41 protein-coding genes, 1 other RNA gene and 5 pseudogenes (1 of these 47 running past the window's edge) are annotated in these 57,671 nt (G+C 37.9%); 26 read left to right on the top strand and 21 right to left on the bottom strand.

Going from position 1 to position 57,671, the window contains the following annotated elements; genetic code table 11:
- From EAL04_RS04565 to EAL04_RS04590, 6 genes and pseudogenes are all read right to left on the bottom strand, one after another.
- Positions 1–299 (bottom strand): annotated as a pseudogene (locus EAL04_RS04565) (siderophore-mediated iron transporter); the annotation flags it as partial.
- The gene (locus tag EAL04_RS04570) at positions 283–1,164 is read right to left on the bottom strand and encodes a hypothetical protein (protein WP_120973614.1); all 882 of its coding nucleotides are present in this window, start codon (positions 1,162–1,164) and stop codon (positions 283–285) included. The gene EAL04_RS04570 and the pseudogene EAL04_RS04565, both read right to left, overlap by 17 nt.
- Positions 1,161–1,532, bottom strand: coding sequence for a flagellar motor switch protein FliN (gene fliN, locus EAL04_RS04575; RefSeq protein ID WP_001115291.1), 372 nt, complete (start codon positions 1,530–1,532; stop codon positions 1,161–1,163). The genes EAL04_RS04570 and fliN overlap by 4 nt, the downstream gene beginning before the upstream one ends.
- 81 nt (positions 1,533–1,613) lie before the next feature.
- Complete coding sequence (gene nth, locus EAL04_RS04580) at positions 1,614–2,258, bottom strand: endonuclease III (protein ID WP_120973617.1); 645 nt, start codon at positions 2,256–2,258, stop codon at positions 1,614–1,616.
- Positions 2,255–2,491, bottom strand: coding sequence for a FeoA family protein (locus EAL04_RS04585; RefSeq protein WP_120973619.1), 237 nt, complete (start codon positions 2,489–2,491; stop codon positions 2,255–2,257). Before EAL04_RS04585 ends, nth begins: the two co-directional genes overlap by 4 nt.
- Entirely contained in the window at positions 2,488–5,427 is a 2,940-nt protein-coding gene (locus EAL04_RS04590) for a DUF3971 domain-containing protein (RefSeq protein WP_120973621.1), read from the bottom strand. Before EAL04_RS04590 ends, EAL04_RS04585 begins: the two co-directional genes overlap by 4 nt.
- Here EAL04_RS04590 and mltG point away from each other — a divergent pair.
- The 10 genes and pseudogenes from mltG (at position 5,345) to EAL04_RS04640 (ending at position 14,101) form a co-directional block, all read left to right on the top strand.
- Positions 5,345–6,334: an endolytic transglycosylase MltG gene (gene mltG, locus EAL04_RS04595; protein WP_120973624.1), complete on the top strand. Its 990-nt coding sequence runs from the start codon at positions 5,345–5,347 to the stop codon at positions 6,332–6,334. The genes EAL04_RS04590 and mltG overlap by 83 nt on opposite strands.
- Before the next feature lie 182 nt (positions 6,335–6,516).
- Positions 6,517–6,858, top strand: a complete 342-nt coding sequence (locus EAL04_RS04600) for a 4Fe-4S dicluster domain-containing protein (protein ID WP_001096895.1) — start codon at positions 6,517–6,519, stop codon at positions 6,856–6,858.
- Positions 6,858–7,985 carry a 2-oxoglutarate synthase subunit alpha gene (locus EAL04_RS04605; RefSeq protein WP_120973626.1) on the top strand — a complete coding sequence of 376 codons (1,128 nt, stop codon included), beginning with the start codon at positions 6,858–6,860 and terminating at the stop codon, positions 7,983–7,985. The genes EAL04_RS04600 and EAL04_RS04605 overlap by 1 nt, the downstream gene beginning before the upstream one ends.
- 1 nt (position 7,986) lies before the next feature.
- Positions 7,987–8,808, top strand: coding sequence for a 2-oxoglutarate ferredoxin oxidoreductase subunit beta (locus tag EAL04_RS04610; RefSeq protein WP_000885307.1), 822 nt, complete (start codon positions 7,987–7,989; stop codon positions 8,806–8,808).
- Entirely contained in the window at positions 8,808–9,362 is a 555-nt protein-coding gene (locus EAL04_RS04615; protein WP_000388018.1) for a 2-oxoglutarate:acceptor oxidoreductase subunit OorC, read from the top strand. The genes EAL04_RS04610 and EAL04_RS04615 overlap by 1 nt, the downstream gene beginning before the upstream one ends.
- A gap of 109 nt (positions 9,363–9,471) precedes the next feature.
- Positions 9,472–11,250, top strand: a pseudogene (locus EAL04_RS04620) (HAD-IA family hydrolase).
- Positions 11,251–11,402: 152 nt separating this feature from the next.
- Positions 11,403–11,567 (top strand): hypothetical protein, encoded by a 165-nt coding sequence (locus tag EAL04_RS04625; RefSeq protein ID WP_120973628.1) that lies wholly within the window; start codon positions 11,403–11,405, stop codon positions 11,565–11,567.
- Between the two features lie 9 nt (positions 11,568–11,576).
- A complete protein-coding gene (locus EAL04_RS04630; protein ID WP_120973630.1) occupies positions 11,577–13,049 on the top strand; it encodes a disulfide bond formation protein B in 1,473 nt (490 codons plus the stop codon).
- 35 nt (positions 13,050–13,084) lie between these two features.
- Positions 13,085–13,400: RNase P RNA component class A (gene rnpB / locus EAL04_RS04635), an RNA gene on the top strand.
- 182 nt (positions 13,401–13,582) lie between these two features.
- A complete protein-coding gene (locus EAL04_RS04640) occupies positions 13,583–14,101 on the top strand; it encodes a tumor necrosis factor alpha-inducing protein (protein ID WP_341352201.1) in 519 nt (172 codons plus the stop codon).
- Between the two features lie 2 nt (positions 14,102–14,103).
- Here EAL04_RS04640 and pbp1a read toward each other — a convergent pair whose 3' ends face one another.
- From pbp1a to EAL04_RS08110, 7 genes and pseudogenes are all read right to left on the bottom strand, one after another.
- Positions 14,104–16,086 (bottom strand): penicillin-binding protein 1A, encoded by a 1,983-nt coding sequence (pbp1a, locus tag EAL04_RS04645; protein WP_120973634.1) that lies wholly within the window; start codon positions 16,084–16,086, stop codon positions 14,104–14,106.
- Positions 16,086–17,207, bottom strand: a complete 1,122-nt coding sequence (locus EAL04_RS04650) for an aminotransferase class I/II-fold pyridoxal phosphate-dependent enzyme (RefSeq protein WP_120973636.1) — start codon at positions 17,205–17,207, stop codon at positions 16,086–16,088. Before EAL04_RS04650 ends, pbp1a begins: the two co-directional genes overlap by 1 nt.
- A 22-nt stretch (positions 17,208–17,229) precedes the next feature.
- Entirely contained in the window at positions 17,230–18,531 is a 1,302-nt protein-coding gene (gene tlpD, locus EAL04_RS04655) for a chemotaxis chemoreceptor TlpD (RefSeq protein ID WP_120973638.1), read from the bottom strand.
- 71 nt (positions 18,532–18,602) lie between these two features.
- A complete protein-coding gene (locus EAL04_RS04660; RefSeq protein ID WP_120973640.1) occupies positions 18,603–20,372 on the bottom strand; it encodes an ATP-binding cassette domain-containing protein in 1,770 nt (589 codons plus the stop codon).
- 350 nt (positions 20,373–20,722) lie between these two features.
- Positions 20,723–21,916 carry a DUF4135 domain-containing protein gene (locus EAL04_RS04665; protein WP_240454703.1) on the bottom strand — a complete coding sequence of 398 codons (1,194 nt, stop codon included), beginning with the start codon at positions 21,914–21,916 and terminating at the stop codon, positions 20,723–20,725.
- 323 nt (positions 21,917–22,239) lie between these two features.
- Positions 22,240–22,603: pseudogene (locus tag EAL04_RS07905) on the bottom strand (hypothetical protein).
- Positions 22,575–22,649 (bottom strand): annotated as a pseudogene (locus EAL04_RS08110) (ABC transporter ATP-binding protein); the annotation flags it as partial. The pseudogenes EAL04_RS08110 and EAL04_RS07905, both read right to left, overlap by 29 nt.
- 152 nt (positions 22,650–22,801) lie before the next feature.
- Here EAL04_RS08110 and EAL04_RS04680 point away from each other — a divergent pair.
- The 9 genes from EAL04_RS04680 to EAL04_RS04720 all read left to right on the top strand — a co-directional run bounded on the left by EAL04_RS04680 (position 22,802) and on the right by EAL04_RS04720 (position 42,349).
- Positions 22,802–24,334, top strand: a complete 1,533-nt coding sequence (locus tag EAL04_RS04680; protein WP_000885496.1) for a flagellin A — start codon at positions 22,802–22,804, stop codon at positions 24,332–24,334.
- Positions 24,335–24,451: 117 nt separating this feature from the next.
- Positions 24,452–25,108, top strand: a complete 657-nt coding sequence (locus EAL04_RS04685) for a 3-methyladenine DNA glycosylase (protein WP_120973642.1) — start codon at positions 24,452–24,454, stop codon at positions 25,106–25,108.
- Positions 25,105–25,722, top strand: coding sequence for a hypothetical protein (locus EAL04_RS04690; RefSeq protein WP_162982488.1), 618 nt, complete (start codon positions 25,105–25,107; stop codon positions 25,720–25,722). The genes EAL04_RS04685 and EAL04_RS04690 overlap by 4 nt, the downstream gene beginning before the upstream one ends.
- A gap of 68 nt (positions 25,723–25,790) precedes the next feature.
- Positions 25,791–26,810, top strand: a complete 1,020-nt coding sequence (hemE, locus tag EAL04_RS04695) for a uroporphyrinogen decarboxylase (protein ID WP_162982489.1) — start codon at positions 25,791–25,793, stop codon at positions 26,808–26,810.
- 9 nt (positions 26,811–26,819) lie between these two features.
- Positions 26,820–28,253: an efflux RND transporter outer membrane subunit HefA gene (hefA, locus tag EAL04_RS04700; protein ID WP_120973646.1), complete on the top strand. Its 1,434-nt coding sequence runs from the start codon at positions 26,820–26,822 to the stop codon at positions 28,251–28,253.
- Positions 28,254–28,263: 10 nt separating this feature from the next.
- Entirely contained in the window at positions 28,264–28,968 is a 705-nt protein-coding gene (gene hefB / locus EAL04_RS04705) for an efflux RND transporter periplasmic adaptor subunit HefB (protein ID WP_000615048.1), read from the top strand.
- 12 nt (positions 28,969–28,980) lie between these two features.
- Positions 28,981–32,067 (top strand): efflux RND transporter permease subunit HefC, encoded by a 3,087-nt coding sequence (gene hefC, locus EAL04_RS04710; RefSeq protein ID WP_120973648.1) that lies wholly within the window; start codon positions 28,981–28,983, stop codon positions 32,065–32,067.
- Positions 32,064–32,633 carry an outer membrane beta-barrel protein gene (locus tag EAL04_RS04715; RefSeq protein WP_120973651.1) on the top strand — a complete coding sequence of 190 codons (570 nt, stop codon included), beginning with the start codon at positions 32,064–32,066 and terminating at the stop codon, positions 32,631–32,633. The genes hefC and EAL04_RS04715 overlap by 4 nt, the downstream gene beginning before the upstream one ends.
- Positions 32,634–32,782: 149 nt before the next feature.
- Positions 32,783–42,349 carry a vacuolating cytotoxin domain-containing protein gene (locus EAL04_RS04720; RefSeq protein ID WP_120973653.1) on the top strand — a complete coding sequence of 3,189 codons (9,567 nt, stop codon included), beginning with the start codon at positions 32,783–32,785 and terminating at the stop codon, positions 42,347–42,349.
- Between the two features lie 62 nt (positions 42,350–42,411).
- Here EAL04_RS04720 and EAL04_RS04725 read toward each other — a convergent pair whose 3' ends face one another.
- The 4 genes and pseudogenes from EAL04_RS04725 to ligA form a co-directional block, all read right to left on the bottom strand.
- Positions 42,412–43,167: an ABC transporter permease gene (locus EAL04_RS04725; RefSeq protein WP_120973655.1), complete on the bottom strand. Its 756-nt coding sequence runs from the start codon at positions 43,165–43,167 to the stop codon at positions 42,412–42,414.
- A pseudogene (locus EAL04_RS04730) lies at positions 43,167–43,863 on the bottom strand (ATP-binding cassette domain-containing protein). The gene EAL04_RS04725 and the pseudogene EAL04_RS04730 overlap by 1 nt, the downstream one beginning before the upstream one ends.
- A gap of 304 nt (positions 43,864–44,167) precedes the next feature.
- Positions 44,168–44,500, bottom strand: coding sequence for a hypothetical protein (locus tag EAL04_RS04740; protein WP_015644290.1), 333 nt, complete (start codon positions 44,498–44,500; stop codon positions 44,168–44,170).
- 124 nt (positions 44,501–44,624) lie between these two features.
- The gene (ligA, locus tag EAL04_RS04745) at positions 44,625–46,595 is read right to left on the bottom strand and encodes an NAD-dependent DNA ligase LigA (RefSeq protein ID WP_120973660.1); all 1,971 of its coding nucleotides are present in this window, start codon (positions 46,593–46,595) and stop codon (positions 44,625–44,627) included.
- 77 nt (positions 46,596–46,672) lie between these two features.
- Here ligA and EAL04_RS04750 point away from each other — a divergent pair, with 77 nt between their 5' ends.
- Genes EAL04_RS04750 through ppa form a run of 7 tightly spaced genes read left to right on the top strand, consistent with a single transcriptional unit; the run spans position 46,673 to position 52,902 of the window.
- Complete coding sequence (locus EAL04_RS04750; RefSeq protein ID WP_120973662.1) at positions 46,673–47,614, top strand: chemotaxis protein; 942 nt, start codon at positions 46,673–46,675, stop codon at positions 47,612–47,614.
- A 34-nt stretch (positions 47,615–47,648) separates the two neighbouring features.
- Positions 47,649–49,382: an aspartate--tRNA ligase gene (aspS, locus tag EAL04_RS04755; RefSeq protein ID WP_120973664.1), complete on the top strand. Its 1,734-nt coding sequence runs from the start codon at positions 47,649–47,651 to the stop codon at positions 49,380–49,382.
- Between the two features lie 16 nt (positions 49,383–49,398).
- Positions 49,399–49,974, top strand: coding sequence for an adenylate kinase (locus tag EAL04_RS04760; RefSeq protein WP_120973666.1), 576 nt, complete (start codon positions 49,399–49,401; stop codon positions 49,972–49,974).
- A 24-nt stretch (positions 49,975–49,998) separates the two neighbouring features.
- Positions 49,999–50,997, top strand: coding sequence for a glycosyltransferase family 25 protein (locus tag EAL04_RS04765; protein ID WP_120973668.1), 999 nt, complete (start codon positions 49,999–50,001; stop codon positions 50,995–50,997).
- Between the two features lie 57 nt (positions 50,998–51,054).
- Complete coding sequence (locus EAL04_RS07985) at positions 51,055–51,645, top strand: glycosyltransferase family 25 protein (protein ID WP_205585787.1); 591 nt, start codon at positions 51,055–51,057, stop codon at positions 51,643–51,645.
- Entirely contained in the window at positions 51,588–52,328 is a 741-nt protein-coding gene (locus EAL04_RS07990) for a glycosyltransferase family 25 protein (RefSeq protein WP_205585789.1), read from the top strand. Before EAL04_RS07985 ends, EAL04_RS07990 begins: the two co-directional genes overlap by 58 nt.
- A gap of 52 nt (positions 52,329–52,380) precedes the next feature.
- Positions 52,381–52,902 (top strand): inorganic diphosphatase, encoded by a 522-nt coding sequence (gene ppa / locus EAL04_RS04775; RefSeq protein ID WP_001047002.1) that lies wholly within the window; start codon positions 52,381–52,383, stop codon positions 52,900–52,902.
- Between the two features lie 145 nt (positions 52,903–53,047).
- Here the strand turns inward: ppa and EAL04_RS04780 are convergent, their stop codons facing one another.
- The 4 genes in view from EAL04_RS04780 to EAL04_RS04795 are tightly spaced (at most 14 nt apart) and all read right to left on the bottom strand, a layout consistent with a single transcriptional unit that may run on beyond the window.
- Positions 53,048–55,294: an endonuclease MutS2 gene (locus EAL04_RS04780; protein WP_120973670.1), complete on the bottom strand. Its 2,247-nt coding sequence runs from the start codon at positions 55,292–55,294 to the stop codon at positions 53,048–53,050.
- Positions 55,295–55,308: 14 nt separating this feature from the next.
- Entirely contained in the window at positions 55,309–55,674 is a 366-nt protein-coding gene (locus EAL04_RS04785) for a hypothetical protein (protein WP_000500499.1), read from the bottom strand.
- Entirely contained in the window at positions 55,674–57,023 is a 1,350-nt protein-coding gene (murC, locus tag EAL04_RS04790) for a UDP-N-acetylmuramate--L-alanine ligase (RefSeq protein ID WP_120973673.1), read from the bottom strand. The genes EAL04_RS04785 and murC overlap by 1 nt, the downstream gene beginning before the upstream one ends.
- Positions 57,016–57,671, bottom strand: the 3' portion of a protein-coding gene (locus EAL04_RS04795) for a succinyldiaminopimelate transaminase (protein WP_120973675.1). The gene runs 472 nt beyond the window's last position; the window shows 656 of its 1,128 coding nt (coding positions 473–1,128); its start codon lies beyond the right edge, outside the window; its stop codon occupies positions 57,016–57,018. Before EAL04_RS04795 ends, murC begins: the two co-directional genes overlap by 8 nt.

The raw sequence follows: 57,671 nt of genomic DNA on the forward strand, positions 1-57,671 counted from the left end.
GGGGTGGGGGGTGTTGGGGGTTTTTGAGGGCCAGCTAGCGTGGGTTTAGGAGCGCCTGGGTTGTTTTTACTGGGATCTTGCGAATGGCCTCTTTTTAAAACCAATAAATTTTCAGGATTTAATTTAACGAGTTTGGGTTTTGAAGGAAAAAAATCTTCTCTGTGTTCAAATAAAAAATAAATCAACCAGTGTAACAATACAGACAGAATGAGAGAAAAGAAAAAATTCCTGTTAGAATGATCCACAGGGTCAAAATTTTTCCCTAACTTAGCAGGTTGTAGTTTAGAATTTTCCGGCATATAAATTTCCTAATTTTGAATTCTTTATCTTATTTTCAGCTTCTTTAATCAGTTCTTCTTTAGATGTTTTTGGGCTTATTTTGTCTAAAAGCAGGCCGTATTTTTCGCTTATTAAGACCAAGTAACGCTCCTTATTGGTTTCTATTGAGATGATTTTATGGTTCGCATCAACACGACCCAAAACACTAACTTCTAACTTAAAATCTTTTGTAGAAAAAGATCTTTGTGTGGGAACAATTTTTTTTTTGATTACATACAATATTAAGAGTAAGACAGCAATAACCGCTAACCCCTTGTAAGCATGGCTTAAATCCAGTGGGGGTTTTAACTCTAGGGTGTTTGAGAGGCTTTGGGGTTGCTCTTTCTCATCTTGGCTTGCGAGATTGGCATGCTGAGATTTTTCTTTCAGGCTAGGCGGTGGGGCTAAATGAAAACCTTTAGGCAAAAAAAGAAAGCGGAGTTGCTTTTTATCCTTGCTGTTTGAAGCTTGGATTTCTAATCCCGCTTTAGCTTTTTTAGACAAGAGGTAGATGTCATTTTGGTAGGAAAACATTTCTAAGGCATTCAAAGAGGCTTCTTTAAAATCCATCGTTTTTTTAGAATCCAATTGAGCGTTTTTTAACACGATGACTTTTTGGCCTTCAACCTCCATGATTTTAGGCGTTTTATTAAAAGGCGTTTCAAAAGTGAGCGTGGTTTGCACAGCTTTTATGGGTGGTGTTGCCGGAGCGTTTGAATCGGGTTGGACTTCTTTTAAAATATTTTGCCAATGAACCAATTTAATGGGGGCATCATCGCTTAAAGGTATTTTTTCTTCAGCCAGTAACATCAAAGCAGCGCTCAGTAACAAGAATAACAATCTCATGAATTTTTAGCGAGATAATACACAATGGCGTTAGAATCAAGGATTTCATTCAAACGAATGGCTAAATTCCTTTCAAAAACCATCACCTCACCCTTACCAATAACCCGCCCGTTCACAAAAGTATCCACGCTCTCTCCGGCGGGTTTTTGCAAATCAATCACAGAGCCTTTTTCAAAACGCAAGATTTGCAATAAAGGGATTTGCGTAGAGCCAAGTTCCGCGCTAAAAACAATCTCCATGTCCAAAAGGTTTTTATAATCGCAGATGAGTTCTTCTAAATAAGTGGAAAGCTCTAGTTCTCTTTCTTTATTCGCTTTCTCTTTTTCTTTTTCGGCTATTTTTAACTTATTAGATTCTGTTTCTGGCATAAAACTCTACTCTTTCAAGAATGATTTGACTTTGATTATAAAATCTTAATTCTACTATAAATTTTATAACAAATAAAGCCACTACGCCTTAAAGCGAGCTTTAGAAACGCAAAATTCTTTTAAAAAACACGCATCGCATAACGGATTTTTAGCCTTGCAGGTGTAGCGGCCAAACAAGATTAAGGCATGGTGGAGTTTGGATAGGTTGTCTTTAAAAAGTTCGCTCAATTCCTTTTCGGTTTTAATAGGCGTGTTAGCGTTGCTTAAGCCTAAGCGGTGCGTTGCACGGAACACATGGGTATCTACGGCGAGATAATTTGCATCAAAGCACACTGAAAGCACCACATTAGCGGTTTTTTGCCCCACGCCATCCAGGCTCATCAATTCTTTTTGCGTAGAGGGGATAACGCCCTTAAAATCCCTAACCACTTTTTGCGCCATACTGATTAAATGCTTGCTTTTATTGTTGGAATACGAAACGGATTGGATGATCTCTTTAACTTCTTCTAAAGAAGCGAGCGCTAAATCACTCACGCTCGGGTATTTTTCAAATAGCTTGGGCGTTATTTGATTCACTCTAGCGTCCGTGCATTGAGCGCTTAAAATGGTAGCCACCAATAATTCATAGGGGTTTTTATGGTGCAATTCAGTGGTTTGGTTGGGGTAATGTTTTAAGAGCAGCTCTTTGATTTGTTGGGCTTTCGTTTTAGCGCGTTTCAAGCTCATTCTTGCGCGCTTTCTTTGATGATAAGGTATCGCGCTTCATGGGATCTTAAAGCCACTTGAATGCGGTTGATTTTAATTGAAAGCGTGGCCTTTTTCATGGAAGAATGCAAAAGGGTGCATTGAACCCCTTCATGAATACCAAAAGAGAGAAAGCGTTTTTTAAGGGCTTCATCGCAGTTAGCGATTTCTACAATTTCATAAGTTTTGTCTTTAATGGCTTCATTGAGCGTCATTTTAATTTCCTTTTTGAATCAATGTTTTTTTTGACTTCATCCACAATAATATCAATGGGCGTGAAAATACGGCGCAAGATCTTAAAAGGCGCTTGGATAATATCTGACGCTAAAGTTACTTGGGTTTTAGGTTTATCCAGCGTGCCTTTGACATTCACATTAGTGGTGATTTTACCTTCTTTTCCTAAAACGAGATAGCCCACGATAGGGATTTTATTTAAAACATTACTTAAAGCCTTGATAGTGGAAACTTCTAAATTCAAATCTAATTTGTTTTTGTCTAATTCAATGATCCCATTGCCAGCAATATCAAGCGTTTTGCCGACAAGATCAATTTTTTCTAACCCTAAATATTCTTTAGTGATCCCAAAAACAACGGAGCCGGTTTTGATTTGATAGCCATTAGCCCCTAAATGAGGGTTTCTAAAGACAATGAGGGAGGGAATGGTGTTGATGAGATTGATCATGTTTTGCATGAGGGCGAAATTCTTTAAGCTTGTGTTTTGGAATTTCAATTCGCCGTTGAAAACCTGATCTTCAAGAGCCCCAATAAGCGTGAATAAGCCCCCTTCTACGAAATCTTTTTGAAGAATGGTATTGATATAATCCCCACTAAAATTATGAGCCTTAAGATACAAAGCCCCATGCACTAAATCCGCCATGATCATGGCGTTTTTATAATTGCCATCAATTTTCACCCTATCGTCTTGAGCGACAATATCAAGATTTTCTAAAGGAAAAGGCATTTTTTTATAGATTAACACGACATCTTTAGCATGGATGCGTGTAGAGATAGGGATAATTTTGTGGGCTTTTTCATAGCGTTGTTTGGCGCTAATGAAAACATCTTCATCTTGGATTTCTTTAGAGCTAGGCTTTTCTTTTCGTTCTTTGGAGAATAATCCCACAATAGCTGGCATCTTACTATCTAAAAAATCATCAATACTCAAATCAATGTTATTAAGAGTAATATCCTTTTGATCCCCCTTAACTTTTATAGATATGCTTTTGCTTGGAGTATAGACAGAAATTTCATCTTTATTAATAGAGCCAAATAAAGAGAGGGAATCAAATTGCTTGCCGTTGCTATGATAGATGGGTAAAGTGATTTTCAAATCCTTAGCAAAAAAATCAATATTAACAAAATCGCTCGTAGAAACTTCTAAAGAGCCATCTTCTAAGGCGAAATATTTCATAATAGGGGAATAGGGCTTGATTTTTTTCAAATCTTTGATCCTAAAAACATAGGCGTTATCTTTAAATTCGCCCTCTAATAAAAGTTGTGGCACGCTCCATTGCATGTGGTTGGGGTTAGAAAAATCAAAATTCAAAGAAAGGTTTTTAAGAGTGTCTCCTGTAGCGTAGAAAACATCTTTGGTGAATTTGTCTTCGCTTTGGGCTTTAATGGTGTCTATGATTTTTCTTCTAAACACCTCTGAGTTTTCACCCTCTTGAATAATAGAATGCAAGCTTTTTAAATCTAAAGAAAATTTAGTAGGTTGTGGGTTATCTTGGTCGTTATTCAAGCCATAAGAACGCATGTTGATATTATTGTTAGTGTTGAATCGTATTTTATGGACTAAAGAATCCAAAGAAAGGGTTTTTTTATTCAAATCTAAAGCGATTTTAGCGTCTAAATCCAGCATGTTTTCATAGCGGGTGTGGGTAGTTTCTATGTAGATGTATTGGTATTCTTGGGTAATATCTAGGCTTATATTAGCGTTTTGCGTATAAAGGGGGATATTATAGAGCGAGAGGGTGCCTTCTTGCAAATTAACGCTGCCTTGAACGCTAAATAAGGGGGCGGTATTTTTCAAGAATTGTAAGGTGAGTTTCAAATCCGCACTAGATGGCATGCTGATTTTATCCAAAGGTAAAACGACTTTATAAGCGCTCAATAAATCCTTAATGCTATCGCCATAATAATTAGGGGTCGTTTTTAAAAAAATCTCCAACTTGGGGGCTTCTAACAAATTGGAAAAAGTGGCGTAAGAGCCGGTCAATTCCATGGTTTCATAAGTGATTTTTTGGGGCTGTATGAGAAGCTGTTTGTTTTTGAAAACCAATTCGGTTTTATCCATTTTAATGGGCGATAAGCCATCATTAAAAACGACTGAAGGTTTAATCAAAGTGGCTTTAACTACAGAATTTTCCAAAAGCGATGGGACAAACTCGCTAGGAGTGAAATTAGCCTTGATTAAAGCGTTATCAATCTTAAAGCTGGCAAATTGGATCTTGTCAAAAATCCATGTTTTTAAATTTTTTTGCGATTGGCGTTGGAAAAGAGGCTTTAAAAACGCCAAGCTTTTCATTGGAGAAGTGTTAACTTTTAATTCTATGGTTTTCAAATCGGTTAGCCCTTGCAAATAAATTGCAGCACTGGGTTCAATTAAAGGCTTGACAATCAAATTGAACGCCATTTTCCTAGCTTTAGGTGAATAGTGGGCGTTGCCATCCACTTGGACTTTAATGTCTTTAAAGAGCAAATTGATGATTTTAAGCTTGATGTTTTTATCGTCTTCTAGGGAAAATTCCCCTTTGACTCCTGGAAATTCTAACTCGTATTTATTCCCATCAAAAAAGATATTGGCTTTATTTTTATCGTCTAAAATGATTTCTTTGACTTTAAGTTTTTCAAAATAAGACACCGCCCAAATGCCATAACGGATATTTTTAATCAAATCAGAAACTTCTAAATGCTTTTTAGTGGGTTTTTGATGGAAGAAAGAAGAGAGATCAATGCGTTCAATTTCTAAAGAAAGCTTGTTATTGAGTTTTAAGTATAATTCAGAAATGCCAAGCTTTCCAATTTTTAAATTTTGTATGTGAATGCCGTTTGAAAGGGTTTTGTGAATGACAACTAAAAGAGTGAATACTGCCACAAACAAGATAATGACATTAAATACTTTCTTGGATACATGTTTTCTTTTATTCATCAGTATTCTTTTTTATTTAAGTATACCAATTTATCCTAACAAAGTGGTGGTTGTCCCGCAAGGTTCGCTCAAAAAAGTGTTTTTTTCTTTAAAAGAGCAAGGCGTGGATATTAACGCTTTGGATTTGCTTTTTTTACGCTTAATGGGCATGCCTAAAAAAGGCTATATTGACATGGGCGATGGGGCTTTAAGGAAGGGGGATTTTTTAGTCCGTTTGATTAAAGCAAAAGCGGCGCAAAAAAGCGTTACTTTAATCCCTGGAGAAACCCGCTATTTTTTCACGCAAATTTTGAGCGAGACTTACCAATTAGGAGTTGGCGATCTCAATGAAGCTTATGAAAGCATCGCTCCACGATTGAATGGCGCTGTGATAGAAGATGGGGTGATATTACCAGACACTTATCATTTGCCTTTAGGGGAGGACGCTTTTAAAATCATGCAAACTTTGATCGGTCAATCTCTCAAAAAACACGAAGCTTTAAGCAAACAATGGCTTGGATACTACCATAAAGAAGAGTGGTTTGAAAAAATCATTCTCGCTTCCATTGTGCAAAAAGAAGCCGCTAATACTGAAGAAATGCCCTTGATTGCGAGCGTGATTTTTAACCGCTTGAAAAAAGGCATGTCTTTACAAATGGATGGGGCTTTGAATTATCAGGAATTTTCACACGCTAAAGTGACCAAAGAGCGCATTAAAACCGATAACACCCCCTACAATACCTATAAATTTAAGGGCTTGCCTAAAAATCCCGTAGGGAGCGTGAGCCTAGAAGCGATTAGAGCCGTGGTTTTCCCTAAAAAAACTAACTTTTTGTATTTTGTGAAAATGCCGGATAAAAAACATGCTTTCAGCGCGACTTATAAGGAGCATTTAAAAAACATTAATCTTTCTAATAATCATTTTTAAAATTAGGGTTAATGGGGCGTTTTTTCTTTTAAATTGGGTAAAAAGTGTTTAGTATTTTCTCATTTCAATTTTAAGTTCTTACTATTAAAGCATTTTAGATTTTGTTAAAAAAGGCTTGCTACAATTTTAGGCAAATTTTGATTGCTAGGGCTTAAAACAGCTTTTAGCACAAAGGAGAATGAATGGCTAAAATGAGCGCTCCAGATGGGGTTGCCGTTTGGGTGAATGAAGACAGGTGTAAGGGTTGTGATATTTGCGTGTCGGTATGCCCTGCTGGGGTTCTTGGCATGGGGATTGAAAAAGAAAGGGTGCTTGGAAAAGTGGCCAAAGTAGCCTACCCAGAGAGCTGTATCGGTTGCGTGCAATGCGAGTTGCACTGCCCGGATTTTGCGATTTATGTGGCTGACAGGAAGGATTTCAAATTCGCTAAAGTTTCTAAAGAAGCCCAAGAAAGAAGCGAAAAGGTTAAGGCCAATAAATACATGCTCTTAGAAGAGACTATTTTAGAAGGGAGAGGCAAATAATGCGTGAGATTATTTCTGATGGGAATGAATTAGTCGCTAAAGCGGCGATTGAAGTGGGGTGTCGGTTTTTTGGGGGCTATCCTATCACGCCAAGCTCGGATATTATGCATGCGATGAGCGTGGCTTTACCCAAATGCGGTGGCCATTTTATCCAAATGGAAGATGAAATCAGCGGGATTAGCGTGTCTTTAGGAGCGAGTATGAGCGGGACGAAGTCTATGACAGCGAGCTCTGGTCCTGGTATTTCATTGAAAGTGGAGCAAATCGGCTATTCTTTCATGGCAGAAATCCCTTTAGTGATCGCTGATGTGATGCGTTCAGGCCCATCAACCGGAATGCCCACTCGTGTGGCTCAAGGCGATGTGAATTTTTTAAGGCACCCCATACATGGGGATTTTAAAGCCGTTGCGCTCGCTCCTGCCAGTTTGGAAGAAGCTTACACCGAAACCGTTCGTGCGTTTAACCTGGCTGAAATGCTCATGACTCCTGTGTTCTTGCTCATGGATGAAACCGTGGGGCATATGTATGGCAAGGTGCAAATCCCGGATTTAGAAGAAGTGCAAAAGATGACTATTAATCGTAAGGAATTTGTGGGCGATAAAAAAGACTACAAGCCTTATGGGGTCGCGCAAGATGAGCCGGCCGTTTTGAACCCTTTCTTTAAAGGCTATCGCTACCATGTTTCAGGCTTGCACCATGGGCCTATTGGCTTTCCTACTGAAGACGCTAAAATCGGGGGGGATTTGATTGACAGATTATTCCATAAGATTGAATCCAAGCAAGACATTATCAATGAAAATGAGGAAATGGATTTAGAGAGCGCTGAGATCGTTATCATCGCTTATAGTTCGGTTTCTCTAGCGGTTAAAGAAGCCTTGAAAGATTACAATAAAGAAAGCAAGCAAAAAGTCGGCTTTTTCAGGCCTAAAACCTTATGGCCAAGCCCGGCTAAACGCTTGAAAGAAATAGGGGACAAATACGGAAAAATCCTTGTGATTGAATTGAATAAAGGGCAGTATTTAGAAGAAATTGAAAGGGCTATGCAAAGAAAAGTGCATTTCTTTGGGCAAGCCAATGGGCGCACGATTTCGCCCAAACAAATCATCGCAAAGTTGAAGGAGCTTTAAAATGGCGTTTAATTATGATGAATATTTGCGTGTGGATAAAATACCCACTTTGTGGTGCTGGGGCTGTGGCGATGGCGTGATTTTAAAATCCATTATCCGCACGATTGATGCCTTAGGTTGGAAAATGGATGATGTGTGTTTGGTGAGCGGGATTGGTTGCAGTGGGCGCATGAGTTCGTATGTGAATTGCAACACCGTTCACACCACGCATGGCAGGGCTGTAGCGTATGCGACAGGGATTAAACTAGCTAACCCTAGTAAGCATGTGATCGTGGTTTCTGGCGATGGCGATGGCTTTGCGATTGGAGGCAATCACACCATGCATGCATGCAGAAGAAACATTGATTTGAATTTTATTTTAGTGAATAATTTCATTTATGGTTTGACCAACTCCCAAACTTCGCCCACCACGCCTAATGGCATGTGGACGGTTACGGCTCAATGGGGGAATATTGACAACCAATTTGACCCATGTGCTTTAACCACCGCTGCCGGGGCGAGTTTTGTGGCCAGAGAGAGCGTTTTAGACCCTCAAAAATTAGAAAAAGTGCTTAAAGAAGGCTTCACACACAAGGGTTTTAGCTTCTTTGATGTCCATAGCAATTGCCATATCAATTTAGGGCGTAAGAATAAAATGGGCGAAGCATCTCAAATGCTAAAATGGATGGAAAGCCGATTAGTGAGCAAACGCCAATTTGAAGCCATGAGCCCTGAAGAAAGGGTGGATAAATTCCCTACGGGCGTTTTAAAGCATGACACGGACAGGAAAGAATATTGCGAAGCGTATCAAGAAATCATTGAAAAAGCACAAGGAAAACAATAATGGAAGCGCAATTACGATTTACAGGCGTTGGAGGGCAAGGCGTGCTGTTAGCGGGAGAGATTTTAGCTGAAGCGAAAATTGTGAGTGGGGGCTATGGCACTAAGACTTCCACCTACACTTCGCAAGTGCGTGGAGGGCCTACTAAGGTGGATATTTTGCTAGATAAAGATGAAATCATTTTCCCTTATGCTAAAGAGGGCGAGATTGATTTCATGCTTTCAGTCGCTCAAATCAGCTACAACCAGTTTAAAAGCGATATTAAAAAAGGCGGTATCGTTGTCATTGATCCCAATCTAGTAACCCCTACTAAAGAAGATGAGGAAAAATACCAGCTTTATAAAATCCCCATTATCAGTATCGCTAAAGATGAAGTGGGTAACATTATCACGCAATCTGTGGTGGCGCTAGCCATTACCGTGGAGCTGACTAAATGCGTAGAAGAAAATATCGTGCTAGACACTATGCTTAAAAAAGTCCCTGCAAAAGTCGCTGAAACGAACAAAAAAGCCTTTGAAATTGGCAAAAAACATGCTTTAGAAGCTTTGAAAAAATAAGGGGGTAACTCCTTATCTCATTTTTTAGTTATAGCTTTTTCCCCTTTTTTTGTATTTTTGAAAAAAAAAAAAAATGATATAATGCTCAAATTTTACAAAGGATTCTTGTATGTGCAAATTTTTGGATGGGGCAAAAAGTGAGGTTTTAAAATATGATGTGATTTCTTTTGATATTTTTGATACCCTTCTTTTAAGACCTTTCATTAAACCCACAGATTTATTTTTGTATATTGAGACTAAATACAATATTAAAGGTTTTCATCAAGCAAGGATCCTGGCAGAAATGCAATCCAGAAAATTAAGCAAAGAACAAGACATCACTCTAGATGAAATTTATCATCAAATCCCAAAAGAGTTTCATTCATATAAGGAAGTAGAAATTGCCACTGAAAAAGAAATGCTTATTCCAAACTTAGAGATGTTAGAACTCTATCGTTTCGCTAAAGAGAACAATAAGAGAGTGATTATTGTATCAGATATGTATTTACCTTTAGAAGTCCTTGAAGATATTTTAATTTCTAAGGGTTTTGATGGTTATACAAATTTCTATCTCAGTAACCATATAATGCTCACTAAACATTCAAAGGATTTGTTTAAGCATGTTTTAAAACAAGAAAATATTACTAATACGCAGATGTTACATATCGGTGATAATTCTTGGGCAGATGACGCTATGCCTAAAAGTTTAGGTATAGCAACGCTATTTAGAAAAAGCGTGTTGAAACAATTAGAAGAAGTTTTTCCTAAATACAAAACATTTAATCCAACCAGTGTTGCGCAAAGTTTTATTTTAGGATCTTTATGTATTTTTTATAAAAATTATATTCAAAAACATGAAAAATTTGATTATTGGTTTCTTTTGGGATCGATGCAAGCAGGAATTGCAGCCGTTGCTTATTGCTAGTTTATCTATAAGGAAATTCATAAAAGAAATATTGATACTTTAGTGTTTGTTGCACGAGATGGTTATTTATTGCAAAAAATTTTTAATATTTTATATCCAAATTCATATAAAACTACTTATATTTATGCTCCCAGAATTTTAAAAAAAGCGGTATTTTTAGAAGTCGTAGAGAGCGAGAGTTTGGAAATTTTGCGTATTTTAGAAGGCGAAGAAGAAGTTAAAAAGAAACAAATCACCACCAACCAACAGGCGTATGTATATCTCTATAGCAATTTTGAATATTGCCGCCATTTAGCGTTAAAATGTTTAGATAATTACAGAAAATACTTGTTTTCATCAAATTTAGAGGGAAATATCGCTATTGTAGATACGATTACTTTAGGCTATTCTTCGCAAGGGTTAATCCAAAAAGCTTTAAACAAAGAAGTTTTTGGGTGCTATGTGGATCTCCTAAGAATTTTAAATTATGATTGCGTGAGTTTCTTACCTTTTTCACACCCTAAACCCATTTATTTTCATAATTGGGATTTTATGGAGTTTTTGCTAACAAGCCCTGAATACCCTATTTTAAATGTAGAAAATGGCGTTCCAATCTATCAAAAAGACGTTTCATCTTGTGAAAAACACCGCTCTAAAGCTTATGAAAAAATAGTAGAAGGGGCTATTGGATATGCTTCATATTTTAAAGAAAGTCAAATTTCTTTAGACATTCATGATGTGATAGAATGGGTGAATTTCTTCATTGACAATCCTAGTATTCAAGATTAAGAGCAATTCAAACAAATTTATTTTCTTCCAGACGCGACGCATAAAAACGCTCTGCCCTTGTTTTGTAACGATGTTTCTTTGCTGTCTTGTATTTTAAAACCTTCACAAAGTTATGGCGTATTAAAAAGAAGTCTTAGGACAAACAAGCAAGAGAGATTGTTTAAAATATTGTCTCTAATTAAAAAAATCTATGGGAAGTTAAAAAATAAACCATAAAAATTGGCTCTGTTTCAATCAAATACGGGTAACTAGAGCCTTCTTTCTTAAGCTCCCTTAAATAACTCTCTCTCAAAAGTTATCCACTAGATTTTTTATTTGTCAAATAATCCGTTTTTGAGTATAATCCTACGAAAATTTTAAGGAACGGCATGGAGTTTTTAGGACTGATTTTAAGTCTAGCCGCTATTTTGATAGCGTTTAAAAAGCCTGAAAAAGAAAATTGGGCGTTTGGGATTTTGATTGTGGTGTGGTTGGCGGAGCTTATTATTTTTATAGCCCACAGCTCTAGCGCTTTGCCTAACATGAATCTATAAGGGGGATGCATGAATAAAGAAACCCGATTTTACAATCTTTTTTCTTTGGCGGTTTTAGGGATTTTGATCTTTCCTGTGGGTTTGGCGAATTTTTATTTTGGCTATGTTTTGAAAGATTCGCCTTGTATTTTTTGCTGGGCGCTACGCATCAACATGATTTTAATAGGGGCGGTGGCGCTTTTGGTGGTGCGTTTTGGGTTTAAGCCTAAATACATTGCTTTGCTACTACTCATGGCTAGTAGCGGGCTGTATGAGGGCTTTTATTATACGGGTAGCCATGCTTTAGAAGATGTGGGGCAGGGATTCGCGCTCGCTATTTTGGGCTTGCACACGCAGTTTTGGGCGCTTTTTGTCTTTTTTAGCGTGGTGGCGCTTTTAGCGGTTTTGCTCTTTTTTGCCCCTAATGCCCAACCTTTTAAAGATCGTTTGTTAAACGCACTCCAAAAAAGCGCTTTTTATGTTTTCTTTATGGTGGTGGGTTCTAATGCAATACAAGCGTTCATTTCTACCGGGCCTTTCCCTTACATAGGGCAAAATGATCCGGTGCGTTTTTCGTGGAATTTGAAAGAATCGGTCTGGTCTATGGAGAATTGGGATAGTTTGAAATTCCCAAGAAGCGTTTTAGGCAGGAGGGATGTGGGTGAGCCTTTGAAATTGAGCGCTTTGCCTAAAGATAATGATTATGAGCATTCGCCTCTAGAAATCGCAAAAGCGTTGAAGATTGAGAAAAAAGAAGAGCTTTTTTTAAAACTGAATGGAGCGATCACGGATTTGAGTTTCAATGAAGACAAGGCGATCCTTACTACAGAAAACCAAGGGCTTTATCTTGTAAGTAACGATTTGAAAACCATTCATAGCTACATGGTGTTGGATAGTTATTATAGCGCGACGGTGGGGTCGTTCGTGGGGGCAGATTTCAACGAAGATGAAAACATTGTGATCATGGGCAATAATAAAACGAGCGTAGAAATCACTCCTAACAAAAACGCTAACGCGCTTAAAAACTTCCCTTATTTTTTAGAGGGGGCTGACTCTTTTGATGAAGTGGAACGCAGCCGCTTAAAAACTTCTAGGGCGAAAAACTATTATGTTAGCGCTGCAAGAAGAGGGGCTAAATTCACTTATTTGATTACCGCTCCTAACAAGCGTTATAAGGATTTGATTATCGTCTCCATGCTCAATAGCGACAAACAGGTGCATGGGGAGTTTTTACTGGAATTAGGCAATGCCAAACTTAAAGAAAAAAGGAAACTGGGCGAGTTAGTCATCAGCGCGTTAGCTTTAAAGGATAATCAACTTTATGCGTTCAGTAAGGAATTTAACACGCTTTTAGTCATAGATCCTACAAAAGAAGAAATCCTTGAAGTTTATGGCTTACCTAAAGAGATTAAAAATATCAGCGCTTGTGGGTTTAGGGATAATGAGCTTGTCCTTGTGAGCTATGAGAATAATAAAAATATTCTCTACACCCTTAATTTTTAAACTCTTTTAAAGCTACTTTTTTCTAATATATTAACGCATTAGAAGATGGTCGCTATTTTAGAATAGAGGAAAGTCCGGGCTACATTAGACAAAATTCCATCTAACGGATGGCTAGCGCAAGCTAAGGGAAAGTGCCACAGAAAGCAAACCGCCTTTTTAAGGTAAGGGTGAAAGGGTGGGGTAAGAGCCCACCAGAGCTGAAGCAATTTAGCTTGTTTGGGCAAACCCAATTTGTAGCAAGAAGCGCATGGTAAGTCTAAATTGATACACGCTTCGCTTGAGGAATATTGCAAAATATTTCCCAGATAAATGGCCATCCATTGACAGAACCCGGCTTATTCTAATGCTTAACTGCGTGTTGATTTTTAAACAAAGTTTTAATCATTTTATTTTTTTTATTTTTTTACCTAATTATTGTTTAAATCTTAAAGATTTATGTTACACTCTGTAAAATCAAAATCAAAGGGGATAGCGTGTTAGAAAAATCTTTTTTAAAAAGCAAGCAATTATTTTTATGCGGGTTGGGCGTTTTGATGTTGCAAGCTTGCACTTGCCCAAACACTTCACAAAGAAATTCTTTTTTACAAGATGTGCCTTATTGGATGTTGCAAAATCGCAGCCAGTATCTCACGCAAGGGGTGGATAGCTCGCACATTGTAGATGGTAAGGCAACTGAAGAGATAGAAAAAATCGCTACCAAAAGAGCGACAATAAGAGTGGCGCAAAATATCGTGCATAAACTCAAAGAGGCTTACCTTTCCAAAACCAATCGCATCAAGCAAAAGATCACTAATGAAATGTTTATCCAAATGACACAGCCCATTTATGACAGCTTGATGAATGTGGATCGTTTAGGGATTTATATCAATCCTAACAATGAGGAAGTGTTTGCGTTAGTGCGTGCGCGTGGTTTTGATAAGGACGCTTTGAGCGAAGGGTTGCATAAAATGTCTTTAGACAATCAAGCGGTGAGTATCCTTGTTTCTAAAGTGGAAGAAATCTTTAAAGATTCTGTCAATTACGGAGACATTAAAGTCCCTATAGCCATGTAGGCTTAGAACAACAAGCGTTCCTCGCTATCGTCTGTTCTTTTGGGGGTGGGGGTGATGGAATTGGGGGTTGAGTAGTAGGGGATTTTATCCACGATTTCTTTACGCAAGCCTTTGGGGACATCAAACTTTCTTTTTAAAGAAGGTTCAATCGCTAAAATATTACGCATGAAATACGAATACACAGGTGCACTCACAACGCCTCCTGTCGCTCCTTTGCTAATGGGCGTGTTATCGTCTCTCCCAAACCAAATCACACTTTGTAGGGTGGGGGTAAAGCCAATGAACCAAGCGTCAATATTGTTGTTGGAAGTCCCGGTTTTACCGGCGACTTCTAAACCTTTAATGCGAGCCAAACTCCCTGTGCCGTTTTCTACCGCATTCATCAGCACTGAAAGGGTTAAAAAAGCCTGTTCTTTGGAGGTGATCTTTTTGGTTTCCATAGGCGTGAAAGTTTTAACTTCGTTTTGTTGGTTGGTGATGCTTTCAATGAGCATGGGTTTGAGCATGGTGCCGTAATTAGAAAATAAAGAATACTTTTCAGCCGCATCAATGGGCGAGATAGCAAAGCTCCCTAACACAATAGATAAATCTTTAGGGAGGTTTTTAAACCCCATATCGCTTAAAGATTGATAAATTTTTTCAAAGCCAAGCTGATCGCTTAAATTGATCGTGGCTAGATTTAACGAATGGCTCAAGGCTTCTTGCAAGGTTACAAGCCCTAAAAACTTGCGAGAATAATTGCTAGGGTGCCATGCATGGTTTTGTTCGCTGTTTTTACTATAATTGCCATTTTCAAAGTTTCGTGCGGTATCAGGGATTTTAGAAGTCGTGGAATAGCCATTATCAAAAGCGATTTGATACACAAAGGGCTTTATCGCGCTCCCAAACTGCCGTTTGGCTTGCGTGGCGCGATTGAAAGCGCTTTTTTTATAATCAATCCCCCCCACTAAGGCTAAAATCTTACCGGTACTCGTTTCTGTAACGATCATGCTAGCGTTTAAGTTGTCTTCATCTTCATCATTAGAGGCGTTAGTTTTTGGCTTCTCTTTAGCGATTTTTTCTAAGATTTTTTGATGCCCAAAACGCAAAGACTCTAACGCTAAGCGTTGGTAATCCAAATCTATCGTGAGTTTTATGGTATAGCCTTGAGTTTTTAGTCCGTCTAATTGATCTAGTTGCTTCAACACTTCATCCACGACATAGGGAGCGATATTTTGCGTGGAAGTTTGGTTATAAACGATTGGCACTTCATTGAGAGCGGATTTGAGCTCGTTAGAAGAAATCCAGCCTAAAGAATACAACCGCCTTAAAATATCATTAGCCCTAGAGAGTGAAAATTCTAAATTTTTGGTAGGGTCATAAAAACTTGGGGCTCTGGGTAAGGCGACTAACATGGTGATTTCTTTAAGCGTGAGTTTGTCAAGGGGTTTTTTAAAATACCCTAAGCTTGCGGTTTTCACGCCATAATACCCATGCCCAAAAAAAGTTTGGTTCAAATAACGCTCTAAAATTTCTTCTTTGCTTAAGACTTTTTCAATGCGTATGGAGATGATAGCTTCTTTGAGCTTTCTGGTTAATGTTTTTTCTCGTGTGAGCACCATGTTTTTAACGAGTTGTTGGGTTAGAGTGCTACCCCCTTCAGTGTAACGACCGCTTTTAGCGTTTTTAATCATAGCGCGCATGATAGCGTCTAAATTGATCCCCCCATGCTCAAAAAAGAGGGTGTCTTCTACCGCTAGAAGGCTTTCAATAAATCGTGGGGGGATTTCTTCAAAACGCGCATAAAAACGGAATTCCTTATCATAAATATTAGCGATCAAACGCCCTTTTCGGTCTAAAATCTGTGAAGCGACACTGGGACGATAATCTTTGATTTTAGCAATATCCTTATCCGTAGTTACCCAAACTTGAGCGACAAGAACGGCCAATAACCCTATGATAATCAAAAATAAAACGATAAAACCATAAAAAATCTTTTTTAGCATTAACCACTCTTAAAAGAAGATTGTATTTTAGAATAATCTAAAAGGGCGTTTGCAAGCTCTTTAGTGTCTTCTAAGCTGTTTTTGAGGGACAAAGAGACTCGTAAAAGGGGTTTAGAAACCGTAGGGGGTCGGATAGCTCCCACTAAAAACCCCTTTTCTTTCAAAAAATATTGGGCGTTTAAAAGGGCGGGATTGTTTTCAAACTCTAAAGTAAAAAATCCTGCGAGCGTTCTAACGCCTAAAGTTTCAAAAATAATCTGTTGGTGTTTGTGAAGCTCATTTTTTAATTCCTGTTTTTGCGCGATAAAGTATTCTAAATGGGCCAAAGTTAAAGCGGTGTCTAACAGGCTTAAAGCGGTGGTGTAAATCACGCTTTTAGCGCGATTAGTTAAAAACTCTATGACTTGTAAAGGGGCTAAAACACACGCCCCATAGCTCGCAAGCGCTTTAGAAAAAGTGCTGAGCTTAATGATTTTGTCTTTTTCTTTGATACGATGATATTCTAAAAAACCCAATAAATTCTCGCCAATAGTCCCAAAACTATGGGCTTCATCCACGATTAAAAAAGCGTTAGGGATTTCTTGAACGATTGTATAAAAATCATAAGGAGCGATACTCGCATCCATAGAATAAACCCCCTCAATGGCTATGAATTTGAGCTTGTTTTTAGGAGCGTTAAAGAGTTTTTGTTTCAAATCTTTAATATCATTGTGCGAGAAAAAGATCACTTGATTAGGCTTAATCTTAGTGCTAAAAATCCCGCTCGCATGGTAGTGTGCGTCCATGAATAAAAGGGCGTTTTTGACTAAAAGGGTGTCTATTAAAGCTAGATTGCCCAAAAAACCACTCCCCACTAAAAGAGTGCTTTCAAATTCTAACAAATCCGCTAGTCGTTCTTCTAATTCTGCATGCAAAGGGTGGTAGCCATTCACTAACATGGAAGCCTTGGGGGAATGAGAAACAAAGGACTGGAGCTTATCAAAAGCGTTTTGAAGCAAATCTTTTTTAACGCTCAAACCCAAATAATCATTAGAAGCGTAATCCTTTAATAAAGGGTCAAACAACTCTCTTTTGCGGTAGCGTTTGGCATGGTGTAGGGCTTCTAAAGATTTAGAAAACATCAAAACGCTTCATTGAATGGAATCATTCGCCTTTTTGAATTTTTTCAATGATTTTATTGAGTTCGTCTTGTTTTTCATAAAACATCTTATCAATATTTTCTTTGACATGCTTAGCGCTATCTTCCATTAAATGCACTTTATGTTCTAGGTATTTTGAATCGGTAATATGGTCTTCTTGAACGGCTTTAACCAAATCATTAGCTTCAGCATGCACGCTCGCATGGTGGCTTTCTAAAGCTCTATAGCCTGAAGTGTTGGAAAAATTCTCTTTACCCGCGCCCTCATAATACCATTTGCCTAAACGGCAACTCTTATGGCTAGTAATATCAAAGGAGTTGAGACCAAAGACCATGCCATAAAGATTGTTTTTAAAGACCACATGATCGAGTTTGGCTAGACCGCAAAACACCCGGTTATTGATATTATAGATGGTGTATTTTGCCGCTTGCGCGACAATCATGTTATTTTTTACGGTGGATTTAAGCTCTTCTACATCGCCTTTAATAGAGCCTACAATAGAATTAATATCGTGGGTGTTGGTTTGAATATCGTTCGCTTCTTGTTGCATGCTTTTAACCACGACAGCGATTTCTTTAGTGGCTTTTTGGGTTTTTTCAGCGAGTTTTCTCACCTCATCAGCCACCACCGCAAACCCTCTCCCATGCTCGCCCGCTCGTGCGGCTTCAATAGCGGCGTTTAGGGCTAAGAGATTGGTTTGCTCTGCAATATCATCAATCAAAGAAATGACTTGAGTGATTTCATTGCTCCGTTGGTTGAGAGAGTCCGCTAACGAAGTGGCGTTTTGCATCTTTTCATAAAGCGATTCAATGTCTTGACCTGTTTTATTAACGGTTATTAACCCTTCATTAGAATGCTCTTCACCATTTTTAGCCGCATTTAAGAGCAAGCCTGTTTCTTGATGGAAATACTGCATGCTTTCTTGCGCGTTCTCTAAGCCCTCTTTTAAGCTTGCGCAAAAAGTCTTAAACAAATCATTTTTATGGTATTCCCCCACACAACCTGTTTTTTTAGCCAATGAAAAATACTGCACGCCATCAATATTTTGGCTTTTTAAAGAATAAGAAACCCCTTGTAAATTAACGCTTTCTGCGTTTTCTTTAAAATGAACGCTTTGTTCTTCTAAATTGTTTAAGCTTGCAAGATTCCCGCTTTTAAAAACGACTTTATTGTTTTTAATACCTACAAAACCCTCATGCAAGCACAAATTTAAAAGGCTTTGATAGAGATTGACTTCTTTTTTTAACTCCGCAATCTCAGAATCTTTTTGACTGATTTGAAGCTGTAACTGCTTATTCCCAAACATGGTGGCATTCCTTATTTAAATTTGAATCTTTTGAGATTATACCCAAAATTACCAAACATTTTAAGCGCTCGTTAGTATTGTTGCTTCAAAAACAATTCGTAAAATAATCCCTGTTTTTTTATAAGGGTTTCAAAGTTGCCCTGTTCTATTAGTTTGCCTTGATCTAACACGATAATTTCATCAGCTTGCTTGACACTATTCATGCGGTGTGTAATAATTAAAGCCATTTTAGATTGCGATTTTTTAAAAATAAAATCTAAAAACTCTTTTTCCATAATGGGATCGATGGCGCTGCTTGGCTCATCTAAAACAATGCAATTACTTGGTTTTAAAAAGGCTCTTATGGTAGCTATGCGTTGCTTTTGACCTAAAGAAAAATCTACCCCATTATATTGCGCTCCAAATAGTGTGTTGTTGCAATCATTAAGACAATCTTGAAAATTCTCATCAAAAGATTTTAGTATTTCTCTTTTTTGCTTTAATTGCTCTTTAGTGATATTGTTTTGCATAAAAAGATTATCATCAATGCTATACCCAGCATAAAGAGAAAAATCTTGAAATATGGCACTCATTTGTTGATGGTAGCTATTTAGTTCCAAGTCTTGTAGTGGGTATTTGTTATTAATGATAATTTGACCTGAATTTGGGGTATAAAAACCTAACAATAAATTAATCAGCGTGCTTTTCCCGCTAGCATTCCTACCGACTAATGCATAAATTTTGTTAGTGTTTAAAGAAAGATTAAAATTTTCAAAAATAGGTTTTGAATTAGAATAAGAAAAACTAATGTTTTCAAATGTAATACTATGGATTTTTTCTTCTAATCTGATTTGTGATTCTGGTTTTGGTGTTTTGTAATCTAATATATAAAAATAATTTTCAAAATATTTATTGATAGTAAAAAACCACTTTCCATAAAACGATAAATCTTGTAGTTGCTGCTCAGTGTAGCTAAACGCTTGGATATATCCAGCAATTGCCCCCACACCAATGGATTTTGAAAGGATAATAAAAACCATTAAGAAGAATAATGCGACACTTAGAATGGTTGTTAAAATATCAGCATATATGGTAAGCATTAAGTTTTTTTGGGCGATTTTCACAAAATGATTGATATATAATTCTTTGTTTTCAATAAATTTATGATAAAAATTGAATACAAAACTAAATAATAGGTTGTCTTTATTCTTTTGGATATCTAGTCCAGAGTATAGGTAATTTTGCATGCTCTCTTTTTGGTCTTGAAGTTTATCTATGGAAGCGCTATGTTTTTTTGCTATATGATTAGTGATAAACATGCAAGGAACTGTTGCAAAAATCATTATAAAGGGTAGATAAATACTAATAGAAAATAATATACCAAATAGACTAATAAGCCCTATAATGCGTTGCAAGTTAAAAAATAGATTACTGACATAATTTAGTGGACGGATGTATAGACCGTTATGGATAGCGTTAAGCTTAATAGTGTGATCTTTGTTTTCAAAAAAATTTAGATTTTTAACTTTTGTGAGTTTAATAGCAAGCCGTGTGATGATGTTTGTAGAAAATTGTTCGGCAATAATGGTTTGTAAGCTTGATAAAATTCCCAAGAATACATGAGTAAAAAACAATAACGCTCCCCACAGTAGCAAAGTGGATAAAAGTAATCTATATTCAAAGTATGTATGATTTTGTAATATATTTGCAACAACATCAATCAATCTTATTGTAACAAGAATATTTATTGATGGGAGAATGCCAATCAATAGCACTATAACTGACGCCAATACAACATATTTTGGTGAGCTTTTATAGAGTAAAACAAAAGTCCTTAATGGAATGTTTTTTATGGTATCCATCCGATATTTTTTTCTTCTTGATTAATAGATCCAGATAATCTTAAGCTTTCTTTGATTGATAAAACATTTTGATAAATGTATTCATTAGATATTTGACTAATTTTGTTTTTTATACACTCAATTAGCGGCTTCTTGAAAGCATTTTTTATTGTTTGTAAATCAGCTGTATATAAATTGCAAGTATTAATATCACGATAAAATAGTGGAACAAGTCCCTTTTGTATGGTTTGTATTTCATATTGAATGATTTGTTCTTTGATATTCTCTGAGAAACAATTTACTTGCTTATTGTTTAGCGTTAAACTAATTTTATTCCAATAAGTATCCCAATCATTATATTCCTTAGGTTGCTAACTTCTAACAGATATAAAACTATAAAATGATGTTGGTCTCAAAATATGTCTGTATTTAAAATTAGACAAGTAATTCTCATTGAGAACATCTAATAATTTTTGTTTATTTTTGTAAATCTTAAGCATTGTTTCTTTAAAGGAATTTGTGATTATTTTTGTATAAAAATGTGGTTTTATAATATTTTTATTATATAAAATCCTATTATGTGATTGATAATGACTTAATTTTCTATAGCTTACTCTAAATTCATTGCTACCATCATTAATCACAAACGGATAGAGAAAACTTTTATTCCTAACTTCGCCACCTTGTAACCCAGAAATAATACTTCTTCTCTTATTGTCAGATGTATTATTATTGATAAGCTCTTGAATTGGTTCAATAAATAATGTAGCTTCAATATCTGTTATAGTGTTATCAATAACGCCAGAATATGTTTCTTTGAATGTAAATAATGTTTCAAAATCTAGTATTATTGGTAATCCATCAGAAATTAACAAATTTTCTAAATGGATGTCTGTAAGGTTTAATGTTGCAGAAACAGCCATTAACTCTGCAACTCTTTTATAAAAAAGCTCTATGTCTTTTACATTAGGGTTATATTCAATATAGTCAGCTATATTTAGTAAATCTGATTGCCAATATACACTTTTCTTTTTTGCATGTATATTCAATATTTTACATACATCGTAAAATACTTTTGAGGGGTCTGTCAGTGATGATTTAATAAAAAATTTTCTATTTTCTTTAATTATTGCTAGTATGGAAGTAAAATCTAGCGAATGTAAATCACTGAATTCTATTTCAATTCTTTTTATATCATTTTTACAAGAGATAATCTTGGACAGTAAGAGTGCCTCTACTGATTTTTCTATAGTATTTTTTGTTAAGATAGTAAAATTGATAAGGTTTGAGCGAACTCTGTCTAAAATGCCAATTTCGTGTAGTTTGTTTATAATTACTTTTGTGTTATTAAAATAGTATCCATATGCGTTAGGGATTTTATTTTGCTTAGCACAAAATATTAGCTTAGCAATGGTAGGAACTAAAAAGAATTCCATTCGTCTAAAAAGTATATATCTATACCTAGGTATATACTTCTCTATAAATACAATTTCTTCTAGATTGAACCAATCATTGAATAGAGTCTTATATAATCTTAAACGATTTGGTTCTGTATCTCTATTCATTTTAATTTACTTCATAAAGTCACAAGTTCCACTAGCACAGCAAGCAGTAGAAGATCCAAAAAAGAAATGAGTCTCAATGATATCAAAACTAATCTCATCTAACCCAGTATAAAAGTTTTCTAATTCCATAATATATCTCCATTTTTGTGATTTGCTTAATCAAAGCAGTAAACATTCTACCATATAAAGATGTATAATTATTGCAAATACTACAAAAATAACAATAGCAATAATTATCTGTGTATAAATAATTCACTTACATTTCTAATTTTTTGCTCTTAATCTTTTAGAAAAAATTCAAACTCTAAGGATCTATCTTTTCGTTAGGGTTTAGAGCGATTTGGTTCATCGCATTCAAATGAAAAATTTTTTCCGTCAAACTTTCTGAGAACAAGACCTGATTGTTTGCATAATTCTAATGCTTTTTTAAGCTTTTCTTCCAATTGTTTAGAGCTATTTGCAATATCAGTATCAAGATAAGCTTCATAGGTTTCTTCTGTCATTATAGTTACTCCAAATGTTAAAATCCTATAGCCTTTATTTTGATGATAGGCTTTAAGCACAACAAAGATCACTAAAGCATAAACACCTAAAAATAGCCAATATACCAATGGCTATTTTGCTAGTTATAGATAACGCTTTTTTCACTTCAATACCTTTTTGGTGAGCTTTTATAGAGTAAAACAAAAGTCCTTAATGGAATGTTTTTTATGTTATCCATTGGTGTCTGCATTCAATAATCAAATTTTCTTTATTATAGCCCATTTTCATGCCCCTAATTTTGCTTTTAAAATAAAGCCCTTTAAAATTTCAAACTTTAACCGATTATAGTTCCAACCAAAAGCAAGGATGCCTTTGGGTTTTTTATAACAAGGAGTTACAACAATGGCTTTTCAGGTCAATACAAATATCAATGCGATGAATGCGCATGTGCAATCCGCACTCACTCAAAACGCGCTTAAAACTTCATTGGAGAGATTGAGTTCAGGTTTAAGGATCAATAAAGCGGCTGATGACGCATCAGGCATGACGGTGGCGGATTCTTTGCGTTCACAAGCGAGCAGTTTGGGTCAAGCGATTGCCAACACGAATGACGGCATGGGGATTATCCAGGTTGCGGATAAGGCTATGGATGAGCAGTTAAAAATCTTAGACACCGTTAAGGTTAAAGCGACTCAAGCGGCTCAAGATGGGCAAACTACGGAATCTCGTAAAGCGATTCAATCTGACATCGTTCGTTTGATTCAAGGTTTGGATAATATCGGTAACACAACGACTTATAACGGGCAAGCGTTATTGTCTGGTCAATTCACTAACAAAGAATTCCAAGTAGGGGCTTATTCTAACCAAAGCATTAAGGCTTCTATCGGCTCTACCACTTCCGATAAAATCGGTCAGGTTCGTATCGCTACAGGTGCGTTAATCACGGCTTCTGGGGATATTAGCTTGACTTTTAAACAAGTGGATGGCGTGAATGATGTAACTTTAGAGAGCGTAAAAGTTTCTAGTTCAGCAGGTACAGGGATTGGCGTGTTAGCGGAAGTGATCAACAAAAACTCTAACCGAACAGGCGTTAAAGCTTATGCGAGCGTTATCACCACGAGCGATGTGGCGGTCCAGTCAGGAAGTTTGAGTAATTTAACCTTAAATGGGATTCATTTGGGTAATATCGCAGATATTAAGAAAAACGACTCAGACGGAAGGTTAGTTGCAGCGATCAATGCGGTTACTTCAGAAACCGGTGTGGAAGCTTATACGGATCAAAAAGGGCGCTTGAATTTGCGCAGTATAGATGGTCGTGGGATTGAAATCAAAACCGACAGCGTCAGTAACGGGCCTAGCGCTTTAACGATGGTCAATGGCGGTCAGGATTTAACAAAAGGCTCTACTAACTATGGGAGACTTTCTCTCACACGCTTAGACGCTAAGAGCATCAATGTCGTTTCGGCTTCTGACTCGCAACATTTAGGCTTCACAGCGATTGGTTTTGGGGAATCTCAAGTGGCAGAAACCACGGTGAATTTGCGCGATGTTACTGGGAATTTTAACGCTAATGTCAAATCAGCCAGTGGCGCGAACTATAACGCCGTGATCGCTAGCGGTAACCAAAGCTTGGGATCTGGGGTTACAACCTTAAGAGGCGCGATGGTGGTGATTGACATTGCCGAATCTGCGATGAAAATGTTGGATAAAGTCCGCTCTGATTTAGGTTCTGTGCAAAATCAAATGATTAGCACCGTGAATAATATCAGCATCACTCAAGTGAATGTTAAAGCGGCTGAATCTCAAATTAGGGATGTGGATTTCGCTGAAGAGAGCGCGAATTTCAACAAAAACAACATTTTGGCACAATCAGGTAGCTATGCGATGAGTCAAGCCAATACCGTCCAACAAAATATCTTAAGGCTTTTAACTTAGTTTTAAGAAAGGTGTTTGTATGGGGCTAACGCTTTAAGCGTTGGCTTTTCGCTTTAATTTTTGCTTCTTTTTCAATAAAATACTCTTTTTGATTTCTTTTTATTATAGGCGGTTATTGTGTTAGATAGTTTTGAAATTTTAAAGGCTTTAAAGAGTTTGGATTTATTGAAAAACGCCCCCGCTTGGTGGTGGCCTAACGCTTTGAAATTTGAAGCTCTATTAGGAGCGGTTTTAACGCAAAACACTAAATTTGAAGCCGTTTTGAAATCTTTAGAAAATTTAAAAAACGCTCGCATTTTAGAAAATGATGATGAAACCAATCTTAAAAAAATCGCTGATATGGAGTTTTCAAAGCTTGCAGAGTGTGTCCGCCCTAGCGGGTTTTATAACCAAAAAGCCAAACGATTGATTGATTTGAGTAAAAATATTTTAAAAGACTTTCAAAGTTTTGAAAATTTTAAACAAGAAGCGACTAGGGAGTGGCTTTTAGACCAAAAGGGCATTGGCAAAGAAAGCGCGGATGCGATTTTATGCTATGCGTGCGCTAAAGAAGTGATGGTGGTGGATAAATACAGCTATCTTTTTTTAAAAAAATTAGGCATAGAGATAGAAGATTATGACGAATTGCAACATTTTTTTGAAAAAGGCGTTCAAGAGAATTTAAAAGCCGCTTTAGCGCTTTATGAAAACACCATTTCTTTAGCGCAACTTTATGCGAGATTCCATGGAAAGATCGTGGAATTTTCCAAACAAAAATTGGAATTGAAGCTTTGATTTTTAGATTTTTCTTAATCTTAAGCCTTTTGAAAGGGGTTTTACTGGCCAAAAAGGATTTAAATTTCTTTAAACCTTTAGAGCCTACTAAAAAATATTTTGGCTCTTTTAAAATCGGCTATCTGTATCAGCATGCAAAAACGACTAAAAGATCCCCTATCCGCCCCAAAAACCGCCCTCCTATTTTAATGGATAAAACTTACCATGACGCTTCTTTAGGCTTTGACGCAGGGTATGTTTTAAAAAAGAAAGCTTTATTAGGGGGGTATTTGGATGCAGGAATGGGCGATTCGTATTTCATGAGCGCTGGGCTAGTCGCTGGAGTTAGGCTTTTTAAGGGGTGGGTTATCCCTAAAATCGCCTTAGGCTATCAGCTTCAGATTTTAGGGGCTAAGATTGATAAGTATCAATTCAATATCCAATCAGCAGTAGGGAGCGTGGGCTTGTTTTTCAATGCGGCTAAGAATTTTGGCTTGAGCTTAGAAGCAAGGGGCGGTATTCCTTTTTATTTTATCCAAAGCAAATTTTCTAAAGCCTTTGGCACGCCACGATTGAATATCTATTCTGTTGGTATCACTTTCACTTTTTATGACTTTACGAGATTTTTAGGGTAAAATATTCATTTTAAAAACTAACTGTAAAGTATAAAAACCATAATTAGACAAACCTTTAAGGATTTATGATGATTTTCATTGATGCATGTTTTAGAAAAGAAACACCCTACACGCCCATTTGGATGATGAGGCAAGCGGGGCGTTACCTTAGCGAATACCAAGAGAGCCGTAAAAAAGCGGGGAGTTTCTTGGAATTGTGTCAAAATAGCGATCTAGCCACAGAAGTTACCTTACAGCCGGTAGAGATTTTAGGCGTGGATGCGGCTATTTTGTTTAGCGATATTTTAGTAGTGCCTTTGGAAATGGGCTTGAATTTGGAGTTTATCCCCAAAAAGGGGCCGCATTTTTTAGAAACCATTACGGATTTAAAAAGCGTGGAAAGCCTAAAAGCAGGGGCTTATAAACAGCTGAATTATGTCTATGATACGATTTCTCAAACGCGCCAAAAACTTTCTAAAGAGAAAGCGTTAATCGGTTTTTGCGGATCGCCTTGGACTTTAGCGACTTACATGATAGAAGGCGAGGGGAGCAAATCGTATGCCAAAAGCAAGAAAATGCTTTATAGCGAGCCTGAAGTTTTAAAAGCGCTTTTAGAAAAATTGAGCCTTGAATTGATAGAGTATTTGAGCCTTCAAATCCAAGCAGGGGTCAATGCGGTAATGGTTTTTGACTCATGGGCTAGCGCTTTAGAAAAAGAAGCGTATTTGAAATTCAGTTGGGATTATTTGAAAAAAATCTCTAAAGAGCTTAAAAAACGCTATGCACATATCCCGGTTATCCTTTTCCCTAAAGGGATTGGCGCTTATTTGGATAGCATAGATGGGGAATTTGATGTGTTTGGCGTGGATTGGGGTACGCCTTTAGAAGCGGCAAAAAAGATTTTAGGCGATAAGTATGTTTTGCAAGGGAATTTAGAGCCAACGCGCCTCTATGATAAAAACGCTTTAGAAGAAGGCGTTGAAAGGATTTTAAAAATCATGGGCAATCAAGGGCATATTTTCAATTTAGGGCATGGGATGCTGCCGGATTTGCCCAGAGAAAACGCAAAATATTTAGTGCAATTAGTGCATGCTAAAACCAAGCGATAGGGGGGCGTGATGAAAACTATTATAAGGTATGCGAGTTTATGGGGTTTGTGTGCAACTTTAGCTCTAGCGCAAACCCCCTCTAAAACCCCAGATGAAATCAAGCAAATCCTTAACAATTATAGCCATAAGAATTTAAAGCTCATTGATCCGCCGACAAGTTCTTTAGAAGCGACACCGAGTTTTTTATCCTCGCCTAAAGAAACAGCGACCACGATCAATCAAGAGATCGCTAAATACCATGAAAAAAGCGATAAAGCCGCTTTGGGGCTTTATGAATTGCTAAAGGGGGCTACCACTAATCTCAGTTTGCAAGCGCAAGAACTCAGTGTCAAGCAAGCGATGAAAAACCATACCATCGCCAAAGCGATGTTTTTGCCTACTTTGAACGCGAGTTATAATTTTAAAAATGAAGCTAGGGATACTCCAGAATATAAGCATTATAACACCCAACAACTCCAAGCTCAAGCCACATTGAATGTGTTTAATGGCTTTAGCGATGTGAATAATGTCAAAGAAAAGTCTGCGACTTACCGCTCTAATGTAGCCACTTTAGAGTACAGCCGCCAAAGCATATTTTTGCAAGTGGTGCAACAATACTACGAGTATTTTAATAATCTCGCTCGCATGATCGCTTTACAAAAGAAATTGGAGCAAATCCAAACAGACATTAAAAGGGTTACCAAACTCTATGACAAAGGGCTGACCACGATTGATGATTTGCAAAGCCTAAAAGCACAAGGGAATTTGAGCGAATACGATATTTTAGACATGCAATTTGCTTTGGAGCAAAACCGCTTGACTTTAGAATACCTCACCAATCTCAGTGTGAAAAATTTGAAAAAGACCACGATTGATGCGCCTAATTTGCAATTGAGAGAAAGGCAAGATTTAGTCTCTTTAAGGGAGCAGATTTCCGCAATCAGATACCAAAACAAGCAACTCAATTATTACCCCAAGATAGATGTGTTTGACTCATGGCTTTTTTGGATCCAAAAACCCGCTTATGCCACAGGGCGTTTTGGGAATTTCTACCCCGGTCAGCAAAACACGGCTGGGGTTACTGCGACTTTGAATATTTTTGATGATATAGGCTTGAGCTTGCAAAAACAATCCATCATGCTAGGCCGATTAGCGAATGAAAAGAATTTAGCGTATAAAAAATTGGAGCAAGAAAAAGACGAACAGCTTTACAGAAAGTCGCTTGATATTGCCAGAGCCAAGATTGAATCTTCCAAGGCCAGTTTGGATGCGGCCAATCTTTCTTTTGCCAATATTAAAAGGAAATACGACGCTAATTTAGTGGATTTCACCACCTATTTAAGGGGCTTAACCACGCGCTTTGATGCAGAAGTGGCTTACAATTTAGCGCTCAACAATTACGAAGTGCAAAAAGCCAATTACATTTTCAACAGCGGGCATAAAATAGACGACTATGTGCATTAAGGGAATAAAAATGATACAAAAAATTTTAATAGGACTTTTTTTGAGTTTTTTGAGCATGGAAGCTGGCGAAAGAGTGTATGCGATTTTCAATGTGAAAGCGATGCAAGATTCCAAACTCACCTTAGACAGCACAGGGATTGTGGATAGCATTAAGGTTACTGAGGGGAGCGTGGTCAAAAAGGGCGATGTTTTGTTGCTTTTGTATAATCAAGACAAACAGGCTCAAAGCGATTCTACCGAGCAACAACTCATTTTCGCTAAAAAGCAATACCAACGATACAGCAAAATTGGGGGCGCTGTGGATAAAAACACTCTAGAGGGTTATGAGTTCACTTACAGGCGCTTGGAATCAGATTACGCTTATTCTATTGCGGTATTGAATAAAACCATTTTGAGAGCCCCTTTTGATGGCGTGATAGCGAGCAAAAACATTCAGGTGGGCGAGGGGGTGAGCGCGAACAACACGGTGTTACTGAGATTAGTCAGCCATGCCAGGAAATTGGTCATTGAATTTGATTCTAAATATATTAATGCGGTCAAAGTGGGGGACACTTACACTTATTCTATAGACGGAGATTCTAATCAGCATGAAGCTAAAATCACTAAGATTTACCCCACGGTTGATGAAAACACCAGGAAAGTGAGCGCTGAAGCCCTTTTATCTAAGCCTATGGCAGTGGGGCTTTTTGGCGATGGGTTTATCCAAACGAAGTGATAGGATATTTTGATGTATAAAACAGCGATTAATCGTCCTATTACGACCTTGATGTTTGCTTTGGCGATTGTCTTTTTTGGGACTATGGGTTTTAAAAAATTGAGCGTGGCGCTTTTCCCTAAAATTGATCTGCCTACGGTGGTGGTTACTACGACTTATCCTGGGGCTAGCGCTGAAATCATAGAGAGTAAGGTAACCGATAAGATTGAAGAAGCGGTGATGGGGATTGATGGGATCAAAAAGGTTACTTCTACGAGTTCTAAAAATGTGAGTATCGTCGTCATTGAATTTGAGTTAGAAAAACCTAATGAAGAAGCCTTAAACGATGTGGTCAATAAAATTTCTTCGGTGCGTTTTGATGATTCCAACATTAAAAAACCCTCTGTCAATAAATTTGATACCGATAGTCAAGCCATTATTTCATTGTTTGTGAGCAGTTCAAGCGTGCCGGCTACAACCCTTAATGACTACGCTAAAAACACCATTAAACCCATGCTCCAAAAAATCAATGGGGTAGGGGGCGTGCAGCTTAACGGCTTTAGGGAGCGCCAGATTAGGATTTATGCCGATCCCACTTTGATGAATAAATACAATCTCACTTATGCGGATCTTTTCAGCACGCTTAAAGCGGAGAATGTGGAAATTGATGGAGGGCGCATTGTCAATAGCCAAAGGGAATTGTCTATTTTAATCAATGCGAATAGTTACAGCGTGGCGGATGTGGAAAAGATTCAAGTGGGTAATCATGTGCGTCTTGGGGATATTGCAAAAATTGAAATCGGTTTGGAAGAAGACAACACTTTTGCGAGCTTTAAAGACAAACCCGGTGTGATTTTAGAAATCCAAAAGATTGCCGGAGCGAATGAAATTGAAATCGTGGATAGGGTGTATGAAGCTTTAAAACGCATTCAAGCCATTAGCCCTAGCTATGAAATCAGACCCTTTTTAGACACCACGAGCTATATCCGCACCTCTATTGAAGACGTGAAATTTGACCTAGTCTTAGGGGCGATTTTAGCGGTTTTAGTGGTGTTTGCGTTCTTGCGTAACGGCACGATCACCCTTGTTTCAGCGATCTCTATCCCTATTTCTATCATGGGGACTTTTGCGCTCATTCAATGGATGGGTTTTTCATTAAACATGCTCACCATGGTGGCTTTAACGCTAGCGATAGGGATCATCATTGATGATGCGATCGTGGTGATTGAAAACATCCATAAAAAGCTAGAAATGGGCATGAGCAAACGCAAAGCGAGCTATGAGGGGGTGAGGGAAATTGGCTTTGCTCTAGTGGCGATTTCAGCGATGTTGCTCTCTGTGTTTGTGCCTATAGGGAACATGAAAGGCATTATCGGGCGCTTTTTCCAAAGCTTTGGGATCACGGTGGCTTTAGCGATCGCTCTATCGTATGTGGTGGTCGTTACGATTATTCCTATGGTAAGCTCAGTCGTGGTCAATCCCAGGCATTCTCGTTTTTATGTGTGGAGTGAGCCTTTTTTTAAGGCTTTAGAGTCTCGTTATACCAGATTGCTCCAATGGGTATTAAACCACAAGCTCATTATCTTTATAGCGGTGGTTTTGGTGTTTGTGGGTTCGCTTTTTGTGGCTTCTAAGCTCGGTATGGATTTCATGCTGAAAGAAGATAGGGGGAGGTTTTTAGTGTGGCTTAAGGCTAAACCGGGCGTGAGCATAGATTACATGACACAAAAGAGTAAGATCTTTCAAAAAGCGATTGAAAAACATGATGAAGTGGAATTTACCACTTTGCAAGTGGGTTATGGCACCTCGCAAAACCCTTTTAGAGCGAAGATTTTTGTGCAACTCAAGCCTTTAAAAGAGCGCAAAAAAGAGGGTGAATTGGGGCAATTTGAGTTGATGCGCGCTTTAAGAAAGGAGTTAAGAAGCATGCCTGAAGCTAAAGGTTTAGATACTATTAATCTTTCTGAAGTCTCTCTTATAGGGGGCGGTGGGGATAGTTCGCCCTTCCAAACCTTTGTGTTTTCCCATTCTCAAGAAGCGGTGGATAAAAGCGTGGAGAATTTGAAAAAATTCTTATTAGAAAGCCCTGAATTAAAGGGCAAGGTTGAAAGCTATCATACAAGCACGAGCGAATCGCAACCGCAATTGCAACTCAAAATCTTAAGGCAAAACGCCAACAAATACGGCGTGAGCGCTCAAACCATTGGCTCAGTGGTGAGCTCTGCTTTCTCTGGGACTTCTCAAGCGAGCGTGTTCAAAGAAGATGGCAAAGAATACGACATGATTATTAGAGTGCCTGATGACAAGCGCGTTTCTGTAGAAGACATCAAACGCTTGCAAGTGCGTAACAAATACGATAAATTGATGTTTTTAGACGCTTTAGTGGAAATCACAGAAACTAAAAGCCCGTCCAGCATTTCTCGCTATAACCGCCAACGCAGCGTTACGGTGCTTGCTGAGCCTAATAGGAATGCGGGCGTTTCTTTGGGTGAGATTTTAACGCAAGTGAGCAAAAACACTAAAGAATGGCTGGTTGAAGGGGCGAATTACAGATTCACCGGAGAAGCGGATAACGCTAAAGAGAGCAATGGGGAGTTTTTAGTCGCTTTAGCGACAGCGTTTGTGCTGATTTATATGATTTTAGCGGCGTTGTATGAGTCCATTTTAGAGCCTTTTATCATCATGGTTACCATGCCTTTAAGCTTTTCAGGGGCGTTTTTTGCTCTGGGTTTAGTGCATCAGCCTTTGAGCATGTTCTCTATGATAGGCTTGATTTTGCTCATTGGTATGGTGGGTAAAAACGCTACGCTTTTAATTGATGTGGCGAATGAAGAGCGTAAAAAAGGTTTGAATATCCAAGAAGCCATTTTATTTGCCGGCAAAACCCGTCTAAGACCGATTTTAATGACGACCATTGCGATGGTTTGTGGCATGTTGCCTTTAGCGTTGGCGAGTGGGGATGGAGCGGCGATGAAATCCCCCATAGGGATTGCGATGAGTGGGGGCTTAATGATTTCTATGGTGTTAAGCTTACTCATTGTGCCGGTGTTTTATCGTTTGCTCGCTCCCATAGACGACAAAATCAAGCGGTTTTATCAAAACCAAAAAACTTTAGAATGAAAAAGATTGCTTTCATTTTGGCTTTATGGGTGGGCTTGTTAGGGGCGTTTGAGCCTAAAAAAAGTCATATTTATTTTGGGGCTATGGTGGGTTTAGCCCCCATTAAAATAACCCCAAAACCGATTGATAATTCTTCTTATACGGCTTTTTTATGGGGGGCTAAAGGGGGGTATCAATTCGCTTTTTTTAAAGCTTTAGCGTTAAGGGGTGAATTTTCCTACCTTATGGCGATCAAACCCACCGCATTGCACACGATTAACACTTCTTTATTGAGCTTAAATATGGATGTGTTGAGCGATTTTTACACTTACAAAAAATACAGCTTTGGGGTGTATGGGGGGCTTGGGATAGGGTATTTTTATCAAAGCAACCATTTAGGCATGAAAAATAGTTCGTTTATGGGTTATAACGGCTTGTTTAATGTAGGGCTTGGCAGCACGATCGCTCATTGCCACCGCATAGAGCTTGGGGCTAAAATCCCTTTTTCAAAGACTAGAAATTCTTTTAAAAATTCTTATTTTTTAGAGAGCGTTTTTATCCATGCGGCTTATAGCTATATGTTTTAAGAGAGAATAAAAATAGCCTATTGGTGGTCGTTATCAATAAGATAAGATCCTTAATGATATAAGGAGATCGTGCCGTTTTTAATTAAATTGTATAATGGATAGCATCAAAAAATATAACAACGAGTATGACCACATGAAAGGGTTAAAATATGACTTATAGAAATGGCAAAATAGATTTAAAGGAACGCTTTAGTAAAAACCGCTCTTTTAAGGGCATTAAAAAGAAAATCGCTAAAAAATACACAACCAAAAACTCGCCTTTAACAATTTATTCCTTAAAAACGCATTCAAATTCTTCTCTATCCATTAATAAAAAAATCTTCTTAGGGCTAGGGTTCGTTTCGGCTTTAAGCGCTCAAAGTGAAGATTATAATAGTTCGGTGTATTGGCTCAACAGCGTGAATGAAAACAATAACAACAAATCCTACTATATCAGCCCTTTACGCACTTGGGCTGGGGGGAATAGGAGTTTTACGCAAAACTATAACAATAGTCAGTTATACATAGGGACAAAAAACGCTTCCGCAACACCCAATCATTCTTCTGTGTGGTTTGGGGAAAAGGGCTATGTAGGTTTTATTACAGGGGTTTTTAAGGCTAGAGACATTTTTATCACAGGAGCTGTTGGATCGGGCAATGAGTGGAAAACTGGCGGAGGTGCGATACTGGTTTTTGAAAGCTCAAACGAATTAAGTGCTAACGGAGCTTATTTTCAAAATAACAGAGCCGGGACACAAACTTCTTGGATCAATTTGATTTCCAATAACAGCGTGCATTTGACAAACACGGATTTTGGCAACCAAACCCCTAATGGAGGCTTTAATGTTATGGGGCGAAAGATCACTTATAATGGCGGGATCGTCAATGGCGGGAATTTTGGCTTTGACAATGTGGATAGCAATGGCACAACCACCATTAGCGGAGTAACTTTCAATAATAACGGCGCACTCACTTATAAGGGTGGGAATGGTATTGGGGGGAGCATCACTTTCACTAACTCTAATATCAATCATTACAAACTCAATCTTAACGCTAATAGCGTTACCTTTAATAACAGCATTTTAGGGAGCATGCCTAATGGCAACGCTAATACTATAGGGAATGCCTACATTCTTAATGCAAGTAATATTACTTTTAATAATTTGACCTTTAATGGGGGTTGGTTCGTTTTTGATAGATCTGATGCTCATGTTAATTTTCAAGGCACAACCACGATCAACAACCCCACTTCGCCTTTTATCAATATGACCGGTAAAGTTACTATTAATCCTAATGCGATTTTTAATATTCAAAATTACACGCCCACGATAGGGAGTGCTTACACGCTTTTTAGCATGAAAAATGGCTCTATCGCTTATAATGATGTCAATAACTTATGGAATATCATCAGGATTAAAAACACGCAAGCCACAAAAGACAATAGCAAAAACGCTACTTCTAATAACGACACCCACACTTACTATGTAACCTACAATTTAGGCGGTACGCTCTATCATTTCAGACAAATTTTTAGCCCTAATTCTATTGTTTTGCAATCCGTTTATTATGGCGCGAACAATATCTATTACACCAATAGCGTGAATATCCATGACAATGTTTTTAATTTAAAAGATATTAAAGATAATAGAGACGATACGATTTTCTATCTCAATGGCTTAAACACTTGGAATTACACGCAAGCGAGATTTGCGCAAACCTATGGCGGGAAAAACAGCGCTTTAGTCTTTAACGCTACGACCCCTTGGGCTAATGGCAGTATCCCTAAATCTAATAGCACGGTGCGTTTTGGGGGGTATCAAGGGGTTAATTGGGGGAAAACGGGCTATATCACTGGCACTTTCACAGCCGATAGGGTTTATATCACCGGTAACATGATGTCTGGTAATGGCGCTCAAACCGGTGGGGGGGCGACTTTAAATTTTGTGGGTGCGACTGAAATTAATATCGCTGGAGCCACCTTTAAAAACTTAAAAACCACTTCACAAAACTCTTACATGACTTTTATCGCCTTAGGGAATGGCTCTGGGAGTGGTAAGATCAATGTTTCTCAATCTGATTTTTACGATTGGACGGGTGGGGGGTATGATTTTACCGGTAATGGCGTTTTTGATAGCGTGAATTTCAACAAGGCTTATTATAAATTTCAAGGCGCTGAAAATTCTTACAATTTTAAAAACACGAACTTTTTAGCCGGGAATTTCAAATTCCAGGGCAAGACCACCATTGAAAAATCCGTTTTAGATGACACTTCTTATTCTTTTGATGGCATAAATAACACCTTTACTGAAGACAAATTTAATAGTGGTTCGTTTAATTTTAGTCATGCAGAGCAGACAGACGCTTTTAATAACAACTCGTTTAATGGCGGATCGTTTAGTTTTAACGCCAAGCAAGTGGATTTTAATCATAACTCGTTTAATGGGGGCGTGTTTAATTTCAACAATACCCTTAAAGCCAGTTTCACTAACGACACTTTTAATGTGAATAACCAATTTAAAATAAATGGTGCTCAAACGGATTTTACTTTCAGTAAGGGCGTTGTTTTCAACATGCAAGGGCTTTTGAGTAGCCTAAGCGTAGGCACGACTTATCAATTGCTTAACGCTAAAAGCGTGGACTATAAGGACAATAATAACGCTTTGTATCAAATGCTGCGTTGGACTAGTGGGGAAAACCCTAGCGGTAAATTAGTGGATGAAAATAAAACCGCACCAAACAATACTAAAATTTATAATGTTCAATTCACCGATAACGGCTTGACTTACTACATTAAAGAAAATTTTAATAATGGGATCACGCTCACTCGTTTATGCACTCTAGGGTATACGCATTGCGTGAATATCCATAATGATGCGTTTAATCTCAAAAATGTCAATAACAACGCCAGTAACACCGTGTTCTATCTCAACGGCATGACGACTTGGAAGATCGCTGGCACAGGCGTTTTCACGCAAGATTATAGCGGCGCTAACAGCGTTTTAGTGTTCAACCAAACCACCCCTTTTCTTGATGGCGCAAATCCCGCTTCTAATAGCGTGGTGGGTTTTGGGAAAACTTCAGGGGCTGAATGGGGGCTAGTGGGCTATATTCAAGGCGTTTTTAAAGCCAATCAAATTGATATTACCGGCACGATTCGTTCTGGTAATGGGGCCAAAACCGGTGGGGGCGCGACTTTAGTGTTTAACGCTCAAAAGCGTTTGAATATCGCTAACGCTCATTTGAATAGCGATAAAGCCGGTTTGCAAAATTCATGGATGAATTTCATTGTTAATAACGGCAATTTGAATGTAACAAACGCAAATTTTAGCAACCAAACCCTGCATGGAGGCTTTAACCTTAAAGCCAATAACATCACTTGGGATAAAGGCTCTGTGAATGGAGGGGGGAATTTTGGCGTGGATAACGCTAGCCTTAACGGGAAAGCGGTGATTAAGAATGTTAGTTTTAGCGATAACGGCACTTTGATTTATAAGGGGGGCGAAAACAACGCCGGAAATTCCCTAACCTTAGAAAACAACACTTTCAATTCCTATAATATCAACGCCAGAGCACAAAACCTTATTTTCAATAATAACTCGTTTAATGGCGGTAGCTATTCGTTTAACGACACTAAAAACATTACTTTTAAAGGCACGAATACGCTCATTAACAGCGATCCTTTCAGCCGCCTTCAAGGATCAATCGCTATTGACAATAATAGTGTTTTTAACATTGAAAGGGATTTGACCGATAAAACCACTTACACGCTTTTAAGCGGGAATAATATTAAATATAATAATGAAATTGCGGCGGATAATGTTTTTTCAAAAAATTTATGGAATTTGATCCATTATGGTGGTGAGAGAGGGACTTTATTAAGGGCGGAGAAAAACACTTATTTTGTGCAATTCACCCAAAGCAACGGCCAAAAATTTGTTTTTGAAGAGACTTTTAATCCGGGTTCTATCACCTATAAATATTTCACTATCCATTCTTCATCTTTTCACACAGACGCTGATTCTAAGGATATTTGGAGTCAGGTGAGGAAGCAGTTTGATTTTATTCCAGGAAAAACCCCGGTGTGCGTTGGGGTGTGCTATATCGCGCCTTATAAAAATCAAAACCTTATCGGCTCTAGCGCTTTTGCATGGTCGCTGAACTTTGGGGCTACGGTGGTAGGGACTTTGCTTTTAGGGAGCACTCAAGAAAAGGCTAATGACAATGGCGGATCGATCTGGTTTGGTAAGAATAATTTGCTGTATTTGCATGGCAATTTCAACGCAACTAATATCTTTTTAACGAACAATTTTAATGTCGGCAACCCTAACGCTGGCGGTGGGGCGACGATCAATTTTAACGCTGATGAAACCTTGAACGCTGATGGGTTGAATTACACGAATTTCCAAACCGTGGCTATGGGCTTACAAACTAGCGCGAGCCAGCATTCATGGGCGAATTTTAATTCCAGGCTTTCTATGGAAATTAAAAACTCTAATTTTAGGGATTTCACATGGGGAGGCTTTAATTTTAACTCAGGGCGTATCGCTTTTGAAAACACCACTTTTAGCGGTTGGACTAATATTAACGGAGCGACTGAAAGCGGCTCTTCGTATGTGAATATGGTTGCAAATACGGATTTGATTTTTTCTAATTCTATTTTAGGAGGGGGCATTCGCTATGATTTGAAAGCTAATAATATTATTTTCAATAACTCTCAAATAGTCATTGATGTGTCTAAAAATGTGAATCAGTCTTCATTGAATGGGAATGTTACTTTCAATAATTCCAGGCTTTCAGTCAAGCCCAACGCTGCTATTAATATTGGGGATAGCCAAACCCAAACGACTTTAGAAAACGCTTCAAGCCTTTCTTTTTACAACAACAGTGCAGTGAATTTTAACGGCACAACCGCTTTTAATGGGGTGTCTTATTTGAATTTGAACCCTAACGCTCAATTAAGCTTCAATCAAGCGAATTTCAATAACGCTAATGTTACCTTTTATGGCATTCCTTTATTTGGTAAAACGCCTGATTTTGGCAACTCTGCACGCCTGATTAATTTCAAAGGGAATACGAATTTTAATCAAGCCACGCTCAATTTAAGGGCTAAAAATATCCATATCAATTTCCAAGGCGCTTCTACTTTTGAAAATAACTCTACGATGAATTTAGCTGAAAGTTCCCAAGCGAGTTTTAACACGCTTAGCGTAGAGGGGGAAACGAATTTCAATCTCAATAACTCAAGCTTATTAAATTTCAATGGCGATAGCGTTTTTAACGCTCCTGTGAGTTTTTATGCCAATAATTCTCAAATTTCTTTCACTAAATTAGCGACTTTTAATTCTAGCGCCTTGTTTGATTTACAAAACAACAGCACTCTGAATTTTCAAAGCGTTCTTTTAAACAGCGCTTTAAGCCTTTTAGGCAATGGCGGTAACGCTTTATCTATTAATGCAAGCGGGAATTTCAGCTTTGGATCTCAAGGCGTTTTGAATCTGTCTAATGTGAATTTGTTTGATGCAAAAAACAAGCCCTTAGTTTATAATATTTTACAAGCTCAAAATATTCAGGGTTTAATGGGGAATAACGGCTATGAAAAGATCCGTTTTTATGGCATACAGATTGACAAGGCTGACTACTCGTTCAATAACGGCGTTCATTCTTGGAGTTTCATTAACCCGCTCAACACAACTGAAACGATTACCGAAACCTTGCATAACAACCGCCTGAAAGTGCAGATCTCTCAAAATGGCGCTTCTAATAATACGGCATTTAATCTCGCTCCTAGTTTGTATAATTACCAACAAAACCCTTATGATGAAAGCGAGAATTCCTATAATCACACAAGCGATAAAGCCGGCACTTATTATTTGAGCAGCAATATCAAAGGCTTTAATCAAAACAATAAAACACCCGGGACTTATAATGCGCAAAACCAGCCCTTACAAGCCTTACACATTTATAATCAGGCTATCACTAAGCAGGATTTAAGCGTTATTGCCAGCTTGGGTAAGGAATTTTTGCCTAAAATAGCCAATCTTTTATCTTCAGGGGCTTTAGATCATCTCAATCTCAATAGCCCGAATGGTTTTGAAACTCTTTTTGACATTTTAAAGAAATATGGTATTGCTTTAAACCAAGAAAATTGGAAGAGCTTATTAAAGATTATCAATAATTTTTCCAACACGGCTAATTATCATTTCTCTCAAGGCAATCTCGTTGTAGGGGCGATCAAAGAAGGGCAAACGAACACGAATAGCGTGGTGTGGTTTGGAGGCGATGGCTATAAAAATCCATGCGCGGTTGGGGATAACACTTGCCAGATGTTCAGACAGACTAATTTAGGGCAATTGCTCCATTCTAGCGCGCCTTATTTGGGCTACATTAACGCTAATTTTAGGGCTAAAAACATTTACATTACCGGAACCATCGGCAGCGGGAACGCTTGGGGGAGTGGAGGGAGCGCGAATGTGTCTTTTGAAAGCGCGACAAATTTAGTGCTTAATCAAGCCAATATTGACACTCAAGGGACTGATAAAATCTTTTCTTATCTAGGGCAAGGTGGTATTGAAAAGCTTTTTGGAGAAAAGGGCTTAGGGAATGCACTTTCTAATATTGTTTATGAAGAAAGCTTGAATGATAACGCTATCCCTAAAGATTTAGCCAACATGATCCCTAAAGATTTTGGATCTAAGACTTTAAGCTCATTGCTTAGCCCTGCTGAAGTGAATAACCTCTTAGGCGTGAGCGCTTTTAAAAACGCGATCATGGAAATTTTAAATTCTAAAACGGTGGGCGATGTTTTTGGTGAAAACGGGCTTTTAAACGCTCTAGATCCTATAAAAAGAAAAGAAATCGATCAAATGCTCTTAGAGCAAATCCAAGCCCATTCTTCAGGGTTTGAAAAATTCATCGTTAAAACTTTAGGGATTGAAAATGTAGAGAATTTCATCAATAACTGGTATGGCAAGCAAAGTTTGAGTGCTTTTGCCAATAATTTTGTGCCTGGAGGCTTGAATCAAGCTCTGGATAAAATAGGCTCTAGCTCTGATGCCAAAGACTTACAGAGTTTCTTGGATAAAACGACTTTTGGGGATATTCTCAATCAAATGATCAATCAAGCCCCCCTAATCAATAAGCTCATTTCTTGGCTCGGTCCACAGGATTTGAGCGTGTTAGTGAATATCGCTTTAAATAGCATCACTAACCCTAGTAAGGAATTATTGGGCGCGATTTCTGGCATGGGTCAGAAAGTGCTGAACGATTTGCTAGGCGAAGGCGTAGTGAATAAAATCATGAGCAATCAAGTCTTAGGGCAAATGATTAATAAAATCATCGCTAATAAGGGCTTAGGGGGTGTTTATCATCAAGGTTTGGGCTCCATACTGCCTAAACCCTTACAAGATGAGTTAAAACAATTGGGCTTTGGATCTTTACTAGGCTCTAGGGGCTTGCACAATCTTTGGCAAAAAGGGAATTTCAATTTTGTGGCTAAAGATTATTTATTCACTAATAACAGCTCGTTTAGTAACGCCACAGGGGGGGAATTGAATTTTGTGGCGGGCAAGTCCATTATTCTTAACGGGAAAAACACGATTAATTTCACGCAATATCAGGGCAGGCTTTCTTTTGTATCTAAAGATTTTTCTAATATTTCATTAGATACCTTAAACGCTACCAACGGCTTAACGCTTAACGCACCACGAAACGATATTAGCGTTCAAAAAGGTCAGATTTGCGTGAATGTCTTAGATTGCATGGGCGAGAAAAAAGCTCATTCTTCAAGCGCGACAGCCCCAACCGATGAAACGCTAGAAGTGAATGCGAATAATTTCGCTTTTTTAGGAACCATTAAGGCTAATGGATTAGTGGATTTTTCAAAAGTCTTGCAAAATACCACGATTGGGACTTTGGATTTAGGGCCAAACGCTACTTTTAAAGCCAACAACTTGATCGTGAATAACGCTTTTAACAACAATTCTAATTACAGGGCTGACATTAGCGGTAATCTCAATGTGGTTAAAGGAGCGGCTCTCAGCACGAATGAAAATGGTTTGAATGTGGGGGGGAATTTTAACAGCGAAGGGCCATTGACTTTCAATCTCAAGCGCCCGACTGATAAAACGATACTGAGCGTGACTGGTGCTTCTACGATCATGTCTTATAACAATCAAGCTTTAATCCATTTTAATACTCAAAAGCAAGGTGCTTACACGCTTATTAACGCTAAACGCATGGTTTATGGCTATGATAATCAAACGATTCTTGGAGGGAGCTTGAGCGATTACCTCAAGCTTTACACCCTCATTGATTTTAACGGCAAACGCATGCAATTAAAGGGTAATTCACTAAGCTATGACAACCAACCGGTCAATATTAAAGATGGGGGTCTTGTGGTGAGCTTTAAAGACAATCAAGGGCAAATGGTGTATTCATCTATCCTTTATGATAAAGTTCAAGTTACCGTCTCGGATAAACCCATGAGCATTCAAGCCCCTAGTTTGGAGTATTATGTTAAACATATTCAAGGCGGTGCTGGTTTGAATGCGATCAAATCTGCGGGCAATAATTCCATTCTGTGGTTGAATGAGCTTTTTGTGGCTAAGGGGGGTAATCCCTTGTTCGCTCCTTATTATTTGCAAGACAATCCCACTGAACACATTGTTACTTTAATGAAAGATATTACCAGCGCTTTAGGCATGCTTTCTAAACCCAATCTTAAAAACAATTCCACCGATGCTTTGCAGCTCAACACTTACACGCAACAAATGAGCCGTTTAGCCAAGCTTTCTAATTTCGCTTCCTTTGATTCAACGGATTTTAGCGAACGCTTGAGCAGCCTTAAAAACCAAAGATTTGCTGACGCTACCCCTAATGCGATGGATGTGATTTTAAAATACTCTCAAAGGGATAAACTAAAAAACAACCTTTGGGCAACCGGCGTTGGGGGCGTGAGCTTTGTGGAAAATGGCACAGGAACGCTCTATGGTGTCAATGTGGGCTATGACAGATTCATTAAGGGTGTGATTGTTGGAGGGTATGCGGCTTATGGGTATAGCGGGTTTTATGAACGCATCACTAGTTCTCGATCGAATAATGTGGACATGGGCTTGTATGCGAGAGCCTTTATCAAAAAGAGCGAGCTGACTTTTAGCGTTAATGAAACTTGGGGGGCTAATAAAACCCAAATCAGCTCCAACGACACTCTGCTTTCTATGATTAACCAGTCCTATAAATACAGCACATGGACGACGAACGCGAGAGTTAATTACGGGTATGATTTCATGTTTAAAAACAAAAGCATCATTTTAAAACCTCAAATTGGTTTAAGGTATTACTATATTGGCATGACTGGTTTAGAAGGGGTGATGAATAACGCGCTCTATAACCAGTTTAAAGCGAACGCCGATCCGTCTAAAAAATCCGTTTTAACAATTGATCTTGCTTTAGAGAACCGCCATTATTTCAACACAAACTCTTATTTTTATGCGATTGGTGGCTTTGGTAGGGATTTGCTTGTGAGATCTATGGGGGATAAATTGGTGCGTTTTATTGGTAACAACACTTTGAGCTACAGGAAAGGCGAGCTTTATAACACTTTTGCGAGCATCACTACAGGTGGGGAAGTGAGGTTGTTTAAAAGCTTTTATGCGAACGCTGGGGTGGGGGCTAGGTTTGGATTGGATTACAAGATGATCAACATTACCGGGAATATTGGAATGCGTTTAGCGTTTTAAGGGGTTGGGGCTTACCCCTTTTTTGAGCCGTTAAATAATTGATAAATGGTGGGATTAAGGATTTAACGCATGCGTTCTTTTGGTGTTAGTAACATGCGATTAGCGCTTAGTAAAAATAAAATAATGCCACCAATAATGAAAAATGTTGAAGTTGCTAAAACCAGTATAGTATCAATCCCTTGAAAAGCTTTGATTAGAAGTTGATTAAGGTAGTAAAAAATAGATGTTTTGATAAATAATTGACCAATATTAGGTAGGTATTCTAAAGGAACAAAAACATTACAAGACATTAGCGCATAGAGATTGATGATATTACAAAATCCTAAGATGCTTTGTTCGTTTTGAAAAATTCTAGCTACAAAAATTGCCAAGCAAAAACAAAACAACGCACTTGAAAAAACACTAACAAACCCCAAAATAAGCGCTTTAAAATTAAGAATAGTGATGATATTGAGCGCATAAAAAGAGAGAACAATAAAGATAAAAGCATATAGGATTACAACGATTAGTCTTGAAGCGATTAATGCTAGAGTTATTTGTTTGAAAGTTGCTGGTGATAGCATGTAGAACAAGAATATATTATGCGATCTAGAGCTTGTTATAGCTTGAGTGAGACCAAAGATCGCGCTAGAAATAATAAGGAGTCCCATTAGACCTATAATATTATTAAAGTAAAAAATTTCAGTGGTATTTTTTGAAAAAACAAAAATCAGTAATAGGAGCATTAAAATAGGATAAATAAAAGTCCAAAATAGTGCACTTGTATTGGTGAGATAAGATTTGATTTCAAGTTTTAGGATAGATAGAATTTCTCCCATTAAATATCCTTTAGTAATGCTAATAAGTCTTTTGTGGTTGGTTTTTCTTTAAAGTTAAAAGTTTTAGCTACAGATTTTAATATAGAATTTAAAGGTTTGTATTGAGTAATGTTGCCATTCTTAAGGAGCAATACCCATTCGCAACTATCTAAGACAATAGGATCATGAGTGGCGATGATACTTGTAAGTTGTTGGGTGTTGCGCAAGCTTATGAGATTTGATAGTCTTATAAGAGCGTTTTGCTCTAAACTGGTTTCTGGTTCATCCATAATAATTAATTGGGGGTGGTGGCTAAGAGCTAAGTCAATCTTTAAGCGCTGTTTTTGTCCATCGCTTAAGTGTTCGTAGGTTTTATTCAAAAGATTTTTTTCAAATAGATTTGGAGTGCAGTTTTTGTGAAAAAATTGATAGAATTTAAAAAGGTCGTTTGCGTTTAATCCAGGTGGGTAGTTGAATAGGTTAGAGACAACTCCCAATTGCTTGTGTTATAACATTGTCGTGGTATGGAATATTATTGTTTTGTGCTTTAAAATTATAGTCTGATCTAATGCCTAGAATAGTGTTGATAAGCGTTGATTTTCCAGCACCATTTGTGCCAATAATGGCTGTACTAGTATGACTTTTAAAAGAAAAATCTTGTATATTTAAAGCGTTTTTAAACATGGTTTTTGGGTGTATGCTGATGTTAGAAATCATAAAATCCCCTTATATAGAAATGATTTAAAATCCCACTTAAGGTTATTATATTCAAATGATGGTTTTATTTAGTGCAGTATTATTAAAAAATTAACTGATCTTTATTTAAACGATCCAAAAGCGTTACTGATAGATACGATTCAAACGAGTGAAACGATTTCAAAAAGCATTTCAACTCTAAAAATAGACAAAGCCAAGGCTTTAAATAAAAAGATCAATAACCTTAAAAAACCAAAGGAACGGAGTCTTTGATTTTCCATTCTCAAAACCCTAAATACCCTCTTGTTTTTTGCCCGTTATTGGTTTATGGGTGTTTTAACATATAAAATTCCAACGCTTTTTCAAAGAGGAGCGAGCGATTAGGAAAACCTTTCTCTTTCATGTATTCATCCACTTTAGCCATAAAACTGGGCGAAAGTAAAACGCTGTGATTGATTCTTCGCTCTTTACTTGTTTTTTCTTCGTATTCTATCTCTTCTATTTCGGCTAACAAACTCGGCGAAAGCGAAATGTTAAAATTGCTCCTTCGTTCGCTGCTCACTTTTATTTCTGCTTCTAGCTCGGCTAATTCGGTTAGCAACCTTTTGCGTTTGGCTTGTAAAGCCTGAATGGTTGTGTGCACTTTATGGTGTTCCATCATTGCTCCTTAAAATATCTTTATTTTTCGCATTCTACTATAAAATAGGATTTTGTGAGTAAATTCATTAAGAATGAAAATTGGAATTTTTCTTTAGAATTTAACCGGGTATTTGATTTTAATTTTAACCCAATTCCTTAAGGCGTTTTAACAATTCTTCTTCATTCAAAACGCTCACGCCATGTTTTTGTGCTAGAGCGAGTTTTGAGCCGGGGTTTTCTCCAGCGATTAAAAAATCGGTTTTAGCGCTCACGCTTGAAGCAATTTTTGCCCCTAAATTTTCTAACATTTGAGCGTATTCTTGCCGTGGTTTAGAAAGCGTGCCGGTTAAAACAATCGTTTTATCACTGAAAACAGAAGAGCTTTTTTGCTTTTCTTCATCCGTATCGCTATTTTTAGGGTTTAACAACTCAAATAACGATCGGATAAATTCCTGATTGCTCGCATAAAAATTGACTAAAGAGCGTGCCATTTCCACCCCAAAGCCTTCCATTTCTAAAAACTCGGCTTCGCTTTTTTCTAACACATTTAAGCCGTATTTGGCTAGCGTTTTACTCGCTCCCTTACCAATATGCTCAATCCCTAAAGCGTTGATCAAACGCCATAAGGGAGGGTTTTTGCTTTTTTGAATAGCGTCTAATAGATTTTGAGCTTTTTTGATTTTGAATTTGTCTAGTCGCATTAAATCTTCCAATTTTAAAGCATACAAATCCAGGGCGTTAAAAATGAGTTTTTCTTCAAAAAGTTGCTCTATGACTTTATCGCCCAAGCCTTGAATGTTTAAAGCGTCCTTAGAAGCAAAATGAATCAAGCTTTCTTTCAATCTTGCCGGGCAATTAAGGTTTTGACAATAAGTAAAAATCTCTTCGCATAAAAGCTCATGCGAACATATGGGGCAAACTTTGGGGCGTTCAATTTTTTGTTGCGATCCGTCTCTATAAGATTCCAAAGGTTTGATGATTTTAGGGATCACGTCGCCGCTTCTAATGACGACCACCCTATCATTGAGCATGATATTCTTTTTTTCAATTTCAGAATAATTGTGCAAGGTCGCTCTATTAACCATAGCCCCAGCAATTTCTACAGGCTCTAAAACAGCAACCGGTGTGATCGCCCCGCTGCGCCCCACTTGGTTGATGACTCCTACAATTTTGGTGTGTTTTTCTAGAGCCGGGAATTTATAAGCGCAAGCGAATTTAGGGGATTTTTGCGTGTAGCCTAGCTCCTTTTGAATACCCAATTCATCCACAACGATCACCATGCCGTCTAAAAGGGCAAAAAAGCCCTCTCTTTCTCTAATCAGGGTGTGGTAATTTTCTTCTATTTCTTGGTGGTTTTTGTTTAGGCTTAAATATTGAATAGCGCTAAAACCTAACGAGACAATAAAATCCAAACACTCCTTAAAGCTTAGGAAATTTAAAGAATGCTTGCCCACGCCCCAAGGGATGAATTGCAATTTGCGCTTTTTAGTGATTTTACTATCAAGCTGCCTCAAACTCCCTGATGCGGCGTTTCTAGGGTTAGCGAATAGGGGTTCGTTAGCGTCTAGGCGCTCTTTGTTTAAAGCGTCAAAATCCTCTTTAGCAATGATCACCTCGCCCCTGATTTCTATTCCTCCATTATAAGCGATAGAATGGGGGATATTAGCGATGTGTTTGGCGTTGTTAGTAACAAGCTCCCCTTCTAAGCCATTACCCCTAGTGGTTGCACTCACTAGCTTGCCATGTTGATACAAAAGATTGAGTGAAACCCCATCAAGTTTGGGTGAGCACACGAACGAAGCGTTAGGATAGGCTTTTAAAATGCGCTGCAACCACGCTTGCAATTCGTTTTGATTGAACACATCATCTAAGCTCCACATCCGCATTAAATGGGGGTTTTTATTGAACGAATTGGTGGCAGTGGCCCCCACTTTTTGGGTAGGGGAATTAGCTTGAATGCTATTAGGGTTTTTTTCTTCATAAGCTTTTAATTCTTGGTAAAGTTCATCATAGATCGCATCGCTTACGATTGACTCATCAAGGTTGTAATAATGGTGCGATAGGGTGTTTAAATATGTAATTCTTTCTAAATATTCTTTTTGGCTTTTTATCATTTTTGTAAAAACCTTTTAAACTAAATTAGGGTAGTATTATAACATTTAATCTTTGATAGGGCTTTAGGGGAAAATAGGTGGTAAGAGACATTGACAAAACGACTTCGTTGCACTTAAACAACGAAGCGCAATTTCTATGCTTTAGATTAGATGCAGAAAAAGACGCTCAGCTTTATGGCATGAATATTTTTAAGATCCGAGAAATTATCCATTATGACGGGGAGGTTACAGAGATTCTTGGGGGGAGCGATGGCATGATGCTCGGGTTTCTTAGCGTTAGGGGCGAATCCATTCCTTTAGTGGATGTGAAAAGGTGGTTGCATTATAACGCTAATGATCCGAGCCGTGATCTAAAAGAATGCAGCGTTAAAGATGACCATAATTTAGTGATCGTGTGCCATTTTTCTAACCATTCCATCGCTCTAAAAGTTTTAAAGATTGAAAGGATTATTCATAAAAATTGGAATGAGATTAGTGCTGGGGACAAACAAGGCATTAATGAAAAAGGTAAGCTTAGCGCTATCACTCGTTTTGATGAACAACGAGTGGTGCAGATCTTAGATGTGGAAAAAATGATTAGCGATGTTTTCCCCAGCTTGAAGGATTTAGACGATTTGACTTTGCGTTGCATAGAAGCCATTCAAAGCCAAAAACTCATTTTAATCGCTGAAGACTCCCTAAGCGCTCTTAAAACCCTAGAAAAGATCGTTCAAACTTTAGAATTGCGTTATTTAGCCTTTCCAAACGGGAGGGAATTGTTGGATTATTTGTATGAAAAAGAACATTACCAACAAGTCGGCGTGGTCATTACGGATTTAGAAATGCCTAACGTTTCAGGGTTTGAAGTGCTAAAAACCATTAAAGCTGATCACAGGACTGAGCATCTTCCTGTGATTATCAATTCGTCCATGAGTAGTGATTCTAACCGCCAATTAGCCCAATCTTTAGAAGCGGATGGTTTTGTGGTAAAATCTAACATTCTTGAAATCCATGAAATGCTTAAAAAAACGCTTTCATAAATTTAATTTTTGTTTTAATTTAAAGGGATAAAACATGCGAAGTCATTTCTGCACAGAAATTAGTGAAAAAGATGTGGGTAAAATCATCAAAGTGGCCGGGTGGTGTAACACTTATAGAGACCATGGAGGCGTGGTTTTTATTGATTTAAGGGATAAAAGCGGTTTGGTGCAACTCGTCTGTGATCCTAGCTCTAAGGCTTATGAAAAGGCTTTAGAAGTCAGGAGCGAATTTGTGCTAGTGGCTAAAGGGAAAGCGCGTTTAAGAGGGCCTGGGTTAGAAAACCCTAAACTAAAGACCGGTAAAATTGAAATCGTTTTAGAAGAGTTAATTATTGAAAATAAAAGCGCTACCCCACCGATTGAAATCGGCAACAAACATGTGAATGAGGATTTGCGCTTGAAATACCGCTATTTGGATTTACGCTCTCCTAATTCTTATGAAATCTTTAAATTGCGCAGCGAAGTGGCTTTAATTACTCGTAACACTCTGGCCCAAAAAGGCTTTTTAGAGATTGAAACCCCCATTTTGTCTAAAACCACGCCTGAGGGAGCTAGGGATTATTTAGTGCCAAGCAGGGTGCATGAGGGCGAATTTTTCGCGCTTCCCCAAAGCCCGCAATTATTCAAACAGCTTTTAATGGTGGGGGGAATGGACAGGTATTTTCAAATCGCTCGCTGCTTTAGAGATGAAGATTTGAGGGCGGACAGGCAACCGGAATTCACGCAAATTGATGCGGAAATGAGTTTTTGTGATGAAAATGATGTGATGGGCGTGGTGGAAGATTTGTTGCAAGCGATTTTTAAAGCGATTGGGCATACTATTTCTAAACCTTTTAAACGCATGCCTTATAAGGAAGCGATGGAAAATTACGGGAGCGATAAGCCGGATTTACGCTTTGAATTGCCTTTAGTAGAAGTGGGGGATTGTTTTATAGACAGCTCAAACGCTATTTTTTCTAATATCGCAAAAGATCCTAAAAATAAACGCATTAAAGCTTTGAACGTTAAGGGGGCTGATGTCATTTTTAGCCGCAGCGTTTTAAAAGAATTAGAAGAATTTGTGCGCCAATTTGGGGCTAAAGGCTTAGCGTATTTGCAAATTAAAGAAAATGAGGTTAAAGGGCCTTTAGTGAAATTTTTAAGCGAAAAGGGGCTTAAGAGTATTTTAGAAAGGACTAACGCGCAAGTCGGGGATATTGTCTTTTTTGGAGCGGGGGATAAAAAAATCGTGCTAGATTACATGGGACGCCTGCGCTTGAAGGTGGCTGAAACGCTTGATTTGATTGATAAAGACGCTTTGAATTTCTTATGGGTGGTCAATTTCCCCATGTTTGAAAAAACCGAAAACGGCTATCATGCCGCACACCACCCCTTTACGATGCCTAAAAATATAGAATGCGAAGACATAGAAGAGATTGAAGCGCATGCGTATGATGTGGTGCTTAATGGCGTGGAGCTTGGTGGGGGGAGCATTAGGATTCATAAAGAAGAAATGCAAAAAAAAGTCTTTGAAAAGATCAATATCAACGAAGAAGAAGTGCAAAAGAAATTTGGCTTTTTACTAGAAGCGCTAAAATTTGGCGCTCCTCCTCATGGGGGCTTTGCGATAGGCTTTGATCGCTTGATCATGCTAATGACAAAATCTAGCAGCATTAGAGACGTGATCGCTTTCCCTAAAACGCAAAAAGCTTCATGCTTATTGACGAACGCGCCTAGCCCCATTAATGAAGAGCAATTAAGAGAATTACACATTCGCTTAAGAAAATAATTTAAAAGGATATGATATGAAACAACTATTTTTGATTATTGGAGCCCCAGGGAGTGGTAAAACCACTGACGCAGAGCTTATCGCTAAGAATAACAGCGAAACAATCGCTCATTTTTCTACTGGGGATTTACTCAGGGCTGAGAGCGCTAAAAAGACCGAGCGAGGCTTATTGATTGAGAAATTCACTTCTCAAGGCGAATTAGTGCCTTTAGAAATTGTGGTAGAAACGATCCTTTCAGCGATTAAAAGTTCTAGCAAAGGGATCATTTTAATTGATGGCTATCCCAGGAGCGTGGAACAAATGCAAGCCTTAGATAAGGAATTGAACGCTCAAAATGAAGTGATCTTAAAAAGCGTGATTGAAGTGGAAGTGAGCGAAAACACCGCTAAAGAAAGGGTTTTAGGGCGCTCTAGGGGGGCTGATGATAATGAAAGGGTGTTTCATAACCGCATGCGGGTGTTTTTAGATCCGTTGGTTGAAATCCAAAACTTCTACAAGCCCAAGCATTTGCATAAAATCATCAATGGTGAAAGAAGCATTGAAGAAATCGTGAATGAAATGCAAAAATATATTTTGTCTTTTGCGAATTAAAATGCGTTCCAAAGAGAATGATCTGTGATTGGTGTCTATATCATTTCTTTAAAAGAAAGTCAAAGGCGTTTGGATACTGAAAAACTCATTTTAGAATCCAATGAAAAATTTAAAGGCCGTTGTGTTTTTCAAATTTTTGACGCTATTAGCCCCAAACATCAAGATTTTGAAAAATTACTTCAAGAGCTTTATGACGCTCAAAGTTTATTGCAATCTGATTGGTATCATTCTTATGTTGGCGCTGGTTTGACTTTGCCCGAATTGGGGTGCTATTTAAGCCATTATTTTTTATGGAAAGAATGCGTCAAAACAAACCAACCGGTCGTCATTTTAGAAGATGATGTAGCCTTAGAGTCTAATTTCATGCAAGCCTTAGAAGATTGCTTGAAAAGCCCTTTTGATTTTGTGAGACTCTATGGGTGCTATTGGTATTACCACGAGACAAAATTCCATGTTTTACCCAAAGAATTTGTATTTCCCCCCTTTGATCATCCTTTTAAAAATAACCCTATTTTAGAAAAATTTAAAAAATTTTTTGATGTTTCTAGATTTTTAAATCTTTCTACCCATAAAGTCATCCACTATATTCTCAAAAAAATACAAAAAAGCTATTACGCAACGCATGAAAAAGAAGCCTTTTTTTTAGAGCATTTTTACCTCACCAGCGTGTATGTGGCTTCTACGGCCGGTTATTATTTAACCCCTAAGGGCGCTAAAACTTTTATAGAAGCCACGGAGCGTTTTAAAATCATAGAGCCGGTGGATATGTTTATGGATAATTCTGCTTATCATGATATAGCGAATCTGACTTATGTGCCTTGCCCTGTTTCTTTAAGCGAGCATTCTTTAGACAGCACCATTCAAAAGCCCCAAAAAAAGAGCTTGAAATCTTACCCACTCCCGCCTAAAAAATCAACTTTTAAGAATCTTTTCTATTATAGCTTTAACGCCAAAAAACGCTTGAATGCCTTTCAACAATACAGCAAACAATACGCCCCTTTAAAAACCCCTAAAGAGTTTTAAAAAAATGAAAAAAATTTTATGGTAGAATGCCATAGAATGCCATATTTAGGAGTTCATTTGACACAAGTTTATATCATTTCTTTAAAAGAAAGTCAAAGGCGTTTGGATACTGAAAAACTAATTTTAGAATCCAATGAAAAATTTAAAGGTCGTTGTGTTTTCCAAATCTTTGACGCTATTAGCCCTAAACATGAAGATTTTGAAAAATTTATTCAAGAGCTTTATGATTCTTCAAGTTTGTTAAAATCCGATTGGTTCCATTCTGATTATTGTTATCAAGAATTATTGCCCCAAGAATTTGGGTGCTATTTAAGCCATTATCTTTTATGGAAAGAATGCGTTAAAACAAACCAACCGGTCGTTATTTTAGAAGATGATGTAGCCTTAGAGTCTAATTTCATGCAAGCCTTAGAAGATTGCTTGAAAAGCCCTTTTGATTTTGTGAGACTCTATGGGCATTATTGGGGAGGCCATAAAACCAATTTGCACTCTCTCCCTATCTATACAGAGGCTGAAGAGGCTGAAGCGTCTATTGAAGAAACGCCTATTGAAAATTATGAAGTTACCCCCCCCCCAATCCCACACAAGATGTGCAACAAGACTCTATTATTGAAACGCAACAAGAACTATCTGAGCCTTGCAAAATAGCACCCCAAAAAACCTCTTTTAATCCAGTGGTTTTTAGAAAAATTAAAAGAAAGCTCAACCGCTTCATTGGAAATATTTTAGCTCGGACAGAAGTGTATAAGAATCTCGTATCAAAATACGATGATCTCAATAAGAATATTGCGGAAAAATACGATGATCTCAATAAGAATATTGCGGAAAAATACGATGATCTCACCACAAAATACGATGATCTCATGGGAAAATACGAAGCCTTATTGGCAAAAGAAACAAACATTAAAGAGACTTTTTGGGAATCTCGCGCTGATAATGAAAAAGAAGCGCTATTTTTAGAGCATTTTTACCTCACCAGCGTGTATGTGGCCACTACGGCAGGCTACTATCTCACGCCTAAGGGCGCTAAAACCTTTATAGAAGCCACAGAGCGTTTTAAAATCATAGAGCCGGTGGATATGTTTATGAACAACCCCACTTACCATGATGTGGCTAATCTAACTTATTTGCCTTGCCCTATTTCTTTAAACAAGCATGCTTTCAATAGTGCCATTCAAAATGCAAAAAAGCCTGACATTTCATTAAAGCCCCCTAAAAAATCTTATTATGATAATCTTTTTTATCATAAATTTAACGCCAGAAAGTGCTTAAAAGCCTTTCACAAATACAGCAAGCAATACGCTCCTTTAAAAACCCCTAAAGAGGTTTAAAAAGAGCGGGCTTTATGTTAGAATAAGTCTTTTTATTTTAAAGGAGATTGCAATGAATTTAGACCAATTAGAAGTGAGCCATGACGCTGATTCTTTGTGCGTGGTGATTGAAATATCCAAGCATTCTAATATCAAATATGAATTGGATAAAGAAAGCGGGGCTTTAATGGTGGATAGGGTGCTTTATGGGGCGCAAAATTACCCCGCAAATTACGGCTTTGTGCCTAACACTTTAGGATCTGATGGCGACCCTGTAGATGCACTGGTTTTAAGCGATGTGGCTTTTCAAGCCGGAAGCGTAGTGAAAGCGCGCTTGGTTGGGGTTTTGAACATGGAAGATGAAAGCGGGATGGATGAAAAACTACTCGCTCTACCCATAGATAAGATCGATCCCACGCATTCCTATGTCAAAGATATTGATGATTTATCCAAACACACTTTGGATAAAATCAAGCATTTTTTTGAAACTTACAAGGATTTAGAGCCTAATAAATGGGTGAAAGTCAAGGGGTTTGAAAACAAAGAGAGCGCAATTAAGGTTTTAGAGAAAGCGATAAAAGCCTATCAAGGCTAAAGATTTTTAAGGGTTTTGGCTCAATTGAGCTTAAACCCCTTTTTAACGCTCTTTTAAAAAGGCTTTGTTCTCATTGGGTGTTGGTGTGAAATGGCTTTATAGTTTAAAGCGGATTTTTGTATTCCCCATAAAAAAGCGCCAAAAACTACAATTTAACGATTTTAACCCCACTGCCGCCTAAATTAATGGGAGCGTCGCTAAAGCTCACCACTTTGGGGTGGTTTTTTAGAAATTCTTTCACAAACTTTTCTAAAATCCCGCTCCCCTTGCCATGGCAAATCAGCACTTCTTCAAAGCCCCCTAAAAGCGCATCATTTAAAAAAGCGTCTAGTAAATCCAGGGCTTCTTCGCTGCGTTGCCCCCTTAAATCAAGGCACAAGCTCGCTTCTTTGGGTTTAGGAATGGTTGTTTTAGGGGGTTTGAATTTGTTTTTAGGGGGTTTTTGGATTTTTTTCAACCAACTCCCATGCGCTTTTAAACGCATGCCAAGATCGGTTTCTACCAAGTAATAGCTTTTGTCTAAAATTTGCATAATCAGCACGCTTTCATTTTTATAGCGCGCTTTTTCGTTAATTTGAAAGCTTGTTATGATTTGTGGGATTTCTTGGTTTGTTTTATGCTTGTTTAAAATTTCACTCGCTTTATGGATTTCTTTATGCATGGAGCTGGTATCTTTTGAAGCGACTTCGCTTTTTAAGATGTTTAGGGCTTGTTGGTAGGATTTTTCCAATTCTAATTTTTTATGGTGAAAGATTTCTTTTTGTTTTTCTACTTCTAAAAGCCATGCGTTTTTTAAATCTTCTTGCTCTTTTAAAGCGTTCTCTAAATGTTCATTCTTTTGCTTTAATTCCCTTTCTAGCGCGCTGGAATTTTCAATCAAAACATTCAATTTTTCCTTATCTTCGCCATAGAAGGCTTTCGCTTTTTCAATCAAAAAAGGCGGCACGCCATAGCGCAAAGCGGTTTCAAACGCATAGCTTTTGCCAATAACCCCTTTTAAAAAAGTGTAAGTGGGCCGTTCTTTTTCTTCATCATAAAGAGCGGCCAGTAATTCCACTTCCTTATTTTCTGCCATTAACACGCTCAGGCGTTTGTGGTGTGTGGTGATAACGATCTGGTTGTTTTGTTTGAGCAATTTTTCTAACAGGGTTTTATACAAGCTGCTCGCTTCATCAGCGTCAGTCCCTAGCTCAATTTCATCAACGCCTAAAAGCATGTTTTCTTTGGATAAAAGAGCGCTAAATTGCTTCATTCTGCCGGCGAAAGTAGAGATATTGTTCGCGCTGTTTTGGGGGTCATTGATAATGGCGTGGATTTCTTTAAAATAGGGGATAATGGAATGATGGGCGTTGATTTTCATAGGAATGAGATGCTTGCTTAAAAAAGCCGCGCTTAAAAGCGATTTTAAGAGCATGGTTTTCCCGCCCGCATTCACGCCGGTAACAGCGAGCATGGATTTTTCAAACTTCAAATTTAAGGGCTTTGGCTCTTTTAAAATGGGGTGCGAAAAGTTTTCTAAAATCATTTTTTTTTGAGTAAAACTTGGCATGACAAATTCTAAATTATAGGCTTTAGCGAAATTGAGTCTGGCTTGCAAGCTGTCTAAAAAATCAAATTCTTTGAAAAGGAATTTTAAAAATAAAAGGTGTTTTTGCAAGCTACGGCTTAGAGTTTGACACATTTCAACAATACAGCAATCTATTTCATTATTAATTTGCGCGATTTTTTGGGCGATTTTTTGTGCGCTTTCAGGCAAGAGGTAGAAATAGCCATTAGCACTCCTTTCTAGCACAACGCCTTTGATTGCACTAGAAAACCCACTCTTTAATAAAAGGCATTCATAACCATGCTTAAGGTGGCTTTGTGTATCCACTAAATAAGGGGCAAGCTCTTTAGAGCGGGCGTAATGGTGAATGATTTTTACACTCTCTTTTTTAAGGCGGTTCAAACTTTCATTCAAAGCGTCTAGGGTAGCGTTCGCCCCTTGTTTGATTTGCCCTTCATCATCTAATAAAAGGATCAAATCATTAAAAAAGGGGGGTAAAATAATAGCGTTAAGGCGTTCATGAAATTTTAAATGCGTGAAAGGTTTAAAAGCGTTTTGTAAAACGACAATGTAGCGCAATCGTTTGACAATCTCATAGATTTCATCTAAATGGAGCGTCCCTAATTTGGTGAGTTTGATAAGAATAAGATCGCTTTCTTTCACGCTTTTAGGGGTAGGCAAACCGATCGAATCCACCTCGTTTAAATAAGTGAAAGCCTGTTTGAGATCGTTTTCTAAAGCAATAGAATCTCTTTCTTTGGCAAAAAAGGTTTTAAAAAGAGCGATAAACTCTTTTAAATCCAGGCTTTCTTCTAGGGGTTTGGGTGGGGTATTATTATTATTCATTATTCATTGGGTATTCATTGGGGTTGGATTAAGGGATCTTTTTGGAGCGTCTGACAAGAATCCAAATCCACAAGAACGTCTTTCATAGGGGTTTGTTTTTTGCCTAAAAAGCTCAAAGTCCCGCTCACTAAATTAAAGGTTTGGTTATTGACTTTAATGCCTTTACACAACAAAGTTTCCCCCCTTAAAAACGCTCTTTGTAAAGCGATTTCTTGTTGGTTTTGTTGGTTTTGCTTGTAAGTATAAACGCTGATGCTCGCTCCTATAATCCCTACGATTAAAAAAGCTAAAATCTTTTGTTTGGGGCTTGCTAAACCAAAATCCCTTAACACTAAAAACAATAAAATCAGCGTTAAAAATAAAACAACCGCTGCACCCATTACATTTCGCCTCTCAATTGATAGGTAATATCCCCCGCTCCAAAGCCTATCACAAACCCTTTTTCAATCGTTTCTATTACCTTATCATTGACTAACAGCTCTAAAAAATCCCCTTTTTTACGCACCCTGTCTATAAAGGTGGGGTTATAATGCTTAAAATGGGCTTTCAAATCAATGTCTCTTTTGACTTCACTCGCGCTATAAACGGGTAAAATGATTAATCTGTCGCAATGCTCTAAAAAACATTTTTTAAACTCTTCTAAATTGTCCATTAAGCGAGAATATTTGTGCGCTTGCCAGATCACAATAATTTTTTCTTGCGTGTTCAATAAATTCGCATAAATCCTAGCGCTTTTTAAAGTGGCGCTGATTTCGGTGGGGTGGTGGGCGTAATCATCAATGAGGATGAGATCGTTTTTTTGCAAAATATCAAAGCGTTTTTTAATGCCTTTGAAATTCAATAAATTATTTCTAATTTCTTCTAAATGCAATTCATCTAAAGCGCTTAAAATCGCTAAACTCGCATTCGTAGCGTTATGTTCGCCTAACCCCCACACCAAAAAAGCCCCCAAATCTTTCAATTCAAATGAAGTGTAAGGCTCGCCGTCTTTTAAAATGTATTGGATATTATAAATGTCTTTTTTTTCTAAAACAATGGCGTCTTTAGAATAGTTTTTCAAAAAAGGATCTTCTTTATAAATCACTCTTTTTTGAGCATGGTCTAAAAAATATTTATAAGCAAAGAAAAAGCGTTCTAAATCGTGGTCATAATGCTCTAAATGTTCTGGCTCTGTGTTAGGCACAATCGCGCAATAAGGGTTAGAAAATAAAAAACTTGAATCGCTCTCATCGGCTTCAAAAACCAAGCTCATATCCGCGCTCTCTCGCACATTGGAATCAAACTCTTTAGAATGCGCTCCAATAATCGCTCCAAAAGCGGGGCAAATCGCACTCAACATGGCCGTGATACTGCTTTTTCCATGAGCCCCACACACGCTAAAAACGCGTTTGTCTTTAAGGATAGAATACAAAGCGTCTTTACGAGACAAAATAGGGATTTCTAGTTCCTTAGCCCTTTGTATTTCGGTATTGTTCTCTTTGATAATGGCTGAATGGATAATAACATCTTGATGGTTAATCGCTTTTGGATCATGCGGGATATTAATTTCTACGCCTAAGGCTTTCAAATATTTAACGCTAGGGCTTATGGCAATATCAGAGCCGCTGATCTTAGCCCCTTGCGCTTTAAGGTATTTGGCTAAACCTGAAATGCCAATCCCCCCTATACCGATAAAATGGATCTTGCAATCTTGCAAGTTTTTGAGTAAAACTTTTGGGGTTTCAAGCATGATTTTCTCGGTAAGCTTCTATGATTTCTAAAGGCTTTTCTAAAAGGGGAGTGTCATAGACAAGGGCTAAACGCACATAGTCAGCGCCGATATGATTACGCCCCAAATACAAGGCCGGTAAAGTAGTAATGCCTTCGTTTTGATAAAGTCTTTTGGCAAAATTTTCGCCATTTTTAACGGGCAGATACGCATAAAAACTATAAGGATAAATGAGCGTGTCTTTAAAGATTTTTCGCGCCAGTTTCAAGTTATTCGCATAAATATTGCGGAAAAATTCTGCATGCTCATCATCTAGCCAAGCCGCTTCACTAGCTTTTTGGATCACATTAGCGCTCGTATAGCCTAAATAGGTGCGAAACGCTTTGTATTTTTCTAAAAGGCTGCTATCCCCAGCGATAAAACCACTCCTTAGCCCTGGAGCACTAGATCGTTTGGAGAGCGAGTGGATAACCAAAACATTTTTAAACGCTTCATTACCAGCCAGCATGCAAGCTTCTAAAAGCGAAGGGGGAGGCGTATTTTCATAAATTTCACTATAACATTCATCATTAATTAAAATAAAATCATGTTTTAAGGCGAGTTTGACCCAAGCGATCAATTCTTCTAAAGAAAGGGTTCTTCCGGTGGGGTTGTTAGGGGAATTTAAGA

This window comes from Helicobacter pylori (assembly GCF_003638305.1).
Taxonomy (GTDB): Bacteria; Campylobacterota; Campylobacteria; order Campylobacterales; family Helicobacteraceae; genus Helicobacter; species Helicobacter pylori_DJ.

Bases quoted from the DNA above. Each gene is read 5' to 3' on its own strand.
- hemE (WP_162982489.1), top strand. From the start codon at position 25,791: ATGATTTTCATTGATGCATGTTTTAGAAAAGAAACACCCTACACGCCC.
- pbp1a (WP_120973634.1), bottom strand. From the start codon at position 16,086: ATGCTAAAAAAGATTTTTTATGGTTTTATCGTTTTATTTTTGATTATC.
- EAL04_RS04660 (WP_120973640.1), bottom strand. From the start codon at position 20,372: ATGGATACCATAAAAAACATTCCATTAAGGACTTTTGTTTTACTCTAT.
- EAL04_RS04780 (WP_120973670.1), bottom strand. From the start codon at position 55,294: ATGAATAATAATAATACCCCACCCAAACCCCTAGAAGAAAGCCTGGAT.
- hefA (WP_120973646.1), top strand. From the start codon at position 26,820: ATGAAAACTATTATAAGGTATGCGAGTTTATGGGGTTTGTGTGCAACT.
- murC (WP_120973673.1), bottom strand. From the start codon at position 57,023: ATGCTTGAAACCCCAAAAGTTTTACTCAAAAACTTGCAAGATTGCAAG.
- EAL04_RS04630 (WP_120973630.1), top strand. From the start codon at position 11,577: ATGAATAAAGAAACCCGATTTTACAATCTTTTTTCTTTGGCGGTTTTA.
- EAL04_RS04760 (WP_120973666.1), top strand. From the start codon at position 49,399: ATGAAACAACTATTTTTGATTATTGGAGCCCCAGGGAGTGGTAAAACC.
- EAL04_RS04680 (WP_000885496.1), top strand. From the start codon at position 22,802: ATGGCTTTTCAGGTCAATACAAATATCAATGCGATGAATGCGCATGTG.
- ppa (WP_001047002.1), top strand. From the start codon at position 52,381: ATGAATTTAGACCAATTAGAAGTGAGCCATGACGCTGATTCTTTGTGC.
- EAL04_RS04715 (WP_120973651.1), top strand. From the start codon at position 32,064: ATGAAAAAGATTGCTTTCATTTTGGCTTTATGGGTGGGCTTGTTAGGG.
- ligA (WP_120973660.1), bottom strand. From the start codon at position 46,595: ATGATAAAAAGCCAAAAAGAATATTTAGAAAGAATTACATATTTAAAC.
- mltG (WP_120973624.1), top strand. From the start codon at position 5,345: ATGACAACTAAAAGAGTGAATACTGCCACAAACAAGATAATGACATTA.
- hefC (WP_120973648.1), top strand. From the start codon at position 28,981: ATGTATAAAACAGCGATTAATCGTCCTATTACGACCTTGATGTTTGCT.
- nth (WP_120973617.1), bottom strand. From the start codon at position 2,258: ATGAGCTTGAAACGCGCTAAAACGAAAGCCCAACAAATCAAAGAGCTG.
- EAL04_RS04665 (WP_240454703.1), bottom strand. From the start codon at position 21,916: ATGAATAGAGATACAGAACCAAATCGTTTAAGATTATATAAGACTCTA.
- EAL04_RS04725 (WP_120973655.1), bottom strand. From the start codon at position 43,167: ATGGGAGAAATTCTATCTATCCTAAAACTTGAAATCAAATCTTATCTC.
- EAL04_RS04640 (WP_341352201.1), top strand. From the start codon at position 13,583: ATGTTGCAAGCTTGCACTTGCCCAAACACTTCACAAAGAAATTCTTTT.
- EAL04_RS04650 (WP_120973636.1), bottom strand. From the start codon at position 17,207: ATGTTTTCTAAATCTTTAGAAGCCCTACACCATGCCAAACGCTACCGC.
- EAL04_RS04570 (WP_120973614.1), bottom strand. From the start codon at position 1,164: ATGAGATTGTTATTCTTGTTACTGAGCGCTGCTTTGATGTTACTGGCT.
- hefB (WP_000615048.1), top strand. From the start codon at position 28,264: ATGATACAAAAAATTTTAATAGGACTTTTTTTGAGTTTTTTGAGCATG.
- fliN (WP_001115291.1), bottom strand. From the start codon at position 1,532: ATGCCAGAAACAGAATCTAATAAGTTAAAAATAGCCGAAAAAGAAAAA.
- EAL04_RS04605 (WP_120973626.1), top strand. From the start codon at position 6,858: ATGCGTGAGATTATTTCTGATGGGAATGAATTAGTCGCTAAAGCGGCG.
- EAL04_RS04625 (WP_120973628.1), top strand. From the start codon at position 11,403: ATGGAGTTTTTAGGACTGATTTTAAGTCTAGCCGCTATTTTGATAGCG.
- EAL04_RS04785 (WP_000500499.1), bottom strand. From the start codon at position 55,674: ATGGGTGCAGCGGTTGTTTTATTTTTAACGCTGATTTTATTGTTTTTA.
- tlpD (WP_120973638.1), bottom strand. From the start codon at position 18,531: ATGTTTGGGAATAAGCAGTTACAGCTTCAAATCAGTCAAAAAGATTCT.
- EAL04_RS04600 (WP_001096895.1), top strand. From the start codon at position 6,517: ATGGCTAAAATGAGCGCTCCAGATGGGGTTGCCGTTTGGGTGAATGAA.
- EAL04_RS04610 (WP_000885307.1), top strand. From the start codon at position 7,987: ATGGCGTTTAATTATGATGAATATTTGCGTGTGGATAAAATACCCACT.
- EAL04_RS04740 (WP_015644290.1), bottom strand. From the start codon at position 44,500: ATGGAACACCATAAAGTGCACACAACCATTCAGGCTTTACAAGCCAAA.
- EAL04_RS04590 (WP_120973621.1), bottom strand. From the start codon at position 5,427: ATGAATAAAAGAAAACATGTATCCAAGAAAGTATTTAATGTCATTATC.
- EAL04_RS04585 (WP_120973619.1), bottom strand. From the start codon at position 2,491: ATGACGCTCAATGAAGCCATTAAAGACAAAACTTATGAAATTGTAGAA.
- aspS (WP_120973664.1), top strand. From the start codon at position 47,649: ATGCGAAGTCATTTCTGCACAGAAATTAGTGAAAAAGATGTGGGTAAA.
- EAL04_RS04615 (WP_000388018.1), top strand. From the start codon at position 8,808: ATGGAAGCGCAATTACGATTTACAGGCGTTGGAGGGCAAGGCGTGCTG.
- EAL04_RS04720 (WP_120973653.1), top strand. From the start codon at position 32,783: ATGACTTATAGAAATGGCAAAATAGATTTAAAGGAACGCTTTAGTAAA.